Source organism: Sedimentitalea sediminis (assembly GCF_042687825.1).
Lineage (GTDB): Bacteria > Pseudomonadota > Alphaproteobacteria > Rhodobacterales > Rhodobacteraceae > Sedimentitalea.
Genome location: NZ_JBHUQE010000011.1, coordinates 1 through 55,468, shown reverse-complemented (window position 1 = coordinate 55,468; position 55,468 = coordinate 1). Strand labels below are relative to the sequence as shown.

53 protein-coding genes and 4 pseudogenes (1 of these 57 cut by a window edge) are annotated in these 55,468 nt (G+C 64.5%); 25 read left to right on the top strand and 32 right to left on the bottom strand.

The genetic code is table 11. The features are described 5' to 3' along the window. The 6 genes from mbfA to ACFMPD_RS10810 form a co-directional block, all read left to right on the top strand. Positions 1-739 carry the 3' portion of an iron exporter MbfA gene (mbfA, locus tag ACFMPD_RS10835; RefSeq protein ID WP_380993998.1) on the top strand. 236 nt of this gene lie to the left of the window's left edge, so the window shows 739 of its 975 coding nt (coding positions 237-975); the start codon falls outside the window, past its left edge; the stop codon is at positions 737-739. Positions 740-778: 39 nt separating this feature from the next. Beyond that, complete coding sequence (locus ACFMPD_RS10830) at positions 779-1,708, top strand: AEC family transporter (protein WP_380993997.1); 930 nt, start codon at positions 779-781, stop codon at positions 1,706-1,708. 95 nt (positions 1,709-1,803) lie between these two features. Beyond that, positions 1,804-2,634 (top strand): S-formylglutathione hydrolase, encoded by an 831-nt coding sequence (gene fghA / locus ACFMPD_RS10825; protein ID WP_380993995.1) that lies wholly within the window; start codon positions 1,804-1,806, stop codon positions 2,632-2,634. A gap of 5 nt (positions 2,635-2,639) precedes the next feature. Then, positions 2,640-3,098, top strand: a complete 459-nt coding sequence (locus ACFMPD_RS10820) for a YaiI/YqxD family protein (RefSeq protein ID WP_380994110.1) — start codon at positions 2,640-2,642, stop codon at positions 3,096-3,098. 40 nt (positions 3,099-3,138) lie between these two features. After that, positions 3,139-3,759 (top strand): HAD family hydrolase, encoded by a 621-nt coding sequence (locus ACFMPD_RS10815; protein WP_380993993.1) that lies wholly within the window; start codon positions 3,139-3,141, stop codon positions 3,757-3,759. Next, the gene (locus ACFMPD_RS10810; RefSeq protein ID WP_380993991.1) at positions 3,756-4,673 is read left to right on the top strand and encodes an ornithine cyclodeaminase family protein; all 918 of its coding nucleotides are present in this window, start codon (positions 3,756-3,758) and stop codon (positions 4,671-4,673) included. Before ACFMPD_RS10815 ends, ACFMPD_RS10810 begins: the two co-directional genes overlap by 4 nt. On the opposite strand, the gene ACFMPD_RS10805 is transcribed toward ACFMPD_RS10810, so the two are convergent. Further along, positions 4,674-5,924 (bottom strand): MFS transporter, encoded by a 1,251-nt coding sequence (locus ACFMPD_RS10805; protein ID WP_380993989.1) that lies wholly within the window; start codon positions 5,922-5,924, stop codon positions 4,674-4,676. 149 nt (positions 5,925-6,073) lie between these two features. Between ACFMPD_RS10805 and zapE the strand changes: the two genes are divergently transcribed. After that, complete coding sequence (zapE, locus tag ACFMPD_RS10800) at positions 6,074-7,135, top strand: cell division protein ZapE (protein ID WP_380993987.1); 1,062 nt, start codon at positions 6,074-6,076, stop codon at positions 7,133-7,135. Between the two features lie 52 nt (positions 7,136-7,187). Here the strand turns inward: zapE and ACFMPD_RS10795 are convergent, their stop codons facing one another. From ACFMPD_RS10795 to ACFMPD_RS10780, 4 genes are read right to left on the bottom strand one after another with little or no spacing between them, the layout of a single operon-like run. Beyond that, positions 7,188-8,462: a bifunctional folylpolyglutamate synthase/dihydrofolate synthase gene (locus tag ACFMPD_RS10795; protein ID WP_380993985.1), complete on the bottom strand. Its 1,275-nt coding sequence runs from the start codon at positions 8,460-8,462 to the stop codon at positions 7,188-7,190. Then, positions 8,459-9,430 (bottom strand): acetyl-CoA carboxylase, carboxyltransferase subunit beta, encoded by a 972-nt coding sequence (accD, locus tag ACFMPD_RS10790; RefSeq protein ID WP_380993983.1) that lies wholly within the window; start codon positions 9,428-9,430, stop codon positions 8,459-8,461. Before accD ends, ACFMPD_RS10795 begins: the two co-directional genes overlap by 4 nt. Before the next feature lie 60 nt (positions 9,431-9,490). Then, positions 9,491-10,387: a CPBP family intramembrane glutamic endopeptidase gene (locus ACFMPD_RS10785; protein WP_380993981.1), complete on the bottom strand. Its 897-nt coding sequence runs from the start codon at positions 10,385-10,387 to the stop codon at positions 9,491-9,493. Further along, the gene (locus ACFMPD_RS10780; protein WP_380993979.1) at positions 10,380-13,493 is read right to left on the bottom strand and encodes an ABC transporter transmembrane domain-containing protein; all 3,114 of its coding nucleotides are present in this window, start codon (positions 13,491-13,493) and stop codon (positions 10,380-10,382) included. The genes ACFMPD_RS10785 and ACFMPD_RS10780 overlap by 8 nt, the downstream gene beginning before the upstream one ends. Positions 13,494-13,682: 189 nt before the next feature. Here ACFMPD_RS10780 and ilvD point away from each other — a divergent pair, with 189 nt between their 5' ends. The 4 genes from ilvD to ACFMPD_RS10760 all read left to right on the top strand — a co-directional run bounded on the left by ilvD (position 13,683) and on the right by ACFMPD_RS10760 (position 17,384). Beyond that, the gene (gene ilvD, locus ACFMPD_RS10775) at positions 13,683-15,446 is read left to right on the top strand and encodes a dihydroxy-acid dehydratase (RefSeq protein WP_380993977.1); all 1,764 of its coding nucleotides are present in this window, start codon (positions 13,683-13,685) and stop codon (positions 15,444-15,446) included. A gap of 159 nt (positions 15,447-15,605) precedes the next feature. Further along, positions 15,606-16,367: a DUF6478 family protein gene (locus tag ACFMPD_RS10770; RefSeq protein ID WP_380993975.1), complete on the top strand. Its 762-nt coding sequence runs from the start codon at positions 15,606-15,608 to the stop codon at positions 16,365-16,367. A gap of 13 nt (positions 16,368-16,380) precedes the next feature. Next, positions 16,381-16,767 (top strand): hypothetical protein, encoded by a 387-nt coding sequence (locus ACFMPD_RS10765; protein WP_380993974.1) that lies wholly within the window; start codon positions 16,381-16,383, stop codon positions 16,765-16,767. 170 nt (positions 16,768-16,937) lie between these two features. After that, a complete protein-coding gene (locus tag ACFMPD_RS10760) occupies positions 16,938-17,384 on the top strand; it encodes a glyoxalase superfamily protein (RefSeq protein ID WP_380993972.1) in 447 nt (148 codons plus the stop codon). 113 nt (positions 17,385-17,497) lie between these two features. On the opposite strand, the gene ACFMPD_RS10755 is transcribed toward ACFMPD_RS10760, so the two are convergent. The 16 genes and pseudogenes from ACFMPD_RS10755 to yajC all read right to left on the bottom strand — a co-directional run bounded on the left by ACFMPD_RS10755 (position 17,498) and on the right by yajC (position 29,459). After that, positions 17,498-18,841, bottom strand: a complete 1,344-nt coding sequence (locus ACFMPD_RS10755) for a S41 family peptidase (RefSeq protein ID WP_380993970.1) — start codon at positions 18,839-18,841, stop codon at positions 17,498-17,500. A gap of 6 nt (positions 18,842-18,847) precedes the next feature. Beyond that, positions 18,848-19,981: a murein hydrolase activator EnvC family protein gene (locus tag ACFMPD_RS10750; RefSeq protein ID WP_380993969.1), complete on the bottom strand. Its 1,134-nt coding sequence runs from the start codon at positions 19,979-19,981 to the stop codon at positions 18,848-18,850. Beyond that, positions 19,978-21,495, bottom strand: coding sequence for a 2,3-bisphosphoglycerate-independent phosphoglycerate mutase (gene gpmI / locus ACFMPD_RS10745; protein WP_380993967.1), 1,518 nt, complete (start codon positions 21,493-21,495; stop codon positions 19,978-19,980). The genes ACFMPD_RS10750 and gpmI overlap by 4 nt, the downstream gene beginning before the upstream one ends. Next, a pseudogene (locus ACFMPD_RS10740) lies at positions 21,458-22,015 on the bottom strand (helix-hairpin-helix domain-containing protein); the annotation flags it as partial. The pseudogene ACFMPD_RS10740 and the gene gpmI, both read right to left, overlap by 38 nt. Next, entirely contained in the window at positions 21,973-22,269 is a 297-nt protein-coding gene (locus ACFMPD_RS10735; protein ID WP_380994116.1) for a hypothetical protein, read from the bottom strand. The pseudogene ACFMPD_RS10740 and the gene ACFMPD_RS10735, both read right to left, overlap by 43 nt. Further along, a pseudogene (locus tag ACFMPD_RS10730) lies at positions 22,255-22,370 on the bottom strand (IS5/IS1182 family transposase); the annotation flags it as partial. The pseudogene ACFMPD_RS10730 and the gene ACFMPD_RS10735, both read right to left, overlap by 15 nt. A gap of 162 nt (positions 22,371-22,532) precedes the next feature. Next, positions 22,533-23,084 (bottom strand): DsbE family thiol:disulfide interchange protein, encoded by a 552-nt coding sequence (locus ACFMPD_RS10725; protein ID WP_380993965.1) that lies wholly within the window; start codon positions 23,082-23,084, stop codon positions 22,533-22,535. Beyond that, complete coding sequence (ccmD, locus tag ACFMPD_RS10720; RefSeq protein WP_380993963.1) at positions 23,077-23,232, bottom strand: heme exporter protein CcmD; 156 nt, start codon at positions 23,230-23,232, stop codon at positions 23,077-23,079. The genes ACFMPD_RS10725 and ccmD overlap by 8 nt, the downstream gene beginning before the upstream one ends. Continuing rightward, positions 23,232-23,984, bottom strand: coding sequence for a heme ABC transporter permease (locus tag ACFMPD_RS10715; protein ID WP_380993961.1), 753 nt, complete (start codon positions 23,982-23,984; stop codon positions 23,232-23,234). Before ACFMPD_RS10715 ends, ccmD begins: the two co-directional genes overlap by 1 nt. 45 nt (positions 23,985-24,029) lie before the next feature. Further along, entirely contained in the window at positions 24,030-24,686 is a 657-nt protein-coding gene (gene ccmB / locus ACFMPD_RS10710; protein ID WP_380993959.1) for a heme exporter protein CcmB, read from the bottom strand. Further along, complete coding sequence (gene ccmA / locus ACFMPD_RS10705) at positions 24,683-25,297, bottom strand: heme ABC exporter ATP-binding protein CcmA (protein WP_380993957.1); 615 nt, start codon at positions 25,295-25,297, stop codon at positions 24,683-24,685. The genes ccmB and ccmA overlap by 4 nt, the downstream gene beginning before the upstream one ends. Positions 25,298-25,396: 99 nt before the next feature. Beyond that, positions 25,397-25,750, bottom strand: coding sequence for an Mth938-like domain-containing protein (locus ACFMPD_RS10700; protein ID WP_380993955.1), 354 nt, complete (start codon positions 25,748-25,750; stop codon positions 25,397-25,399). Positions 25,751-25,762: 12 nt separating this feature from the next. Further along, a complete protein-coding gene (locus ACFMPD_RS10695; protein ID WP_380993953.1) occupies positions 25,763-26,518 on the bottom strand; it encodes a TSUP family transporter in 756 nt (251 codons plus the stop codon). Further along, complete coding sequence (secF, locus tag ACFMPD_RS10690) at positions 26,511-27,479, bottom strand: protein translocase subunit SecF (protein WP_380993951.1); 969 nt, start codon at positions 27,477-27,479, stop codon at positions 26,511-26,513. Before secF ends, ACFMPD_RS10695 begins: the two co-directional genes overlap by 8 nt. A 1-nt stretch (position 27,480) precedes the next feature. Then, a complete protein-coding gene (gene secD, locus ACFMPD_RS10685; RefSeq protein ID WP_380993949.1) occupies positions 27,481-29,142 on the bottom strand; it encodes a protein translocase subunit SecD in 1,662 nt (553 codons plus the stop codon). A 32-nt stretch (positions 29,143-29,174) separates the two neighbouring features. Continuing rightward, positions 29,175-29,459 carry a preprotein translocase subunit YajC gene (gene yajC, locus ACFMPD_RS10680; RefSeq protein ID WP_380993946.1) on the bottom strand — a complete coding sequence of 95 codons (285 nt, stop codon included), beginning with the start codon at positions 29,457-29,459 and terminating at the stop codon, positions 29,175-29,177. 176 nt (positions 29,460-29,635) lie between these two features. Here yajC and ACFMPD_RS10675 point away from each other — a divergent pair, with 176 nt between their 5' ends. The 3 genes from ACFMPD_RS10675 to ACFMPD_RS10665 all read left to right on the top strand — a co-directional run bounded on the left by ACFMPD_RS10675 (position 29,636) and on the right by ACFMPD_RS10665 (position 33,363). Then, positions 29,636-30,964, top strand: coding sequence for a pentapeptide repeat-containing protein (locus ACFMPD_RS10675; RefSeq protein WP_380993944.1), 1,329 nt, complete (start codon positions 29,636-29,638; stop codon positions 30,962-30,964). A 213-nt stretch (positions 30,965-31,177) separates the two neighbouring features. Continuing rightward, positions 31,178-32,470 (top strand): serine--tRNA ligase, encoded by a 1,293-nt coding sequence (serS, locus tag ACFMPD_RS10670; protein WP_380993942.1) that lies wholly within the window; start codon positions 31,178-31,180, stop codon positions 32,468-32,470. 164 nt (positions 32,471-32,634) lie between these two features. Next, on the top strand, positions 32,635-33,363 hold the full coding sequence (locus tag ACFMPD_RS10665; RefSeq protein WP_380993941.1) for a hypothetical protein: 729 nt from the start codon (positions 32,635-32,637) through the stop codon (positions 33,361-33,363). Between the two features lie 27 nt (positions 33,364-33,390). Here ACFMPD_RS10665 and ACFMPD_RS10660 read toward each other — a convergent pair whose 3' ends face one another. The 5 genes from ACFMPD_RS10660 to ACFMPD_RS10640 all read right to left on the bottom strand — a co-directional run bounded on the left by ACFMPD_RS10660 (position 33,391) and on the right by ACFMPD_RS10640 (position 39,338). Further along, positions 33,391-34,377 (bottom strand): fatty acid desaturase, encoded by a 987-nt coding sequence (locus ACFMPD_RS10660; RefSeq protein ID WP_380993940.1) that lies wholly within the window; start codon positions 34,375-34,377, stop codon positions 33,391-33,393. A gap of 135 nt (positions 34,378-34,512) precedes the next feature. Further along, positions 34,513-35,637, bottom strand: coding sequence for a DUF2235 domain-containing protein (locus ACFMPD_RS10655; protein WP_380993938.1), 1,125 nt, complete (start codon positions 35,635-35,637; stop codon positions 34,513-34,515). A gap of 115 nt (positions 35,638-35,752) precedes the next feature. Continuing rightward, positions 35,753-37,219: a ribosome biogenesis GTPase Der gene (der, locus tag ACFMPD_RS10650; protein WP_380993936.1), complete on the bottom strand. Its 1,467-nt coding sequence runs from the start codon at positions 37,217-37,219 to the stop codon at positions 35,753-35,755. Between the two features lie 50 nt (positions 37,220-37,269). Beyond that, on the bottom strand, positions 37,270-38,607 hold the full coding sequence (locus ACFMPD_RS10645) for an outer membrane protein assembly factor BamB family protein (protein WP_476463237.1): 1,338 nt from the start codon (positions 38,605-38,607) through the stop codon (positions 37,270-37,272). 59 nt (positions 38,608-38,666) lie between these two features. Further along, a complete protein-coding gene (locus tag ACFMPD_RS10640; protein WP_380993934.1) occupies positions 38,667-39,338 on the bottom strand; it encodes a tetratricopeptide repeat protein in 672 nt (223 codons plus the stop codon). Between the two features lie 345 nt (positions 39,339-39,683). Between ACFMPD_RS10640 and ACFMPD_RS10635 the strand changes: the two genes are divergently transcribed. Continuing rightward, a complete protein-coding gene (locus ACFMPD_RS10635; protein WP_380993932.1) occupies positions 39,684-40,919 on the top strand; it encodes an efflux RND transporter periplasmic adaptor subunit in 1,236 nt (411 codons plus the stop codon). Next, a complete protein-coding gene (locus ACFMPD_RS10630; protein WP_380993931.1) occupies positions 40,916-44,740 on the top strand; it encodes an efflux RND transporter permease subunit in 3,825 nt (1,274 codons plus the stop codon). The genes ACFMPD_RS10635 and ACFMPD_RS10630 overlap by 4 nt, the downstream gene beginning before the upstream one ends. A gap of 603 nt (positions 44,741-45,343) precedes the next feature. Here the strand turns inward: ACFMPD_RS10630 and ACFMPD_RS10625 are convergent. Further along, complete coding sequence (locus ACFMPD_RS10625; RefSeq protein WP_380993929.1) at positions 45,344-47,152, bottom strand: ABCB family ABC transporter ATP-binding protein/permease; 1,809 nt, start codon at positions 47,150-47,152, stop codon at positions 45,344-45,346. A gap of 64 nt (positions 47,153-47,216) precedes the next feature. Further along, positions 47,217-48,455: a LysM peptidoglycan-binding domain-containing protein gene (locus tag ACFMPD_RS10620; protein ID WP_380993928.1), complete on the bottom strand. Its 1,239-nt coding sequence runs from the start codon at positions 48,453-48,455 to the stop codon at positions 47,217-47,219. Positions 48,456-48,594: 139 nt separating this feature from the next. On the opposite strand from ACFMPD_RS10620, the gene ACFMPD_RS10615 reads away from it, so the two are divergent. Beyond that, positions 48,595-49,146: an LOG family protein gene (locus ACFMPD_RS10615; protein ID WP_380993927.1), complete on the top strand. Its 552-nt coding sequence runs from the start codon at positions 48,595-48,597 to the stop codon at positions 49,144-49,146. A 135-nt stretch (positions 49,147-49,281) separates the two neighbouring features. Here the strand turns inward: ACFMPD_RS10615 and ACFMPD_RS10610 are convergent, their stop codons facing one another. The 4 genes from ACFMPD_RS10610 to ACFMPD_RS10595 form a co-directional block, all read right to left on the bottom strand. Further along, positions 49,282-49,857 carry a helix-turn-helix transcriptional regulator gene (locus ACFMPD_RS10610; protein ID WP_380993925.1) on the bottom strand — a complete coding sequence of 192 codons (576 nt, stop codon included), beginning with the start codon at positions 49,855-49,857 and terminating at the stop codon, positions 49,282-49,284. Beyond that, positions 49,854-50,429 (bottom strand): cytochrome b/b6 domain-containing protein, encoded by a 576-nt coding sequence (locus ACFMPD_RS10605; protein WP_380993924.1) that lies wholly within the window; start codon positions 50,427-50,429, stop codon positions 49,854-49,856. The genes ACFMPD_RS10610 and ACFMPD_RS10605 overlap by 4 nt, the downstream gene beginning before the upstream one ends. Before the next feature lie 7 nt (positions 50,430-50,436). Continuing rightward, on the bottom strand, positions 50,437-50,688 hold the full coding sequence (locus ACFMPD_RS10600; protein ID WP_380993923.1) for a PepSY domain-containing protein: 252 nt from the start codon (positions 50,686-50,688) through the stop codon (positions 50,437-50,439). A gap of 241 nt (positions 50,689-50,929) precedes the next feature. Then, on the bottom strand, positions 50,930-51,679 hold the full coding sequence (locus ACFMPD_RS10595; RefSeq protein ID WP_380993921.1) for a hypothetical protein: 750 nt from the start codon (positions 51,677-51,679) through the stop codon (positions 50,930-50,932). Between the two features lie 90 nt (positions 51,680-51,769). On the opposite strand from ACFMPD_RS10595, the gene ACFMPD_RS10590 reads away from it, so the two are divergent. The 8 genes and pseudogenes from ACFMPD_RS10590 to ACFMPD_RS10555 form a co-directional block, all read left to right on the top strand. Then, entirely contained in the window at positions 51,770-52,312 is a 543-nt protein-coding gene (locus ACFMPD_RS10590) for a MarR family winged helix-turn-helix transcriptional regulator (protein ID WP_380993919.1), read from the top strand. A gap of 55 nt (positions 52,313-52,367) precedes the next feature. Then, positions 52,368-52,604, top strand: a complete 237-nt coding sequence (locus ACFMPD_RS10585) for a hypothetical protein (protein WP_380993917.1) — start codon at positions 52,368-52,370, stop codon at positions 52,602-52,604. A 28-nt stretch (positions 52,605-52,632) separates the two neighbouring features. Then, entirely contained in the window at positions 52,633-52,965 is a 333-nt protein-coding gene (locus ACFMPD_RS10580) for a hypothetical protein (RefSeq protein WP_380993915.1), read from the top strand. Further along, positions 52,958-53,266, top strand: coding sequence for a hypothetical protein (locus tag ACFMPD_RS10575; protein WP_380993913.1), 309 nt, complete (start codon positions 52,958-52,960; stop codon positions 53,264-53,266). The genes ACFMPD_RS10580 and ACFMPD_RS10575 overlap by 8 nt, the downstream gene beginning before the upstream one ends. A 238-nt stretch (positions 53,267-53,504) precedes the next feature. Further along, entirely contained in the window at positions 53,505-53,768 is a 264-nt protein-coding gene (locus ACFMPD_RS10570; protein WP_380993911.1) for a hypothetical protein, read from the top strand. Then, entirely contained in the window at positions 53,765-54,175 is a 411-nt protein-coding gene (locus tag ACFMPD_RS10565; protein ID WP_380993909.1) for a regulatory protein GemA, read from the top strand. Before ACFMPD_RS10570 ends, ACFMPD_RS10565 begins: the two co-directional genes overlap by 4 nt. Before the next feature lie 245 nt (positions 54,176-54,420). After that, positions 54,421-54,496: pseudogene (locus ACFMPD_RS10560) on the top strand. A 53-nt stretch (positions 54,497-54,549) separates the two neighbouring features. Next, positions 54,550-55,468: pseudogene (locus ACFMPD_RS10555) on the top strand (Mu-like prophage major head subunit gpT family protein); the annotation flags it as partial.

Genomic DNA, 55,468 nt, shown 5'->3' with positions numbered 1-55,468 from the left:
TATTCGCCGCGAGCACGTGGCCGGGTATTACAATCGCCGCCCGGTCTGGCTGGTCGAAAATCTCGGGATCGAACGGATCCGCGAAGAGGCCGAGGCGATGGAGCGCGATGCCGAACGATTTTACCTGGCCGCCGCCGCGCGGACCACGGATGCAGCCACCCGCCAGTTGCTGGGCGATCTCGCCGCAGCCGAGGCCGGACATCAGAACACCGCGAACGATCTGATCGAGGCGCATCTGGACGAGGACACCCGCGCCCGCGAAGACGCCACGGCGCACCGCCAGTTCGTCCTGACCTGGGTGCAGCCCGGGCTGGCCGGGCTGATGGACGGATCCGTGTCGACGCTGGCGCCGATCTTTGCCACGGCCTTTGCCACCCAGGACACCTGGACGACATTTCTGGTCGGGGTCGCCGCGTCGGTCGGGGCGGGCATCTCGATGGGCTTTACCGAGGCTGCGTCGGATGATGGCGAGATCTCGGGGCGCGGATCGCCGATGAAACGCGGTCTGGCCTCGGGTGTGATGACCACGATCGGCGGCCTGGGCCACGCCCTGCCCTATCTGATTCCCGATTTCTGGACCGCCACCACCATCGCCTTTATCATCGTGTTCTTCGAATTGTGGGCCATTGCCTGGATTCAGAACAAATACATGGAGACGCCATTCTTTCGCGCCGCCTTTCAGGTGGTTCTGGGCGGGGCTCTGGTGCTGGCGGCGGGCATACTGATCGGGTCCGGCTAGGCGCTTGCGGCGCGGCCCCCGGGCGGATAACCCTGTTTCATGGTCGAGATTTTCCTGCGCACCCTGCCGTTCTTTGCGATCATCGGCATCGGCTATTGCGCCGGGCGCACGCGTTTCTTCTCGGAAGAAGCGACCGCCTATCTGACCAAGTTCGTCTTTTACTTTGCCCTGTCGGCGATGCTGTTCCGCTTTGCCGCCAACCTGCGTCTGGCCGAAGTGTTCGACGGTCGCCTGATCACCGGGTACCTCTGTGGCAGCCTGGTGGTCTATGGCATCGCCACCGCTGTCGGCTTTCTGCGTCGGCTGGACGTGCCCACCGCCGCGATCGAGGCGCAATGCGCGGTGATCGGCAATGTCGGCTTTCTGGGCCTGCCGATGTTCGTCATGCTGTTCGGCGAAGCCTCGATCGGCCCGATGATGCTGGTACTGGCCACCGACCTGATCGTGTTCTCCAGCCTGATCGTGATCCTGATCAACGGCGCCCGCGACGGCCGCATGAGCCTGAGCATCCTGCGCACCATCGCCGGCGGTCTGGTGCGCAATCCGATGATCGTGTCGATCGTTCTGGGGCTGGGCTGGTCGGCCCTGACCTTGCCAATCCCCGAGCCGATGAACGATTTCCTGGCCATTCTCGGCAATGCCGCAACGCCCGGTGCGCTGTTCGCCATCGGCGCGTCACTGGCCAGCAAATCCGCCGAGCGGGTACAGATCGCCGGCTGGCTGACCCTGTGCAAGCTGGTCCTGCATCCGGTGGCCGTCGGGGTTGCGGTTTTGCTGGTAATTCCGCTCGATCCCTATTCGGCGATCATCGTGATCTCGGCCGCCGCCATGCCGGTCGCGGGCAACGTCTATATGCTGGCCCAGCACTATGGGGTCGCGCCGCACCGGGTCTCGGCGGCGATCCTGTTCTCGACGGGTTTCAGCATCCTGACCGTGCCGGTGATCATGGCCTGGGTCGGGCAATTATAGGGCGGGCGTGGCAAAATCGCCGCCGAGCGGGCACCGGCTCTGGACGCGGCGGCCAAGGGCCGATAGCCCGGAACTGACATCGAAAGGGGATCAGCATGCAAACGGTTTCAGAAAACAAGTGCTTTGACGGCATCCAGGGGGTCTATACCCACAGTTCTGCCGCCTGTCGGTGCGACATGACATTTGGCCTGTTCCTGCCGCCCGAAGCCAAGGACGGTCCGGTGCCGGTGTTGTGGTATCTGTCTGGCCTGACCTGTACCCACGAAAACGCCATGACCAAGGCGGGCGCCCAGGGATGGGCCGCCGATCACGGGATCGCGCTGGTCTTTCCCGACACCTCGCCGCGCGGCCCCGACGTGGCCGATGACGGCGATTTCGACCTGGGACAGGGCGCCGGGTTCTATGTCAACGCCACCCAGTCGCCCTGGACGCCGCATTTCCAGATGTGGGACTATGTGGCCGAGGAACTGCCCGCGCTGCTGGCCCAGAATTTCGCCATCGACAGCAACCGGCAGGCGATCACCGGACATTCGATGGGCGGGCATGGCGCGCTGACCCTGGCGATGAACCTGCCGGGGCGGTTCCGCTCGGTCTCGGCCTTTTCGCCGATCTGCAATCCCACCGCTTCGGATTGGGGCCGCAAGCAGCTGACCGCCTATCTGGGCCCGGACGAGGCGGCGTGGCAGCGCCACGATGCCAGCGTTATGATGCGCGACAGGGGTTTTGACGGCCCGATGCTGATCGACACCGGCAGCGATGACCAGTTCATCGACCTGTTGCGCCCCGAGGCGCTGGCCAGCGCCATAGCCGAACGCCGTCAGCCCGCCACCCTGCGGCTGCAAAAGGGCTATGATCACAGCTATTTCTTCGTGTCCTCGTTCATCGAGGATCACATCGCCTTTCACGCCCAGGCGCTATGGGCCTAGGCGCGTTGGGCGCGCTTTATATCGACGCCGACGCCTGTCCGGTCAAGGCCGAGGCCGAGCGCGTGGCGACGCGGCACAGGATGCGCATGTTCGTGGTGTCCAATGGCGGATTGCGGCCTTCGGCCAACCCGCTGGTGGAAAACGTGATCGTCGCCGAGGGGCCGGATCTGGCTGATATGTGGATCGCCGAACGCTGCGGTGCCGGCGACGTGGTGGTCACCGGCGACATCCCTCTGGCGGCGAAATGTGTCGCCACGGGCGCACGGGTGCTGCGCCACAATGGCGAGGCGTTCACCGCCGCCAATATCGGCCAGCAACTGGCGATGCGCGACCTGATGGCCGATCTGCGCGCCGCCAACCCGCTGGGCGCAGGCGGCAGCGGCAAGGGGTTTACAAAGGCCGACCGCTCCCGTTTTCTGAATGCTCTGGAACGGGAAATCCGCGCCGCGGCCCGCGCCGGATAACGCCGCAAATCACAGGCCATAACGACAGGGGACTGCACGCATGCAACCACAGGCGGTGGTGTTCGACATCGGAAACGTGCTGATCGAATGGCAGCCCGAACGGTTCTATGACCGGGTGATCGGGGCCGAGCGGCGGCGCGCGATGTTTGCCACCGTTGATCTGCACGGCATGAATGACCGGGTCGACAAGGGCGGGCATTTCCGGGACACGATCTATGCCACGGCCGAGGCCTATCCCGACTGGCGCGCCGAGATCCGCATGTGGCACGATCGCTGGATCGAACTGGCGCAACCCCGCATTTCACGATCTGTGCGTCTGTTGCACGCCTTGCGCCGCAAATCGGTACCGGTTTTTTCACTGACCAATTTCGGCATCCAGAGTTTCGATTTCGCGGCCACGCATTACCCGTTTCTGCATGATTTCGACCGCCAGTATATCTCGGGCCATCTCAAGGTGATCAAACCAGACCCGCGGATTTACGAGATCGTCGAAACCGATTGCGGCATCGATCCCGGCGCGTTGCTGTTCACCGATGACCGGGCCGACAATATCGCCATCGCCGCCGACCGCGGCTGGCAGACCCACCTGTTTGACGGCCCGCAAGGCTGGGCCGACCGGCTGGTGGCGCAGGGCCTGCTGACCGAGGCCGAGGCCGCATGACAATCCCCATCATTTCCTTTGACGCAGGCGAGGCCAATCTGGACTGGATCGAGCTGACCGAAGCACTGGCGCGGGGCCATGACCTGCCCCGGGCCGAGATCAGCGACACGTTCCTCTATCGCGGTCCGGACACGCTGCTGTCGCGCGCGGCCTGGATCGACGGGTTGGGGATGGCGGTCAAGACCGCGACCATCTTTCCCGGCAATCCCCAGGCCGGCAAACCGATGGTCAACGGCGCGATGTGCCTTTATGGCGATGACGACGGCACCCTGTCGGCCCTGATCGACTTTCACCTTGTCACCAAGTGGAAGACCGTCGGCGACAGCCTGTTGGCGGCGCGCCGGCTGGCGCGGCCCGACAGCCGCGACATCCTGATCGTCGGCACGGGCACCGTTGGCGGCGGTCTGTGCGATGCCTTTGCCACCGGATTTCCCGAGGCCCGGATCACCCTGTGGAACCGCACCCGCGCCAAGGCCCAGGCCCTGGCCGCCGGCAAACCCGGCGTGACCGTGGCGCGGGACCTGCAACAGGCCGTGCAGGCCGCCGACATCATCATCTGCGCCACCATGTCAACGACGCCGGTGATCCGCGGTGACTGGCTGCGCCCGGGTCAGCATCTGAACCTGATCGGCGCCTATCGTCCCGACATGCGCGAGGCCGATGACACCGCCCTGATCCGGTCGCGCCTGTTTGTCGACAGTTTCGACACCACCATCGGCCATATCGGCGAAATCCAGATCCCGCTGGATCAGGGCGTAATCCAGCGCGATGATCTGATTGCGGATTTCTACGATCTGGCGGCGTTTGCCCGGCAATCAGACGACGAGATCACCCTGTTCAAGAATGGCGGCGGTGCGCATCTGGACCTGATGACGGGCCGCCATATCCTGGACCGGTGGCAGGCGGGCGCCTGATCAGGCCAACACGCTGGCGGACGGGCGCTCGCGGATCGGCAGGTGCACGATGGCGCTGAGGGCGCCGACCCCGACGCCGATCCACCAGACCAGTTCGTAACCGCCATAGAGATCGTACATCCGCCCGCCCAGCCAGATGCCGACGAAACTGCCGATCTGGTGGCTGAGAAACACGATGCCATACAGCGTGCCCATATATCGCAGCCCGTAGATCTGCGCCACCAGCCCCGAGGTCAGCGGCACCGTCGCCAGCCACAGCGCCCCCATGGACACGGAAAACAGGATCACCGAGACAGGAGTAATGGGCAACAGGATGAACAGGGCCGCCACCAGGGTTCGCGCGACATAGATACCGGACAGCAGGTATTTCTTGGAAAACCGGCTGCCGGCCCAGCCGGCGGCCAGGGTTCCGGCAATGTTGGCGACGCCGATCAGGGAAATCGAAACAGCGCCCAGTGCCGATGTGGTGGTGATGCCGATACCGTGCAGCACCCCGCCCGGCTGGATCGGGCCGCACAGTTCGGTCACAAAGGCCGGAAAATGCGCCGTGACAAAGCCCAGTTGATAGCCGCAACTAAAGAATCCCAGGGCGATCAGGCTGAAACTGGGGTCGCGTAACGCGCGGGACAATGCCTTGCCCATGCCGTCCACGGGCGGGGTATGGCCGGTCGCCTCCGCATCCGGCGCCGGCGCGCGCATCAACGGCAAGGTCAGGATCATCGCCAGAATGCCCGCCGCAAAGACCAGAAAGACCTGTTGCCAGGACAGAAAGCCCATCAGCCATTCCGCCAGTGGGGCACCGACGACCTGCCCGCCGCTGCCGGCTGCCGTGACGATGGCCAGTGACATCGAGCGGTTGGCGTCGCTGGAGGCCCGCGCCACCACCGCCAGGATCACACCGAATCCGGTCCCGGCGATGCCGAACCCAACCAGCCAGGCATAGGCCTGGTGCTCCAGCGGCGTCATCGACTGCGCCGTCAGCACCAGCCCCGCGGCATAGACCACGGCACCGATCACGATCGCCTTGCGATCGCCGATCCGCTCGGCCAGCGCACCGAAAAGCGGCTGCCCGAAACCCCATGCCAGGTTCTGGATGGCGATGGCCAACGAGAATTCGGTGCGCAACCAGCCGAATTCCTCGGCCACGGGAATCTGGAAAACGCCAAAAGAGGCACGGATCGCGAAACTGACCAGGATGATCGCCGATCCGACGATCAGCACGGGCGTAAACAGGCGGGCGTTGGGGGTCATTTGGTCGCTCCGGAAGAACAAGTTCACAGGTTAATATAAATCTGGAAAATATCAAATCAGCAGATCTGCGGCATCACATCACGGGTGTTGATGGGATTGGCGCGATCTGCCCGCTTTTCACACCGTGCCGCGCACGCTATGGCTTTTGCATGAGCAGTCGTGCCAGCCAGCTTTATACCGCACGGGTCACCGACGGGACCCTGCGACCCGATCCGGTTCAGCAGGCGGTGCTGCCGGAATTCGCCCGTATCGCATCTGATCTGAACACCCCGGTCAAGCGCGGCCTGTTCCGCAAGGCACCGGAACCGGTCAAGGGGTTGTATCTGTGGGGCGGTGTCGGGCGCGGCAAATCCATGCTGATGGACCTGTTCGTCGAGTCGCTGCAGGACGTCACCGCCCGGCGCGTGCATTTCCACGCCTTCATGCAGGAAATCCACGCCGCCATGCACGCGGCCCGCAAGGCCGGCGCAAAGGATGCGCTGGCCCCGGTTGCCGATCAGGTGATCGCCTCGGCGCGGGTGCTGGCCTTTGACGAGATGCAGATCACCGACATCACCGACGCGATGATCGTCGGGCGGCTGTTTCAAAAGCTGTTCGATGCCGGCGTGGTGGTGGTGACCACCTCGAACCGGGTACCCGACGATCTGTACAAGGACGGGCTGAACCGCCAGCTTTTCCTGCCGTTCATCGACCTGATCAAGGCGCGCATGGTGGTGCACGAACTGAGCAGTTCAACCGATTACCGGCAGAACCGGCTGCAGGGCAGTCCGGTCTATTTCACCCCGATTGGACCGGCCGCGCGGGCGGCTATCCGCTCCGTCTGGCAGGATCTGGCCGGCGGTCCCGCCGAGCCGTTGGTCCTGCAGGTCAACAAGCGCAATGTCACCGTTCCCGCCTTTCGCAACGGCGTCGCGCGGGCCACCTTTTACGATCTGTGCGGCACCACGTTGGGTCCGGCGGATTATCTGGCCCTGGCCGATGCGGTCCGGGTTCTGGTGCTCGAGGACATCCCGCGCCTGTCGCGCCAGAACTTCAACGAGGCGCGCCGGTTCGTCACCCTGATCGATGCGCTCTACGAGGCCAAGGTGCGGCTGATCGCATCTGCCGCCGCCGAGCCGGAAATGCTGTATGTCGAAGGCGAAGGCACGTTCGAATTCGAACGCAGCGCCAGCCGCTTGCGCGAGATGCAGGCCGAAGACTGGGGGCGCTGAAAGGCGCCGCACCGCTTGCAGCCTGCAGAGTTGCGGTTGCCTCCGCCGTCTTTCAGCCGTTCTCGCGCAGCACCGCCCCCGCCAGATAGAGCGATCCGCAGATCAGAACGCGGCTGCGGGGTTCGGCCGCGACGATGGCGCGCAGGGCGTCTGTCACCGTGTCGGCGGTATCGGCCTGCATTCCGGCCGCCCGCGCGGCCTCGGCCGTTTCTTGCGCTGTCAGGCTGTTTTCCTCGCCCGGGATCGGCACGGCGGTCAGGCTCTGCACATGCGTCGCCAGCGGCCCCAGGTAGCCGCCGATATCCTTGCTGTTCAGCATCCCGCAGATCAGCCGGGTCGGGCGCTGCGGCAGACCGTCCAGAACCGTGGCCAGCGCCAGACCGGCGGCCGGATTGTGACCGCCATCCAGCCACAGCTCGGCCTGCGGCGCGGCCTGGGCCAGCGGCCCGCCGGTCAGGCGCTGCATCCGCGCCGGCCAGTCGGCGCGTTTCACCGCGGCCTCGTAGGCGGCATCGCCCAGCTGCAGATGACGCAGCGCCGCCAGCGCCGTTCCGGCATTGACGATCTGGTGCGGTCCCAACAGGTTTGGCAACGGCAGATCGCGCAGCCCGGTTTCGTCCTGAAAGACCAGCCGCCCGCGCTCTTCTGTCACATGCCAGTGCTGCCCATGCACCAGCAGCGGCGCGGCAAGCCGGCTGGCGACGTCTTCGATCACGTCCATCGCTTCTTCGGGTTGCGGCGCCACGACGCAGGGCACGCCGCGTTTCAGGATCCCGGCCTTTTCAAAGGCGATCTTGCCCAGCGTGTCGCCGAGATATTGCTCGTGATCGATCGAGATCGGCGTGATCACCGTCAACCGAGGCTTGGGCAGCACGTTTGTGGCATCCAACCGCCCGCCCAACCCGACCTCGAGCAGGGTGAAATCCGCATCGGCCCGTGCAAAGACCAGCAAGGCGGCACAGGTCGTGATCTCGAAATAGGTGATCGGGTCGCTGCCATTGGTCCTGTAGCATTCATCCAGAACCGCGGTCAGCGCCGGTTCGTCGATCAGCTGTCCCGCCACCCGGATCCGTTCGTGGAACCGCGCCAGATGCGGGCTGGTGTAGGCGTGTGCGGTCAGGCCCGCGCCCTCGATCCCGGCGCGGATCATCGCCAGGGTCGAACCCTTGCCGTTGGTTCCGGCGATGTGGATCACCGGCGGCAGATCGTCCTGGGGATTGCCCAGCGCCGCGAGCAGACGCCAGACCCGGTCCAGCGTCAGATCGATGATCTTTGGATGCAGGGCCATCATCCGCTGCAGGATGACGTCCGAAGTCGCCGCGTTCATTTCCTGCCGGGCGGCACTGCGGCGGCGGGCTGCTTGGCTGTTTCGGTCCCGGCGGTTTCGGCGACGGACTTTTCGTCCGTCGCGCTGTCCGGGGCAGGCAATTCGCCCTGCACCGCAGGCGGCAGGTTCAACAGCATGCGCGTGATCCGGATCAGTTCGGCGCGCATTTCGGTGCGCGGCGTCACCCGGTCGAGCATGCCGTGATCCAGCAGGTATTCGGCGCGCTGAAATCCGTCGGGCAGCCGTTCGCCGAGGGTCTGCTCGATCACCCGCGGACCGGCAAAGCAGATCAGCGCGTTGGGTTCGGCGATATGCACATCGCCCAGCATCGCATAGGACGCGGTGACCCCGCCGGTGGTCGGGTGGGTCAGAACCACGATATAGGGCAGACCGGCCTCTTTCAGCATCTGCACCGCGACGGTGCTGCGCGGCATCTGCATCAGGCTCAGGATGCCCTCCTGCATGCGGGCGCCGCCGGCGGCAGAAAACAGGATCAACGGGCGCTTGAGCTTGACCGCCTCCTGGGCGGCGGCGACGATGGCGTTGCCGACATACATCCCCATTGATCCGCCCATAAAGCTGAAATCCTGCGCCACCGCCACGATCGGCGTGCGTCCGATATCGCCGGTGGCAACCAGCATCGCCTCTTTCTCGCCGGTGTCCTTCTGCGCGGCCTTCATCCGGTCGGGATATTTCTTCTGGTCGCGGAAATGCAGCGGATCGGCGATCGGCTCCGGCACGGCGATCTCGGCAAAGACGCCGCCGTCAAACAGCGCCTTGAACCGGTCGCGTGGCGAAATGACCATGTGGTGTCCGCAATTGGTGCAGACGTTCAGATTCTCGTAAAGCTCACGATGAAACAGCATGGTGCCGCATTCTTCGCATTTCTGCCACAGGTTCTCGGGCACTTCGCGACGCGAAAAGATCGAGTTGATCCGTGGTCTGACGTAGTTGGTGATCCAGTTCATAGCGGTGCCTCTGCTGGCAGGTCTGCGGGCTGAAATAAGCGTGCAGGCACAGAAATGCAATCAGCGCCGGATGGCAACCCGTGCCGCCAGCCAACTGACGGCCATTGTCGCCAGATCCACGGCCAGCCAGTCGCGCAACCCGGCGGTGTCGGACATGGAAAACGGCACGGTGAACAGAGCCAGCCCGCTCAGGCTGTCAGGCAGGGCGACAATCAGTAATGCGATGACGTTATTGAACAGATGCACCGCGATGGCCGGTCCCAACGTGCCCGCCCGTGCCGTCAGATCCGCGGTCATCAATCCGAAGAAGCCCGCCCACAGGGTAATCAGCAGTGCGTTTTCGCCCGCCTCGGCCGGCATGTAATGCCCCAATGCAAAGATCACCGCCGGCGCCAGCATCCAGACCAGCGGGCAGTTGAACCGCGCCGCCAGGGTCTGCTGGATATAGCCGCGGAACAGGATTTCCTCGGCCGCGGTCTGGATCAGCACCGCCAGCAGCGACAATGGCAACAGCATCAGCCACAGCGTCGGCTGAAGGTTTCGGTGCAGCGCCGTTCCCATGTCATAGGGCGGCAGCAGCAGCACCAGCCCCCCGACCACCAGGAGCAGGCGCAACACCCGCCAAAACTGGTGCAGCGCCAGCGGCAGCGGTCCGATCAGTCCCAGCGGATCACGATGCTGCACCACGCGCGCGGCGACCATGACGCCAAAGATGACGAAACCGAAACTGCCCAGCAGCAACAACAGCGACGCCGGGCTGTTGCCCAGGTCGTAATCCTGGGTGCCCACGGCAAAGAGATCGGGTGCCAGAACCCCTACCAGGTCATGCGCTACCCGGCTGAGCGCGATGGCAATAGCCGCCGCGACGATCAGTCCAGCGCCCAGCCGCCACAATTGTGGCCGGTGCCGGGCCGGGGCGACCAGCAGTTCGTGGGCCCGATACGCAGAGTCAACCATCCAACTCGTCCATGATCCTGTCCAGCGCCTCGGGGCGGCCGGCCCCGCCGGTTATATCCCTGAAATCGATGTCGGATTGTCCCAGCACCCGCGCCACGTCGACCAGATTGCCCGCCACCGTGCGCAGCAACTGGGTCGCCACCGTCGTATCATTTTCGATCACGTCGCGCAGATCTTCGGCCGCCAGGCGCAGAAACCGCGTGCGGCCGACCGCGATCAGGTCCAGCTGCCGCGGCTCGTTGGTGATGATTGACAGATCGCCGATCAGACGCCCGGGTTCGACGATCGACACCGGTGGGTCCTCTTTGGGCCGCTCCGGCCAGCGCAGTTCGGCGGTGCCTTCAAGGCAGAGATAGGCCGCGTCCGGGGGCTGGCCGTTGGCAAAGACCATTTCGCCGGGCTCGGCCGTGTACCATTGCGCCCCGAAGGCCAGCAGGCGCTGGTTGCGGGCATCCAAACCGGCGAACAGATCGGTATCGGCTATGGCCTTTTGCTTGCGGCGCAGATCGCTGCCGCTGGTGCGGTCCTCGGCCTCGGCCCGGGCCACCCCGTCGATGCGACCGTTCTCGATTTCCACGAACATGTCATAGGCCTCGGGATGCCCGAACCGGTCCTCCATGAAGATCATCGTGGTGTCCGGCAGCAGTTCGCGCAGTTTTCGGCGGGTTTTGGCGCGGCTGTCGCTGTCGTGGCTGGCCAGCGCCTTGTCGATGATCAGGATATCCGGGCGCTTGATCGCGGCGCGGCTGAAGGCGGCGCGTTCCTGAAACACCGTCGGCAGGTTGGTGCCGCCCAGACCGGTGGGCAGATCGTACATGATCGAGGACACGCGCTGGCGCAGCCCGTTTTCTGCAAAGACCTCGGCCACGACATCCTCGACCGCGTCCGCCTTGGCGCCGGCCGTCATCGACACCCGGCCATAGATCGCGTTTTCGAGCACGGTCAGGCGCGGGACATAGACATCGGGCTCGACCGCCACGAATTTGCCCTGCATGTGGCGGCGCAACTCAGCAGCCTTGGTTTTTCGCAGTTCCAGAATGCGGTCCTTGAACTGGTCCGGAAAGCTGGCGCCGATCTGTTCTGCGGTCAGCAGGAAGGGCACGGTCATCAGCAGCGCGCATTCCTCTTGGCTGAGCGCGTCCTTGCCCTGTTGGCTGCGTTTGCGCGCGATGTCCGTCAGGCGCAGATACATCTCGTCTTCCATGCCCAGACGACGGAACAACGGGTGATCGATACCGTCGCGGCCAAATGTCTGGCACAGAATTTCCATCACCGCCTGGCTGATTTCCAACCCCTGCTCAGCCAGCCCCTGGTCACGCAACATGCGGATGAACGCGCCGTCCTCGGCCAGCGCCTGCTGGCTGATATTGCGGATCGGGGCCGCGAACAGCAGGTTGCCGCCCAGGGGAATTGCCGGATTGAACTGATCCGGCTCGAACCGGTGCACCACCGAATCCAGGCCTTTTGCCTTGAGGCGGTCGTAAATCTCGGGACGCCGCGCGACGATGTCGCGGGCCAGTTTGGGGTTCTTGGCAGGATCAAAACGCGACCGGATCGTGCGGCGGAACAGCATCTCGTCAACCCCCATCGCGCCGACCAGCTGGAACCACCAGTCGCGGATGTCGTCGCCATCCGTCAGCCCCGCCAGCCCGGGATCGACCCAGTTTGCGTCCAGCACATCGGTGCTGTTGCCCGAACGCTGTGCCTCGCTGGCCCGATGATTCCTGCCATTCGGGTCGTACAGCACCGATTGCGGCTTGATCTTCAGCGGCATCATCAGGTTTTCGCCCAGCGTGCCGTCAAACAGATAGGGCCGCGAATGGGCATAGCCGACCCGTGCGGCGATCACCGCCTGGTGCAGTTCGTCCAGCCGGTGACCGGCCAGCGTCACATGGCCACGCACCGGCAGCAGTTCGCGGGTCATCAGATGCGCAAAGGCCGCGCGCTCGACGGCACTGTTGCACTGAATGGCCACCCGCGCCCCCCGGGGAATGGTCAGCGAGATATCTTCCAGCACCGTGTTGCCGTCGCTGTCGCGCACGGTCACGTCCTTGATGGCAATCTCGCCCTGTAGGCGCGGCATTTCTTCGGGTTCGCCCTCGAACAGTTTCTCGTCGATCATCCCGCGCGGGGCAAAGCGTTCGGTGACGATCTCCCAGCGCAGGCTCATGTCCTGAACCTGGTTGTAATAGGTCAGCAACTCCTTCCACGGGCTGGACAGGTCCTTGTAGGCGGCGATTGCCGCCACCAGCGCCCCGACCGTGATCTCGCCTTTGATCGCCAGATAGCCGCCGACCAGATAGAACGCAAAAGGCGTCATCTGGGTGATCGTGTTGTTCAGAAACTTCATAAAGAATTTTTTCTGATAGATCTGAAACCGGATCTCGAACAGCCGGCCCAGCCGGTCGGTCAACATCGCCAGCCGATAGCGCCAGCCGCCATTGGCACGCAGATCGCTGATCCCGGCCGCGCTTTCGCCGATCTCGCTGGACAGGTGACGGATTTCCTTGATGCGATCCTTGTTCAGCAGGTTGATCTGGCGCTGCAGACGCGGGATCAGCCAGGCCTGCAGCGGGATCAGCGCGATACTGGCCAGCCCGAACCAGACGCTTTGCATGAACAGAAACACCACGATGGTCATCATCTGGCCGAACTGGAACGCCGGCTGCGCCACCGCATCACCCATCAGCCCGCCCATGGGCTCGGCCTCGGAGGTGACCATGGACACCAGCTCGCCCTGGCTGGTGTTGCGGAAATAGGGCCGCGGAAACCGCATCATCCGGCTGATCAGCTGATAGCGCAGCCGCCGCAACAGGCGTTCCGACAGAACGCCCTTCATCGTGTTGACCCGCATCTTCATCAGCCCGGCCACGATCACGGTAGCCAGAAAGGCGAAACAGAGCAGCATCAGATACTGCACCTGGGTCAGTTCGACCCCCCACAGATCAACCACCGCCGTCGAGGCGCCAATGGCGTCGTTGATGATCATCTTGGGCAGTTCCAGCGAGGCATAGAGGAACGGAAAGGTGACCAGCGTGACCAGCAGCAACATCAGTTGCTGGCGTCTGGAATACTTCCAGATAAAGGAAAACAATGTGGGTTCCATCACCCGGTCCTCGGTTCTGCGGATATGGCGTGTCTTGCGCAGGAATGCCCGGTCCCGGCGGCGGTTTGACGGTAAGCACTGCACCGGGCGAATTCAAGCGCCCGGCAACCGCGCAGCATCGCCTTGGCCCTTGTACACGTGCGGGTGCAAGGCTATTCCCGACGCCAGCAAGTTTACCGGAGACCCGCCATGCTCAAGCGCCCGTTCGACAAGACCAAACTGCCCAGCCGCCACGTCACCGAAGGCCCCGAACGCGCGCCGCACCGGTCCTATCTCTATGCGATGGGCATCAGCGACACCGAAATTCATCAGCCGCTGGTCGGTGTCGCCACCTGCTGGAACGAAGCCGCGCCCTGCAACATCTCGCTGAACCGCCAGGCCCAGGCGGTCAAGCTGGGGGTCAAGGCGGCGGCGGGCACGCCGCGCGAGTTTACCACCATCACCGTCACCGACGGCATCGCCATGGGCCATGAGGGCATGCGCAGTTCGCTGGCCAGCCGCGAAGCCATCGCCGACACGGTCGAACTGACCATGCGCGGCCATTGCTATGACGCGCTGGTCGGCCTGGCGGGCTGTGACAAGTCGCTGCCCGGCATGATGATGGCCATGGTGCGGCTGAACACGCCGTCGGTCTTCATCTATGGTGGTTCGATCCTGCCGGGCAAGGCCCCCCAGGTCGATGAGATCCCCGAGGATTTCCGCACCCGCGACCTGACCGTTCAGGACATGTTCGAGGCCGTGGGCCGGCACCAGAACGGCTCGATGTCGGATGCCGCCCTGGACATGCTGGAACGCGTCGCCTGCCCCAGTGCCGGGGCCTGTGGCGGTCAGTTCACCGCAAACACCATGGCCTGCGTCTCCGAGGCGATCGGGCTGGCGCTGATGAACAGCTCGGGCATGCCCGCGCCCTATGAGTCGCGCGATCAGTATGCCGAGGCCTCCGGGCAGGCGGTGATGAATCTGCTGGAAAAGAACATCCGCGCCCGCGACGTGGTCACGCGCCAGTCGCTGGAAAACGCCGCCCGCGTCGTCGCCTGCACCGGCGGGTCGACCAATGCCGGGCTGCACCTGCCCGCCATCGCGCACGAGGCCGGCATCGACTTTTTCCTGCAGGACGTCTGCGACATCTTCCGCGACACGCCCTATTTCGTCGACCTGAAACCGGGCGGCCAGTACGTCGCCAAGGATCTCTATGATGCCGGTGGCATTCCGGTGGTGATGAAGGAACTGCGCAAGGCCGGCCTGATCCACGAGGATTGCATGACCGCGACCGGCCGGTCGATGGGCGAGGAACTGGACCGCATCGACCGCGAGGCCGATGGCCGGGTGATCTATCCCATCGACAACCCGCTGACCAAGACCGGCGGCGTCGTCGGTCTGACAGGCAACCTTGCGCCCGAGGGCGCCATCGTCAAGGTCGCGGGCATTCCGTCCAACCATCAGCGCTTTGTCGGCCCCGCGCGGGTGTTTGAATGCGAAGAGGATGCGTTCGAGGCGGTCAAGGCCCGCGCCTATGAAGAAGGCGAAGTCATCGTCATCCGCAACGAGGGCCCCGCCGGGGGTCCTGGCATGCGCGAAATGCTGTCCACTACGGCGGCGCTGTCCGGCCAGGGCATGGGCAAAAAGGTGGCGCTGATCACCGACGGGCGGTTCTCGGGCGCGACGCGCGGTTTCTGCGTCGGCCATGTCGGCCCCGAAGCGGCGCGGGGCGGCCCCATTGCCCTGCTGAAAAACGGCGACATCATCACCATCGACGCACCGAATGGCGAGATCAGCGTCGATCTCAGCGAGGACGAACTGACCGCCCGAAAAGCCGACTGGAAAGGCCCGCGCGACACGATCTATGCCAGCGGCGCGCTGTGGAAATACGCCCAACTGGTCGGCGCCACCTACAAGGGCGCGGTCACCCATCCGGGCGGCGACGAGGAAAAACACATCTATATGGACCTCTGACTGCCGCGTCTTTCGATCGACCCGGCCTCGCATCCTGCGCAAAAACACCGCGCCGGCGGAAAAAACCGGCGCGGTCGCGATTGCCGGTTTATCTGGCTGCACGCCTTTCGTTAGATAGCTCAGACACGGCAGTACAAGCGCCACGCAGCGGAAAGACGGATGGTCGGGATACTGGATCGGCTGAGACATGCGGGCAGCCTGCGCCACTGGCGCAGGGCCGCCGGCCATGCCCGCAAGACACCGCTAGCCGCGCTGCGTCATCAGCGCGCCCAGGCCCGCGCCCTGCGGACCCAGCTGGACCGGCTGATCGACGTGGCCGATTCGCGGCTGGCCGCCGCCGTGATCGTTCCGGGCCAAAAGCAGCCTCCGCATGGTACCGACTGGTCCTGGCGGCCCGATCCGTGGTGCCGTCCACTGCCGGTTCCCGGCACCGCAGGTGCGCCCAAAAAGCTGCGGCTGTGCGATCAGATAACGCTGTTTCATGACTGCGATCTGTCGGAACTGACCCTGCGCCAAATCGCCAATCCGCCCTCTCAGAACGCCCCCCCTCTTGGTTTGCAACTGGACGTATTCCGGTTTCACGGCAGCTTTCTGTCCCTGGCCATCGACCTGCCGCCCCAGGCCGCCGAAGGGCTGAGCCGCGCGCATGTATTACGGCTGGATCTGGCGGCCGAGACCGAGACGCCGCTCAAATTCTTTGCCCGCCTGAACGTCCTGCACGGCCCGAACACCGACAAGCTGGTGCGCGAGTTGCCGCAGACGGGGCAGGACATGCACATGGAATACGACCTGGCCTATTCCAACATGAACGAAAAACGCATCGACCGGCTGTGGCTGGATCTGATCCTGGAAGCACCGGCAATGAACAGGGTCATCCTGCGCGACCTGACGCTGACCCGCCGGCGCCGCGCCGCCTTGTGACACGGGACACGACATGAGCAACCTGACCCTGAGCGAAACCCGCCTGCAAAACGGTATCTGGCAGGGCTGTATCGGTGGCTTACACACCGATGCCCCGGCGCCGGATATCCAAGTCAGCCATCGCGAACAACCGGTCGATGGGATAGACCTGACGCGGGCGGATGACGGCGGCGGCACCTGGCTGCTGTCCTTTCCGGTGCCCGCCGCGGCACTGTCGGACGGGGTACACACGATCCTGATCACCGATGCGCAGAACGACACCCGGCTGGGCGAGGTCACCCTGATCGCCGGTGCCGCCGCCAGCGGCGATCTGCGGGCCGAGCTGGATCTGCTGCGGGCCGAACTGGATCTGCTGAAACGCGTCTTTCGGCAACATCTCCGGGATTGCGGCCACCCTTGACGGCCCGCCGCCGCATCCCTATCTGCGCCGCAGGGTCATGGGCACCCGCCGCTCGCAGGCATCGCCAGGGTGAAGCTCATAACGACGGGATCCACCGGTTTCGGTTCTGCGGTCCGTTGGCAACGCGAGCACCAGCACAAATCCGCATCAGAACATGAAAGAGGTTTTTGATGTCCCATCACCCCCCTACCCTTGCCGATCTCAAGGCACAGGCGAAATCCCTGCGCGCGGCGCTGGCCGGATCAGGCCACACGGTTTCCCATAGCCAGTCGCTGGAACTGTTGGCCCGGCAACTGGGTCACCGCGACTGGAACACGCTGCATGCCAGCACCGGAAATGCGCCGTCCGCGCCTCTGTATCTGGGCCAGCGGGTCAACGGCACCTATCTGGGCCAGAGATTCCGCGCCGAAATCATCGGCCTGCGCGAAATGGCCGGTGGCGCGCGCCTGCAGGTGACCCTGCGGTTCGACGCGCCGGTCGATGTCATCCGGTTTGACAGCATGTCCAATTTCCGTTCGCAGATCACAGCCGTGATCGACCGATCCGGCAGGACTGCTGAAAAAACCTCGGACGGACAGCCGCATCTGGTTCTGGATCAGGCCGCACTGCGGCAATAGCGGCAGAGCGGCGCCCCCCCAGGGGCGCCGTGCCCGTGCAGCGTCAATCCGGCAAAGAAAGGGCCGCGCAGAAGGTTCTGCGCGGCCCTGACACTGTCACCCCGAAGGCGATATCAGTCGTTTTCGGTGCCCAGGGCCGACAGGCCTTTCAGGATGTCGATGGCATAGGCCAGCTGATAATCCTGTTCGCGCAGTTCGGCGGCTTTTTCCGCTTTTTCCCGGTCCTCTTCAATCTGGCGCGCCTCGTCCTCGGACAGGCTGTCATTGTTCAGCCGCCCGCGCAGATCCGCTTCGGAACGGGTGCGTGCGGCATTCTTGGCCTCTTCCTCTTCCTCGGTGGCCGGCTTGCGGCGCGGCTGTGCGACCACGATGTCAGGGCTGACGCCCAGTGCCTGAATCGAACGGCCCGACGGCGTGTAATAACGCGCCGTTGTCAGGCGCATCGCCCCGTCGCCCCGCAGCGGCATCACCGTCTGCACCGAACCCTTGCCGAAACTCTTGGTGCCCACCACGATGGCGCGGCGGTGATCCTGCAAGGCGCCGGCAACGATTTCCGAGGCCGAGGCCGAGCCGCCATTGATCAGCACCACCATCGGCTTGCCTGCGGCCAGATCGCCCGCCGTGGCGTTGAACCGCTCACCGTCGGCGACATTGCGGCCGCGCGTGCTGACAATCTCGCCCTTTTCCAGAAACGCGTCCGAAACCTTGATCGCCTGGGTCAGCAGGCCGCCCGGGTTGTTGCGCAGATCCAGTACGATGCCGTTGATCTTGTCCATGCCGCCGGCAGCCTCGATCTGTTCCTTCAAACCGGCCTCCAGGTTGGGCGTGGTCTGGTCGTTGAACGTAGTGATGCGCAGAACGACGGTTTCGCCCTCGGTGCGCGTGCGCACCGCCGTCAGCTTGATCGTGTCGCGAATGATCGACACGTCGAACGGTTCGGCCTCGCCCTCGCGCACGACGGTGATGACGATTTCCGAACCGACCGGCCCGCGCATCAGATCCACCGCCTTGTCCAGCGTCAGGCCCAGCAGGCTTTCGCCGTCGACATGGGTGATGAAATCGCCCGCCTCCATGCCAGCCTCGTCCGCCGGGGTGCCGTCGATCGGCGAAACCACTTTGACAAAACCGTCTTCCTGCGTGACCTCGATGCCCAGACCGCCGAATTCGCCGCGGGTCTGCACCCGCATCTGGGCGGCGTCGTCAGGCGACAGATAGCTGGAATGCGGGTCCAGCGAGGTCAACATGCCATCGATCGCCGCCTCGATCAGCTCGGCCTCGTCGACCTCTTCGACATATTGTGCGCGTATCCGTTCAAAAATGTCGCCAAACAGGTCAAGCTGCTCGTAGACATTGGCGCTGCGCGCCTTTTCCTCGGCCAGCAACGGTCCGGCAATCTGCGTCGTCGCCAGAATTCCCGCCGCCGTGCCACCGAGAGCAGCCATAACGAATTTCTTCATGTTCGCTTATCCATCCTTGTCGGTTTGGAACCAGGTTTCAGGGTCCACAGGGCGCCCACCCTCTCTGACCTCTATATAGAGCGTTTCTGACCGGTCAGTTCCAGTGCCATCACCTCTAAGTGACAGAATCGCGCCGATTTCCGGGGCCGCTCCACCCATCAGCCCCACCGGAGCCCCCGCCGGTATCACCTGACCGGTCTCGCCGAACACCTCATTGAGGCCGGACAACACGAACAGGGTGTCCGGCTGCGGCTCAAGAATCATCACATTGCCCATGTCCAGCAACGGGCCGCGATAGCGGATCGTGGCTGCCGTTGGCGAATTGACCAGAGCCCGGGGGCGGGTCGCCAGGATGATCCCGTCCCGACGGATTCCGGCGGCATCCGCCTCGCCGGCCCGATGCAGAACCACGCCCTGCACCGGCAGGTCCAACCGGCCCTTGAGCGCGGCAATGTCGGTGTCCAGTGGGGCGACGTCTTCGCCGGTGATCTGCGACAGGCCGCTGGCGAAACCATCCAGGGTTTCCACGGACGAGATCAGGATGGCGGTGCGCACCGGATCCTCGGTGAACCGTTTCGGCAGATCGGTGCGGTTGGCCATGGCCTGGCTGAGGTCGGCGCGGGCCTGCTGGACCCCGGCCAGTCCCTCCTGCAGCACGGTTACTGCGTTCTGCTGCAACAGCCGCAGGGTCTGCACCTCTTGCAAATCGCTGCGCAGCTGTCCGGCCCGGGCCTGCAGCGCCGGGGTCACCTCGGCCAGGATCATGCCGGAACGCGCCGCACCGGCCGGACCGACCGGGTGCAGCAGCAGCACGGGCGGCGGCGCGGTGCCGATGGTCAGCAGGACCCCCAGCAATTGCGAGACTTCACCTTCACGGGCCTGCAACTGGCGGCTCAGCTGGGCCTCGCGCGTGGCCGCCCGGCGCAGCCCGTCGCGCATCGCCACCAGACCTGCCTCATAGGCCCGGATGGTCGCGGTCAGCGCCCGCACCCGGTCGCGCGCGCCGTCCGCCTGCTGCAGGGATTGCGCCGCCGTTTCCAGTTGCTGCATCGCCGCCCGCGCCGCGCCCGCCGGATCGGTCTGGGCCAGAATGGGCGTCCCGCCGAGCAGGGCCGCGACCAGGATCGATCTCAGCGTCATGCAAGCAGGCTTTCACCTGTCATTTCCGGCGGTTTCGGCAATTCCATCAGCTCCAGGATGGTCGGTGCGAGATCCGCCAGCCGGCCGTCGCGCAGCCGCGCGCCATCGGGTCCGCCGACCAGAACCACCGGCACCGGGTTCAGCGTATGCGCCGTATGCGGCCCGCCGGTTTCCGGGTCGATCATCATTTCGCAATTGCCGTGATCCGCGGTGACCAGCATCGCGCCACCGGCGGCGCGCAGGGCCGCGATCACCCGTGCCAGCCCCTGATCCACCGCCTCGCAGGCCTTGATCGCAGCGGCCAGATCGCCGCTATGTCCGACCATGTCGGGGTTGGCATAATTGACCACGATCAGATCGTACCCCTGTTCGATCGCTTGCACGAACCGGTCGGTGACGTCGCCCGACGACATTTCCGGTTGCAGATCATACGTCGCCACATCGGGAGATTTCGGCATATGACGGTCTTCGCCCGGTTCCGGATCCTCGCGACCGCCATTCAGGAAGAACGTGACATGCGGGTATTTCTCGGTCTCGGCCAGCCGGAACTGGCGCAGCCCATGCTTGGCGACCCAGACCCCCAGCGTGTTGGCCAGAGCGCGCGACGGAAACACCGTTTCCAGATAGGCGTTGTGGTCGTCCGAATACTCGACCATGCCCAGCAGCGCCGCCCAGTCCGGCCGCCGGCCGGTGTCAAAGGCGTCAAAGCCGGGCTCGCCGATGGCCCGCAGGATTTCGCGGGCGCGGTCGGCGCGGAAATTCAGGCAGAAGAATCCGTCGCCATCCCGGGCCCCGGAATAACCCTGGACCACCGAAGCACCGATGAATTCGTCGGTTTCGCTCTGGTTGTAGGCATGGGTCACCGCGTCATGGGCGTCCCGGACGGGCCGTCCCCGGCCGTGGACCATCGCCGCATAGGCCTCGCTGACCCGGCCCCAGCGGTTGTCGCGGTCCATGGCGAAATAGCGGCCGGTGACGGTGGCGATGCGGGCGCCCTCGGGCAGCCGCTCGGCCAGGTCGCCAAGATAGCCATAGGCGGATTTCGGCGCCACGTCGCGCCCGTCGGTCACCGCGTGCAGCGCCACCGGCACGCCGGCCTGCGTCACCGCCCGGGCGGCGGCGATAATGTGATCGATATGGCCGTGCACACCGCCATCCGAGACCAGCCCCATCAGATGCGCGGTGCCGCCACTGTCCTGCAGCTTTGCGATAAAGGCCTGCAGCGCCGGCTTCTCGAAAAAACTGCCATCCTCGATGGCCAGGTCAATCTGACCCAGATCCATGGCGACGACGCGGCCGGCGCCGATATTGGTATGGCCCACCTCGGAATTGCCCATCTGGCCACTGGGCAGGCCCACATCCGGCCCATGGGTGATCAACTTGGCCTGTGGCCCGGCCTGCATGATCGCATCAAAGGCCGGCGTGTCGGCCAAAAGCGGTGCATTCGCCGTTCTGTCCTTGGAGAGCCCCCAGCCGTCAAGGATGCACAATACAACAGGTTTGGGGGCTGACATGGGATTGCTCCGGCGGTTTCGGGTGTCGCCTTCTACCCCTTGCGTTCAGCGGGGTGAACCGGTTTTCCGGCCTCGTTTCGGAGAAAACCGCCCATGATCCCGCGCGCGGCGCCCGCAGCGACAGGCGCAGCGCAACGTAATCCTCGCCCAGGCTCATCTGCGGCAGATGCGCCGCCGGTTCGGCGATCGCCTCGCCCTCGATATCGCGGGCAAACAGCGGCGGCGGCCGGGTGCCGGTCAGCGCCTTGGCCAGCCACAATGCCTGGCGCCGGTTGAGCCCCTGCGCGGCAAAGACATCCGCCTCGGTCAACGGCTCGATCACCGCCGTCACCAGCCCGGCGCGGCGCCAGATATCGGCCGCCTCGGCATAGCCGTTGCCGCGCGCCGCTGTCAGCCAGGCCGCGTCCTCTTCGCTCAGCCCCTTGATCTGACGGCCCCCCAGCCGCAGCGCCAGCCCGCCGCGCCCGCCCGGTTCCATCACGTCGTCCCAGAAACGGGCATTGATGCAGACGGGGCGCACGATCTGCGCCTGGCCCTCGGGGGCAGGGTGGCCAGGCTGTAGACGGTCTGATGGTGCTGGCCGATCAGGTCGAACGCCGTGCGGATGCAGGTCGGCATGCCCGGGGACAGGACACCGACCTTGAGAATGCCCAGGGCGTCGAAATCGTCCTTGTCCCGGCAGATGACGGGACGGTCCTCCATCGTGGCGTTCTCGATCGGCACCAAGACGCCTTTGTCGCTCCACCGCTTCCAACGGTTGGCATCCCAGCGCATCTTGAGATCGAACCAGATTGTTAGCGAGCCAGGGCGCTTGAGAGCTTTGAATAAGGCCGGCCGGTGCCTGGTCCTGTGGGCCGGTGGACAGGTCTGCTCATAGACCCCGGCTGGCATACTGGCTCCACGGGATGAATGCGTCGCCCGTTTGGTAGAGCAGAGCCCTCTCCAAAAGTACCGTGCCGCCATCGGGTTTCACCGCTGAACGCCTGCCTCCGTGACACCATCGCTGAAACCGCGAAACTACACTCTGGCGCGTTGCGTCAGTTGGCGGCGTTGGCGTCCAGTGCCTTTTTCAGCTCCGGCAGAAAGCGCTGGTCGAGATCGCTGCCGACCAGCGGACCGATGAATTTGTACAGCACGGTGCCGTCTCCGGCGATGATGAAGGTTTCGGGCGGGGCGGTCACGCCCCATTCGATGGCATTGCGGCCGTTGGGATCGAAACCGATGCCCAAAAACGGGTTGCCTTCATCTTGCAGGTAAGCCCGGGCCTGGTCTTCCTTGTCTTTGAAATTCACCCCGTAGACAGCGATGCCGTCACGTTGCAATTGCAGCAGCGTCGGGTGTTCCGCCCGGCAGGGCGGGCACCAGCTGGCCCAGAAATTGATCACTGTCACCTGGCCGGCAGTCAGGTCCGCGCGGGTCAGTCCGGGGTATCCTGGCAAGGCGGCCTCGGGCACCGGCGGCGCCGGCTGGCCGATGAATTTCGACGGCAGATTGTCCTTGTCCGGGCGGAACATGCCGACCGCGGCCAGCGCCACAAAAGCGGCAAAGATCGCCGGCGGTGCGATCATCAGGGGCGAAATCCTAGCCATTGTTCGACATCCGTTCCTCGATGCGTTTCATTTCGGCCCGCACCCGGCGGCCGCGCCACAGGCTGACCAGAACCAGCAACACCAGCAGCAGGATCGACGCGGCATAGGCCGACATCACCGTATCCCCGTATTTTCCCAGATCCGGCATCAGCCCCCCACCCTTTCACGCGCCAGCAGTGCCTTGATCCGGCGGGCGCGGATTTCCGTGCCGGTGCGATACAGCACCAGCGCCACGAACAACAGCACGAACCCGGCGATGCAGACCAGCAGCGGCACCCAGAAAACGTCGGCGACGTTCTCCTCCTTGTCCAGCGACAGCGACGCGCCCTGATGCAGGCCCTGGTTCCAGAAATTCACCGCATAGCGGCTGAGCACCGCAAAGACCGAGCCGACCAGACACAGCACCGCCGTCAGATCGGCGGCAGTGTCCGGGTTCTCGATCGCCTCCCATAGGGCGATATAGCCGAGGTAGAACAGGAACAGGATCAGGAACGAGGTCAGGCGCGGATCCCAGGCCCACCAGGTGCCCCACATCGGCTGTCCCCAGATCGCCCCGGTGGCCAGCGCGATCAGCGTCATCACCACGCCCACGGGGGCGGCAGCGCGCGCCGCCAGTGCGCTGACATGGTGCCGCCGCACAAGCCAGACCAGCGAGGTCACCAGCATCATGAACCAGATGTTGATCGCCATCAGCGCCGCGGGCACATGCAGATAGATGATCTTGACGGTCGAGCCCTGGCGGTAGTCGTCCGGGGTAAAGAAAAAGCCCCAGACCAGTCCGACGGCCAGGCAGACCACGGCAGTGATCCAAAAGAACGGCTGCACCCGTTCCGAGGTGGCCAGGAATTTCTTGGGATTGGCGTATTCCCAGAGAGCGTTGGCTTTGGCTGCTATCGTCATGGCATGTATCTAGTCCGAGTCGGGTGCGATCTCAATTGACCTAGGTCACCGCAGGTTGACGCGCAGCACCGCTGCACTGGCAAAGGGCAAAAGCGCGATGACGCCGGCGGTGATACCGCCCAGCATCATGAGCGGGGTCGCGGTGTCCATGCCGATGGCGCCGCGCCGCGCCACCTCGGCGCCAAAAATCAGCGTCGGCACGTAGAGCGGCAGCACCAGCAGCGACAGCAACAGGCCACCGCGTTTCAGGCCCACGGTCAGGGCCGCGCCGAACGTGCCGATCACCGACAGGGCCGGGGTACCGAGCAGCAGCGAGACCAGCAGCCAGGAATAGCCCGGCACCGGCAGGTTCAGCAGAACCCCCAGAACCGGCGCCGCCAGAACCAGCGGCAGACTGGTGGTGATCCAATGCGCCAGAGCCTTGATCGTGACCACTGATTCCAGCGGCAACGGCGCGGTCGCCAGCAGGTCCAGCGACCCGTCCTCCCAATCCAGCGCCAACAGCCGATCCAGCGACAGCAGGCAGGCCAGCAAGGCCCCCAGCCACAGCACCCCCGGCGCGATGGTCGCCAGCAGCGACGACTGCGGCCCGACACTGAACGGCACCAGCACCGTGACGATCAGAAAGAACGCCAGGCCCAGGCCAAAACCGCCGCCGGCGCGAAAGGCCAGCCTGAGGTCACGCATCAACAGGGCGATCACAGGAAATCTCCGTCGAAATCCTCGACCGCGCGGGGCCGGGCCTTGAACGGGCCGACATCCAGCACGTTTGCCTTCAGGCCCAGGTCGATATGGGTGGCGATCAGCGCGCTGCCGCCCTGCGCCAGATGGGCCTGCACCGCCGCGGCGAACATCGCCACGGCCGCGACGTCCAGCGACACGGTTGGCTCGTCCAGCACCCAGATCGGCCGCCCGGTCACCAGCAGCCGCGACAGGCCCAGCCGGCGTTTCTGTCCGGCCGAAAGGTTGCCGGCATGACGGTCGGCCAGATCGTTCAATTCAAAGGCGTCCAGCGCCGGCCCGATGCTGGTGGCGCCGAAGACGCTGGCCCAGAACCGCAGGTTTTCGGTGACGCTGAGCGTCGGCTTGATGCCATCGGAATGACCGGCATAGGCAATGGTCTCATCAGCCCCAATGATCCGGCCGGACAGCGCCGGCTGCAGGCCGGCGATGGTGCGCAGCAGCGTCGTTTTGCCGATGCCATTCGGCCCGCGCAGGATCAGCGCCTGTCCGGGCGGCAGATCAAAGCTCAGGCGCTCCAGTACGGGAACACCACCGCGCGCAATGGACAGATCGGTGACGGTCAGGGTCATGCGGCCCCGCTTATCGCAACACGGGCGGGGGCAAAAGCCTGCTTTTGCCGTGGGGTGGCGGCGTCTGCCACGAAAACTCCGGACGCCCCGGCGCAGGCCTCAGACCGGCAACAGCGCCAAGGCAACGCGGCGGCCTTCGGACAAGAGCACGTTGTAGGTCCGGCAGGCGGCCGGCGAGTTCATCACCTCGACCCCCATGCCCGCCTCCTCAAGGGCGGCCCGAAACACCGAGGGCAGATGGCTGATCTCGGCGCCGGTGCCGACAAAGACCACATCCACCCGGTCGGCCAGTTGCAACAGGGCGGCCACATCTTCATATCCCCCCCATCGGCCAGTGCCGGCGGGTCCGGACAGCACCGCGCCATAATGAATCTGCCCACCGATGCGAAAGAATCCGGGGCCATATCCCTCGACCGGCTGGGCATCGGTATAGCTGACTTCGTTCAGGCGCATGATCGTCTCCGTTCATTGGTCCCAGAGGGGCAATCCCAGTATCGCCGACAGCGCCACGATAGCGCAGGCTGCAACACGATATAGCGCACTGCGGTCAGGATTGAAAACCGCCGCGCCGATCAGGTTTCCCAAAAGTCCCGGCACCGCCAGCAACCCGCCCAGCAGAAGCGGCGTCAGATCCAGGTCTCCGCGCAGACCGATGATCGCCAGAAGCTGGAAATCGAAGAGCACCAGATACAGCAGGACATTGGCCCGCACCACCTGAACCGGCAGTGCGCTGGCCATGTAAAACAGCACCACCGGCGGTCCCGGCACCCCCAGCAACCCGCCCAGAAACCCCGAGGCCCCGCCAACCCCTGCGATCAGGGGCGGCCGCAGCGCGCCGCGATAGCGCAGCCCCAGCAGAAGGCACACGACCAGAAGCAGGCAAACCGTCGAAAGGACATAGCGAAAGGCATCGGCAGACACGACCGCCAGCGTCGCCAGCCCCACCGGGATCAGGCAGAGCGATCCGCCCGAAAGCAGAAGCAGGTCGCGCCGATGCGCCTGTTTCAGGGCGCTGGGCACGATCGCCAGCGGACCAAACAGTTCCAGCGTCACCACCGTCACAACGGCCCAGAGCGGCGGCACGAACTGCGCTGCCACCGGCAGATAGATCAATGCGCCGCCAAAACCGGCAAATCCACGCACGATCCCCGCCAACAAGGCCGCGGCAATCAGCCAACCCAGCCCCGGCAGCGCCAGGACCGGGACAAGGGCATCAGGCATCAATGTTGGCGAACTGATTTCCGGTGGTGTTGTCGGGTTTGGTCCAGTCGCGCTTGACCCCCAGATACAGCAGGATGGTCGAGGCCACGAAGATCGAGGAATAGGTGCCGACGATCACGCCCCAGATCATCGCGAAAACAAATCCGCGGATGACATCGCCGCCCAGAACGAACAGGGCGATCAACGCCAGCAGCGTCGTGACAGAGGTCATGAACGTGCGGCTGAGGGTTTCGTTGATCGACAGGTTCAGAACTTCGGCCAAGGTCTTTTTCTTGTATTTTCGCAAGTTCTCGCGCACCCGGTCGAATACCACCACGGTGTCGTTCAACGAATAGCCGACGATGGTCAGCAGGGCGGCGATGATCGCCAGGTCGAACTTGATCTGCAATTCCGAGAAAATCCCGATGGTCAGCGCCACGTCATGCACCAGCGCCGCCACCGCACCCAGGGCGAACTGCCATTCAAAGCGCAGCCAGATATAGACCAGCACCGCGCTGATCGCCAGCGCCACCGCCAGGATGGCGGTCTGGATCAATTCGCCAGAGACTTTCGGACCGACCGATTCGACCGACACAAAGCGGATGTCGGGCGCCACGTCCCGCAGGGCGTCATGCACCTGCGCGATCTTGGCCGCCGTCACGGCCTCTTCGTCGGCCTGCGCCTGGATGCGGACCATCGCGACGTTCTGATCTTCGGTAAAGGTCGGGTCAAAGACTTCGCTGATCAGAACATCGCCCAGTTCCAGCGGCGCCAGCGCGCCGCGATAGGCCGCCACGTCAACGGGCTGCACGCTTTCGGTGCGGATCGTCGTGCCGCCGCGAAAATCGATGCCATAGTTCAGACCCTGGATCAGGAAAGAGGCAAACCCGACGATCACCAGCAGGGCGGACAGGCCCAGCCACAGCTTCCAACGGCCAAAGAAGTCAAAGGCGGTTTCCTGGGGAACCAGTTTCAGACGCATGTCAGACCTCGATCGTTTTGGGGCGGCGGCGTTCGAACCACATGACGATCATCAGCCGTGTGACGAATATGGCAGTAAAAACGGAAGTCATGATGCCCAGGCCCAGCGTGATGGCAAAGCCCCGCACCGGCCCTGAACCCATGGCGAACAGGATCACCGCCGTGATGAAGGTGGTGATGTTGGCGTCCAGAATGGCACTCAGCGCCTTTTCATAGCCCTGTTCGATAGCTCGTGCCGGCCCGCGCGAGGTTTTCAGCTCTTCGCGGATGCGTTCGAAAACCAGCACATTCGCATCCACCGCCATGCCCACGGTCAGGACGATACCGGCAATACCGGGCAGCGTCAGCGTTGCACCGATCAGGCTGAGCAGGCCGAATATCAAGCCGATATTGAGAATCAGCGCGACATTGGCGAACAGGCCGAACAGGCCGTAGCTGAGCGCCATGAAGGCCAGTACCGCGACAAAGGCGACCACGGTCGCGATGCGCCCGGCCTCGATGCTGTCCTGCCCCAGCTCCGGGCCGATGGTGCGTTCTTCGAGAAACGCCAGCCCCGCCGGCAGGGCACCGGCGCGCAGCAGCACCGCCAGATTGGTGCTTTCCTCGACGGTAAAATTGCCGGTGATGATGCCCGAACCGCCGGGAATGTGGCTCTGGATCACCGGCGCGCTGATCACCTCGTCATCCAGCACGATGGCAAAGGGGCTGCCGATGTTTTCCGCCGTATAATCGCCGAACTTGCGCGCACCCGACGTGTTGAACCGGAAATTCACCGCCGGGCGGCCGTTCTGGTCAAAGGCAGGCTGGGCGTCGACCAGTTCCTCGCCTGTCACCACCGGCGCGGCTTCGAGCGTATAGAACACGCCCTCGTCTTCCACCGAAGGCACGATCTTGTTGCCGACGCCGGGATTGGCGTTGCCGTCGCTGCCACGCGCGACCACCGGGTTAAAGGTCAGTTGCGCCGTGGTGCCGATGATCTCCTTCAACTCGGAGGCGCTGCCGATACCGGGCACCTGGATCAGGATGCGGTCCTCGCCCTGGCGCTGGATCGTCGGCTCGCGGGTGCCGACCTCGTCGATGCGGCGGCGGATGATCTCCAGCGACTGGCGCACCGTGCGGTCGTTACTGGCCAGCTTTTCCGCCTCGGACAAGGTGACGACGATGATGTCGCCTTCGCCGCGCACCTCGATATCGGTCGAGCCGGCGCCGGTCAGTGTCTGGATCGGGCGGGCAAGGCCGCGCACCACCTCCAGCGCCCGCGCCATGCCCTCGGGCTGGCTGATGCGGATGCGAATCTCCTGCCCGGCCGAGGGTTGCAGGCGGATCGTGCCGATGGTGGCCCGCTCGGGGCGCAGGGCGTCGCGGATTTCCGGCCACATCGCCGCCATGCGGCTTTCATAGACGTCCTCGACCTGCACCTCGGCCAGCAGATGCGCGCCGCCGCGCAGATCCAGCCCCAGATTGACCAGCGCCGACGGCAGCCAGTCGGGCCAGCTGCCCGCCTGCGCAGTCAGTTCCGAGGTTTCGCCCCCCAGTTCGATCGCTGCCAGGGCATCGTTGTGCTGTTCCACGCGATTGTAGAACATGTTGGGCAGGGCCAACCACAGGCCAACCGCGCAGGTCAGCCAGATCAGCACCTTCTTCCAGAGGTCGAATTGCAGCATGGCCCAGCCTTTTCAGAGGGTTGCGGGCAGGATCAGGCGGCCGGCTCGGTCTTGCTCATCACCGTGGCAATGGTCGACTTGACGACCCGCACCTTGACCCCTTCGGCCAGTTCGACCTCGATCTCGTTGTCGTCCTTGACCTTGACGACCTTGGCGATGATCCCGCCCTGGGTGACCACCTGATCGCCGCGGCGCAGGGCCGACACCATGGCCTGGTGTTCCTTGACCTTTTTCTGCTGCGGTCGGATCAGCAGGAAATACATGATCGCAAAAATCAGGATAAGCGGGAGAAACTGGGCAATAGCGCCACCGTCCATGAGATGTTCCTTTTGGTTGAAAAGCGGGGCCCGGCCCGCGATTTCGGCGGAACCTATGCGCAGAACCCGATCTTTGCAAGGCGCGGCGGGCCTGTTTGTCCGGGGCATGCGCCGGTTTTCCGCCGCCTCTGCAACCACGCGTTGCCGACCCCTTGGCAGACCGGCCAGGGCGCGGCATGGTGGCGCCGTTCCCGACTGCCAGAGGTGACATGCAGACCACGACCCTGACGATCCCGCCCGAGTTGTTCTGGGGCCTTGCTGCGCTGGCGGGATTACTCGTGCTGACGGCTGTGGTCTTTGGCGCGCTGTCGCTGGTTGCAAACGACCGCGTATCTCCGGTGGAGCGAATGCGCGATGCTCTGGGCCTGAGCGGGTTGAATGGCGGGGTGTTCTTTCTGGCGCTGTGCCTGTGGGCGACGCTCTTTCTGTCGCTGGTCGCCGGGCTGCTCTGGCTGATCTGGCAGGTGATCTATACGCAACCCCCCGGCTCGAGGCAGGCGGTGTGGGACTGGCGGTTCACCCTGGGACAGATGGTGGCGCTGACCGGGGTGCTGGGCGCGGTGGTGGCCCTGCCCTTTACCCTGGTCCGCATCCGCCTGTCGCGCGAACAGACGGCAATTGCAGATCAGCAGAAACGCATCGCCGACGAGGCACTGTTCAACGACAAAATCAAGGCGGCGGCGGACGACCTGCATGCGCGCCGCCAGATCAAGCGTATAAGCCGGCTGGAGAACCCCGACGAGCCGGATTTCATCGAGGATGACATCATGCGCCGGTTCGCGGCCATCGACCGGCTGCAGGTGCTGGCCCAGGAACGCCCCGACGAAGCGCCCAGAATCACCCGCATGCTCTGCGTCTATCTGCGCCTCCTGTCCAAGGAGATCGGGCCTGACAACCCGGAGCACCCCCGCGCCGATATGGAGGCGGCAGCGCAGACCATCGGGCGGATGAAGCGTTTCGATAATGTAGAACCGGACAAGATCGAAATCGACCTGCGCGGGGCGAACTTGGCGGGGTTCGATTTGTCGGGATTGTGTTTCGATCGGGCTAATCTCAGCCGTACGAAGTTGGCGGGCACCAATTTTGCTTCTACAAGCATTCGTTTCGCAAATCTCCGCTTTGCGAATATGCAGAACACGGTTCTCCTGGAAACCAGCCTTTCATGCAGCGATTTGTCATACGCACGTTTGCAAGGTCTCTCCACACAAAACGTAAAGATGCAGGGCGTGCTGTTTGAGCGGACCCAGTTGGATAGGTTGTCCGATCTCGGAATGACAAGACTGAGAGGTGCATGTTTTTATTGCTTCGATCTGTCCGAAGGTCCCCCGGACCAGAATATTTACCTTGAAGAGGTGTATGGAGATGGCAGCGTGACGCTGGCCCAAAACCAGAAAAGGCCAGCACATTGGCCCGATGACGACTTGAGGTGGCAAGAAATGGAGCCTTTTTGGCGCGCGTGGCAAAAAGAGATCGGGTTCGATCCCGACGACCCTGCGACGTGGTGACGAGTTCCAACGCCTCGATCAATGACCCGAGGATCGCGACCGGCGCGAGGGTGAGCGCAATCGCGCCCGCCCTGGGGGGCGGGTCGGTCGCGATCCGGGGCTGACGCCCCGGGATGGCGCTCTGGCAAACGTCGTTCCCAATCCACACCCTACCCATGTGGTTACGCTTGAGGCATAAGGCGAAAAACCGACTCAAGACCGAGGACCGAGCCCATGCATGACATCCGCGCCATCCGCGAGAACCCCGACGCTTTTGACGCCGCCCTGGCCCGGCGCGGCGATGCGCCGGTGTCGGCATCCGTGCTGGAACTGGACAGCGCGCGGCGTGCCAGGATACAGGCCAGCGAGGCCGCACAGGCCGAGCAGAACAAGGCCAGCAAGCTGGTCGGCGCGGCCAAGGCCAAGGGCGACGAGGCCGAATTCCAGCGCCTGCGCGCGCTGGTCGCCGAGAAAAAGACCGAGGTCGCCGCCATGCAGATCGAGGCCAAGGATCTGGATGCAAAACTGACCGACATGCTGGCGCGCATTGCCAACCTGCCCGCCGAGGACGTGCCGCAGGGGGCGGACGAGACCGAAAATGTCGAGGTCAGCCGCTGGGGCACGCCACCTGTGCTGGATTTCGACGCCAAGGAACATTTCGAGATTGCCGGCGTGGCGGGCGCGATGGATTTCGAGATGGCCGCCAAGATCAGCGGCAGCCGCTTTGTCGTGCTGCGCGGGGCGGTGGCGCGGATTCACCGGGCGCTGGCGCAGTTCATGATCGACACCCATGTGGACGAAAACGGCCTGACCGAGGTCCAGACCCCGGTTCTGGTGCGCGACGAAGCGATGTATGGCACCGATAAATTGCCGAAATTCGGCGATGACAGCTATCAGACCACCAATGGCTGGTGGCTGGTGCCCACATCCGAGGTGCCGCTGACCTATTCGGTGGCCGGCGACATTCTGGACGCCGGCGATCTGCCGATCCGGATGACCGCGCACACCCTGTGTTTCCGCAGCGAGGCGGGCAGCGCCGGCAAGGACACCACCGGCATGCTGCGCCAGCACCAGTTCGAAAAGGTCGAGATGGTGTCCATCACCCATCCCGACCACAGCGACGCCGAACAGAAACGCATGCTGCGCTGCGCCGAGGATCTGCTGGAACGCCTGAACATCCCCTACCGCACGGTGATCCTGTGCACCGGCGACATGGGGTTCGGCGCAAGGCGCACCTATGACATCGAGGCCTGGCTGCCCGGGCAGAACGCCTATCGCGAGATATCCAGCGTTTCCACCACCGGCGATTTTCAGGCCCGGCGGATGAACGCGCGGTTCCGCCCCCAGGGCGGCGGCAAACCGGAATTCGTGCACACGCTGAACGGCTCGGGCCTGGCGGTGGGGCGCTGTCTGATCGCGGTGTTGGAGAACGGCCAGCAGGCGGACGGTTCGGTCACCCTGCCCGAGGTTCTGGCGCCCTATCTGGGCGGCAAGCGGGTGCTGGGCGCGGATGGCCAGCTGGCCTGAGCGGCGGCGCGCGACGGTCTCGGCCCGCTCTGTCGCCGAATTGCCAGCGGCTGGCTGGACGCGCTGCGGCGATGTCCTATGATATTGGAATGTCGCCATTGTTCGCTGTTGAAAGTGGTCGGACTGGCGGGAATGATCGCTGAAACCAAGTCTGGAGCCCCCGTATGAAAGGTCATCCGTCGCCCTTTGCCGCCAGCCTCGTGGCCATCGCGGCACTGGGCTTTTCCGCCACGCCGGTGCTGGTGCCGGATTTTGCCGGTTTCCGGCCAGACCAGTTCCCAGTGCCTCAGGCCGATCCGCCGGTGCAGCCGGCAGGCTATGCCTTTGCCATCTGGGGCGTGATCTATGCCTGGCTGCTGATCGGGGCCGGGTTCGGCCTGGTGATGCGCGCCGGTGCGGTGGACTGGCACCCCATGCGCCCCGCTTTGGCGCTGTCGCTGGCGGTCGGGGCGGCCTGGCTGCCGGTGGCGACGCTCAGCCCGGTCGGAGCGACGGTGCTGATCTGGATCATGCTGGTCTCGGCGCTGATGGCGCTGGAACGTGCGCCGGTTCTGGACCGCTGGTGGGGCCGCGCCCCGGTCGCGCTCTATGCCGGATGGCTGACAGCGGCGGCATCGGTTTCGATCGGTCTGTTGCTGGCGGGCTACGGTCTGACAGGGCCAGTGGTTGCAGCCGTCATCGCCCTGCTGCTGGCGCTGGGACTGGCGCTGTGGGTGCTGCGTCGCCTGCCCGACATCGCCGAATATGGCGTTGCGGTGGTCTGGGCCCTAGCGGCGATCGCGGTGGCGAACCTGGCGCAATCGGGCCTGGTCACCCTGCTGGCGCTGGCGGGTCTGGCCGGGGTGGGATGGGTAACCTATCGCGAAAGCCGCACCCGCCCCGCCACCGCCTGACCCGGACGGGCGCTCTCGGGCAGCGCTCTAGCCGGTCGCCGCCAGCCCGCCGCCGGTCCTTGCGCGCGGAAAAGGCACCAGACGCCCGGCCTCCTCGTCCCACAGCTTGAGATTCAGCGCGGCAACCGCCTCGGGGAACTTGATCCGGCGCGGCGCAACATCCTTTGGCAGGCTGTAGTGACAGGCGCGCAGCCGATAGGAGGGAATGCGCGAATTCAGGTGATGGATGTCGTGCAGTGTGATGCAGGCCACCGCGTGATCGAACCAGGCGCCGAAATCCAGGCAGGAACTGCCCTGGATCGCCGCCAGCTTGGGGTCCAGATCGGGGCGGCGGTCCCAATAGGTATCCTCGAAATTATGCTGCAGATAGACCAGGAACACGCCCAGCATGCCGCCCAGCATCGAGGCAGCGAAATAGATGCCCAGACCGGGCCAGCCCGACAGCGCATAGATCAGCCCGACCCAGGACAGAACCGCGACATTGTGCAGAACAACCCCACGCCAGCCGAAACGCATCGTGTTCTTGGGCCAGCGATAGCGGATGAAATAGGTAAAGAACGCTCCCACCGGCACCAGGATGAACGGGTTGCGGTACAGGCGGTATTGCAGCCGTTGCCAGACCCCGGCGGCGTTCCATTCGCGCAGGGTCATGGTGTTGATCTCGCCGGTTTCGCGATGCTCCAGATTGCCCACCCCGGCGTGATGCAGGTTGTGGTTCTGCTTCATCACCTCAAAAGGCGCAAACGTAAAGGGCGACAACACATGGCCAGCGATCTCGTTCTGGGCGCGGGTTTCGAACAGGGAATGGTGGCCGGTGTCATGCTGCAGCACATAGAGCCGGACCGCGGAAAAGGCGTGCACGACCATGGCCGGCAGCAGGATATACCAGTGCTGGGCCTGTGAAATCGCCAGCCACAGCGAGGTGAAATAGACCGCGAAAGTGCCAAAAAAGCTGAGACTCGCGATGCGGTTGTCCTTGTCGCAGAATTTGCGCGTATGTTCCCGCAGATCCATGATGTCCCCTCATACCCGGACCGGACCGGCCCGTTCACAGATTCAAGCATGCCTGTACCGGCTTTTGCCAAGAGTCCGGCGGTTTTTCAATCATCCGTTCGCGCGGACCGTGCCCTGCGGCGGGTTTCGGGTGCCTCAGAACAGGTCGGGAAACAGCGCCCGCAGGCTGTCGGGGCGATAGGACGGCATCGCGTCCAGCCGCTGTTTCACGGTAAAGGACAGGTCGGCCATCTTTTTCGGCCCCGGGCGCCAGACCAGCAGATCGCGCGAAATGCCATAGATCGGCGAGGGATCGCGCAAAACCGGCACGTCGTCCGTGGGGTCGGGTGCTGCATCCAGCAGAATCGCATCCGCGCGCAGGGTCAGACCGGCGCGTTTGGCGCCCTCGGTGATCCAGTCCAGGGTAATCGCCGACAGGCTGTCGCTGGGACCGGTGCCGCCGACGATGCCGTGATCACCGATGAACCATTGCTGCTGAAACGGCCGGTCGGGTCCGGTTGCCCCGGCGTTCAGGCCCGGCCCGTCGTCGGTTTCATCCAGGTTGTTCCAGGGCGAGGGCTGAAAAAACGCCCGGCGTTCGTCCAGCGCCAGCACCTGGCGCGCGCTTTGCACCAGGCTGGACAGGTCTGTGTCGTGGAACTGGTACTTGCGGTTCCAGAGCTGCGCAACAGCCCCCAGCACCTGCACCGGAATGCCCAGCGCGCCAACCGTGTCCCAGACGCCGATATAAGATATGTTGACCAACGGCGCGCCATCGCCCCGTTCGGCGCGTTCGGTTTCCGAAGTCGCAAACCGCGGCGATTTTTGCTTGCGCCAGGCCCGTACCGCGGGCGCGTCGGGTGCGTTGTCATCGCCGGGCTGCTTGTAAAAGCGGAATGCCTCGGTCAGTGCCTGACCCTGATAGTCGTCGAGAATGCCGCATTTGCGGATCATCCCGGCCAGCGACCGCGCGGTATAGGCGCCGCGCGAAAAGCCAAAGATCAGGATTTCGTCGCCCGGCTCATAGACCTTGCAGACATAAGCATAGGCCTGCTTGATGTTGCGATCCAGACCCCAGCCGAACGCGCCGCCACCGATCCGCGTGAACGCATTGCGCAAGAACCCGGCCTGGTTGCGCGAGACCCCGACACCGGAAAAGTAATGCGCGATCTGCACACCGGCCTCTTGATGCACCGCGTTGTACAGCGCGACCACATGGGTGCGGTCGCGCGCATCGGGCGAATTCCAGGTTCCGTCGCAAAAAACCGCGATCCGTTTCATGGTGAATGACCTTTCTGAAATAAGCAGAAAGATACCATATTGCGGCGTGTCCGACAACGATCCTGCTCAACCGGTGCGATATCAGAGCATCGGTTCCGCGGCGGGTTGCGTGTCGCTAGTGTTTTTTTCCGCCGAGATGTTTGCGCAGTTTCGAGGGGCCGGATTTCTTGCGCCCCTTAAAGGGGTTGGCCGCGTTCTGACTGCGCAGGTGCAACCGGATCGGCGTGCCCGGCATGTCGAAATCCTGGCGCAGCCCGTTCACCAGATAGCGTGAATAGCTGGCCGGCATCTTGTCGGGATGACTGCACATGACGACGAAGCCTGGCGGCCGGGTCTTGGCCTGGGTCATGTAGCGCAGCTTGATCCGCTTGCCCTGTGGTGCCGGCGGCGGATGCTGCTCCAGCATGCCCGTCAACCACCGGTTCAACGCCGCCGTGGGCACGCGGCGGTTCCAGACCTCGTGGGCGCGCATGACCGCGCTGTGCAGCCGTTCCAGCCCGCGACCGGTCCTGGCCGAGACCGTGACCAGAGGCGCGCCGCGCAGCTGCGGCAGCAGGCGTTCAAAGCTTTCGCGCAGATCGCGCAGCTTTTCCTGCTTGTCCTCTTCGATGTCCCATTTGTTCACCGCCACCACCACGGCGCGGCCCTCGCGCTCGGCCAGGTCGGCGATGCGCAGATCCTGCTGTTCGAACGGAATGGCCGCGTCCAGCAGCACGATGACCACCTCGGCGAACTTGACCGCGCGCAACCCGTCGCTGACCGACAGCTTTTCCAGCTTTTCCTGCACCTTTGCCTTGCGGCGCATGCCGGCAGTGTCAAAGATGCGCATCGGTACGGGCACCCCGTCCGCCCCCGCCCAGTCGCTGCGCAGGCTGATCGAGTCGCGGGTGATGCCGGCCTCGGGACCGGTCAGCAGCCGGTCTTCGCCCAGAATGCGGTTGATCAGCGTCGACTTGCCGGCATTGGGCCGGCCGACGACAGCGACCTGCAGCGGCTTGTCGGCAGTCGGCGCGTGGTCGTCGGTCTCGGCCTCGTCCGAAACCGTCACGTCGGTCTCGGGCGCGTCTTGAGCCGCGCGTTCGGCAAACCCGTCAGCCAGCGGCATCAGCTGGGTGTAGAGATCGTTCAGCCCCTCGCCGTGCTCCGCCGACAGGCGGATCGGCTCGCCCAGCCCCAGCCCATAGGCCTCGAGCACCCCGGCATCGGCGGCGGATCCCTCGCCCTTGTTGGCGGCCAGGATGACATGGCGCGCACGCTTGCGCAGGATGTCCGCAAAGATTTCGTCCGTGGCGGTCACGCCGGTGCGGGCGTCGATCATGAACAGGCAGATATCGGCCATGTCCACGGCCCGTTCGGTCAGACGACGCATCCGTCCCTGCAGGCTGTCATCGGTCACGTTTTCCAGACCGGCCGTGTCGATCACGGTAAAACGCAGATCGGCCAGCCGGGCCGCGCCCTCGCGCAGATCGCGGGTCACGCCGGGTGTGTCGTCGACCAGCGCCAGTCGCTTGCCGACCAGACGGTTGAACAGGGTGGACTTGCCCACATTCGGGCGCCCCACGATGGCGAGGGAGAAGGACATGCTATCCGCTTCGTTACCAGATCAGATGCGCCCTTTAGCCCATCCCGGCGTCAACGGAAAGCATGCAGTTCGCCCCTGGCGCCCATGACATACAGGGTTCGTCCGGCAACGACCGGTGCGCTGGTGGCGCCGCCGGGCACCGCAACGCTGGCGGTCAGCACGCCGTTCTCGGGCGAAAAGAACCGCAACTGGCCGTCACTGGACGCCACGACGATGCGCCCGCCGGCCAGGATCGGCCCGTAATTGGCAAAGACCGCGCCACGTTTGCGCGGCTTGTCACGCACGAATTTCGGCAGGTCCACCGCCCAGATCACGCCGCCGTTGCGGGTGTCGATGCGCACCAGCTCGTTCAGATCGGTGACTGAAAAGATACTGTCCCCGGCCGGCCAGACCGGTCCCAGCGCGCCCTCGCGCGCGGTCCAGATCCGCTCGCCGCTGGCCGCGTCCAGCGCCACGATGCGGCCGGAATGATTACCGGCATAGATGCGATTGCCAACGACCATCGGCCCACCGGTGACATCGCCGATTCGCGCCGCCGCACGGCCAACGCGCTGCCCGGCCACCGTGGCGTTCCAGCGCCGCAGCCCGCCGCGCCTGAACGCCGCCACCAGATCGCCCGACCCAAAGCCAAAGACCACCAGGTCGCCGGCCAGCACCGGCGCCGGTGCACCCAGCACATTGGCGACGCTGGGGGTGGCCTCGATCTGCCAGGCGATGCGGCCATTGTCGGTCCGGACCGCCCAGCCGGTCTTGTCCCCGGCCACCAGATAGACCAGCCCGTCGCGCACCAGGGGCGTGCCGCTGCCGGTCGAACCAAGTTGTTGGATCCAGCGCGTCGCGCCGGTTTTCGCGTCCAGCGCCGCCAGACGGCCGAAACCCGACGACACGTAGAGCGTGCCCTTGTCATAGGACATGCCGCCGCCCGTTGCCTGCCCCTCTTCGTCGGTCGCCGGGGTCAGGTCGGTGCTCCAGACAATGGCGCCGCCCGGCAACACCGCCGAAACCCGCGCGCCGCTGTCCAGCGTATAGATCAGCCCGCCCGCGACCACCGGTGCCGCGGTGATGCGCTGGCGCCTGCTGTCACCCGATCCGATCGGGACGGACCAGACCAGCGCGGGTGCCGCACGCAGCGCCGGATGCGCGGTGCGATAGGCCTGGGTGCCCGGCGGCTGGGCCCAGCTTGCATTGGCTTTCTGCGCCGGCAACCGGATCGCCCGGCTGGCATTGGTCACGGTCGCCGCGGTCCGGGGGGCATCCGCGTCATCCGGGCGGATTGCCTCGCGCTGGCCGGGCAGGATGACCTCTTTTTCTGCGCAGGCGGTCAATGCCAGAACCAGCGCGGTCAGCACGGCCAGCCCGGTGCGGGACGAGGGAAACGCTGCCATCATGTTGCTGTGCCTGTCTTCCTGTTCTTGCCGGTCTGCCCGGGCGTTACATCCCGGGCGGATCAGCCCTGCGATAGCGGGGCCGGGTCCGGGTTGCCGCCCAGCGCCACAATCACCTGTGAAACCCGTTGTTGCAAGTCCGGGGTGGCCTCGGCATCACGCAGAATGGTCTGCAGGCGCTCGATCGCCGCCTCTGTCTGGCCTTCGCCGATGTCAATCAAGGCCAGTTGTTCCTGCGCCAGCAGGCGCAGAGGCGCGCCGGGTTGTGCCAGCGCCTCGAATTGCAGCCGGCGTTCGTTTGCCGGCAGCGTCTCGGCCTGCAGGGTCAGCGCCTTGAAAGCGGCGATCTGGCGGTAAATCTCGGGCAGATCGCCAGAGCCGGCCACCGCGTTCAGCTGCGCCACCGCCTGTTCGGTCTCGCCGGCATCCGCCTGGGTGGCGGCGGTGAGAAAGCCCAGAACCGCCGCGCCGCCGGCGGATTGCGCCTGAACCCGCCCCAGCGCCGCGACACGCTCGGCAGCATTGTTTTCGCCCAGGGCGGTGATGATGTCGTCGCCCAGTTGCTGCGCTGCGGCACGCGCCTGGGCCTTGCGGTATTCGTTATAGGCTGCACCGCCGACGATCACGACGATGACAAGGGCGGCAATCCAGCCATAGCGCTTGAACATGATGAACAGACGGTCGCGGCGGACCTCTTCGGTCACCTCTTCGATAAAACTGTCGGTATCACTCATCTGTCCTGCCCCCGTGCGCCTGCGCGCCTGTCCCCATACCTGCAACCACTGCGGCACACCGCAAACTCTGCGCCCAGAGCCTCATTGACGGCGCCGACCCCACCTGGCCAGCTGAGTTGGCCGATCCGGGTGAACTGGCCCCTCTTAGCGCGCCTGTCCGGGCAAGCCAAGTGGCCCGGTCCGGGCAATTCCGTACGGCCCGGGGCGGGTGCTCAAAATTTTATTTTCTGAACTGCTCGGTTCAGTGTAGAAGATTCACAGGCACTGCTTATATGCGTGCTATGGGTCGGACCTCATTGATTAACCGGATTCGGCGCGACGCAAGGCGAATTTGAAAGGCTGACTATGCGACTCATTCCCCTCATCACGGCCGCCCTGGTGATGCTTGTACTGTATGCGGTCGTATTCGAGCGCGAGGCACTGTTCGCTTTGGCCCGCAGCGACACCAACGCCGAACCGGCGGCGAACAGCGGTGGGAACGGCGACGCGGTGGCCAGCCGCACGGCCCCGGCGATCGGCGTGGTCGTGGTGCGCAGCGCCGCGCAACAGATCGACAGCGCGGTGATTCTGCGCGGGCAGACCGCCGCCGTACGCCAGGTCGAGGTCCGCGCCGAAACGTCGGCGACGGTAATCTCGGACCCCTTGCGCAAGGGTACGTTCGTGGCGGCGGGCGATCTGCTGTGCCAGCTCGATCCCGGCACCCGCAAAGCGGCCCTGGCCGAGGCCCGCGCCCGCCTGAACGAAGCCCAGAGCCGGGTGCCGGAAACCAAAGCCCGGCTGGCAGAGGCAAAGGCACGGTTGTCCGAGGCCCTTATCAACAACAATGCGGCGGAAAAGCTGTCCGAGGGCGGCTATGCGTCGGACACGAGACTGGCCTCGACCCAGGCGGCGGTACGCGCCGCCGAGGCCGGGATCGCCAGCGCCCAATCCGGGCTGGAGACCACCAAATCCGGCATCGAAAGCGCCGCCGCCGCAGTCGCCGCGGCCGAGCGCGAGATCGAGCGGCTGACGATCGAAGCGCCGTTCGAGGGCCTGCTGGAATCCGACACCGCTGAACTGGGCAGCCTGATGCAACCCGGCAGCCTGTGCGCCACGATCATCCAGCTCGACCCGATCAAGCTGGTGGGCTATGTGCCCGAAACCGAGGTCAACCGCATCGAACTGGGCGCCACCGCCGCGGCCGAACTGGCCGACGGGCAATGGGTGCAGGGCCAGGTCGTGTTCATCAGCCGGGCGGCGGATGAAATGACGCGCACCTTTCAGGTCGAGATCAGCGCGCCCAACCCGGAACTTGCGATCCGCGATGGCCAGACAGCCTCGATCATGGTGGCCGCCAATGGTGCGCTGGCGCACCGGCTGCCGCAATCCGCGCTGACGCTGAACAATGACGGACAATTGGGCGTACGCATCGTCGGGGCGGACGACATCGTCGATTTCCGGCCCGTCAAGCTGTTGCGCGACGACATTGAAGGCGTCTGGGTCAGCGGCCTGGGCGAGCGCGCCGACGTGATCGTCGTCGGACAGGATTTCGTCACGCGGGGCGTGCGCGTGAAACCGACCTATCGCGAGGCGGCGAAATGACCGGAATCGTCACCTGGGCCAGCGAACGGGCCCGCATGGTCCTGGCGTTCATCGCGTTGTCGCTGATCATCGGCGGCTTTGCCTATGCCAATCTGCCCAAAGAGGGCGAGCCGGATATCGAGATCCCGGCCCTGTTCGTGTCGGTGCAGTTTCCCGGCATTTCCGCCGAGGACAGCGAAAGCCTGCTGGTCAAGGTGATGGAGACCGAACTGGCCGATCTGGACGGTCTGAAAACCATGTCCAGCACCGCCGCCGAGAATTACGCCGGCGTGGCACTGGAGTTTGATTTCGGCTGGGACAAGACCGCGATCATGGCCGATGTGCGCGACGCGATGAACGCAGCCCAGGGCGAGTTTCCCGAGGGCGCCGAGCAATATTCCATCAAGGAAATCAACTTCTCCGAATTTCCCATCGTCATCGTCAACCTGACCGGAGCGGTGCCGGAACGCACCATGGCCAAGATCGCCAAGGATCTGCAGGACGATCTGGAATCGCTGGACGCGGTGCTGGAGGCCGGGATCGCCGGCAATCGCGAAGAGATGCTGGAGGTGGTGATCGACCCTCTGCGGCTGGAGGCATATAACATCACCGCGCTGGAACTGATCAATGTGGTGCAGAACAACAACCAGCTGATCGCCGCCGGCGAGGTAGAGACCCGGCAGGGCAAGTTCAGCGTCAAGATCCCCTCCAGTTTCGACGATCCGCTGGATGTCTACAGCCTGCCGATCAAGGCCAATGGCGACCGGGTGGTGACGCTGGGCGAACTGGCCGAGATCAATTTCACCTTCGAAGACCGCAAGGGCACGGCCCGGTTTGACGGCGAACCGACGGTGGCGCTGCAGGTGGTCAAGCGCAAGGGTTTCAACCTGATCGACACCGTGGCCCTGGTGAAAGAGACACTGGACAAATCCCGCACCAAGTGGCCGCCCGAGTTGCAGGCCGCGGTCGAGGTCGGCACCAGCAACGACCAGAGCCGCGTGGTCGGCTCGATGGTCAGCCAGCTCGAAGGCTCGGTTCTGACCGCGGTGGCGCTGGTGATGATCGTGGTTCTGGCCGCTTTGGGCAGCCGCGCCGCGTTGCTGGTCGGCTTTGCCATCCCGACCTCGTTCCTTTTGTGTTTCGCCTTTCTGGCGGTCATGGGGATCAGCATCTCGAATATCGTGATGTTCGGCCTGATCCTGGCCGTCGGGATGCTGGTGGACGGCGCCATCGTCGTAGTGGAATATGCCGACAAGCGTATCAAAGAGGGCACCGGCCCGATGCACGCCTATGTCGAGGCCGCGCAGCGGATGTTCTGGCCGGTGGTTTCCTCGACGGCGACAACGCTCTGTGCCTTTCTGCCGATGCTGTTCTGGCCCGGAGTGCCGGGCGAATTCATGGGCATGCTGCCGGTCACGTTGATCTTTGTTTTGTCTGCCAGCCTGATCGTGGCGCTCGTCTATCTGCCGGTCATGGGCGGGGTCACCGGGCGGATGAGCCGGCTGTTTGGCAATCTGTCGGACGCGCTGAGGGCCCGCCTGCCCTGGCTGGCGCGGGCCGCCATGGTGCCGCCGGCACTGTATCTTATGTTCCTCGGGGCGATGCAGGTTCTGAACCCGGCCTACATGTTGCCGGCAACCATGCCGGGAGCGGCCGGCGCCCTGTTTGGCGCGGCGGTGTTCCTGTTCGGCGCTTTCGCGTCTTCGGTGACACTGGGGGCCGCCGCCATAGAGCGCAAGCCGCGCGCGGTGCGCTCTGGGCGTCAGCATTCTGCCTTTGGGCATTTCATCAAGATCATCGCCGGCAATCCGATCATGCCGATCGTGTCAATCGCGGTGGTGTTCTTGGCGGTATTCTATGTCGCCGCGGTGCTGTTCCCGGCCAATTCGCGCGGGGTCGAATTCTTTGTGGAATCCGAACCGGAACAGGCCACCGTCTATGTCCGGGCGCGCGGCAATATTTCGCTGACGGAAACCGACGAGATGGTGCGCCAGGTCGAAAAGGTGGTCAGCGCCCATCCGGCGGTGATCAACGTCTTTGCCTTTGCCGGCGATGGCGGGCTGGACACCGGCGGACCCGGCCAGCAGAGCCCGCAGGACACCGTCGGACAGGTCCAGTTCGAGATCATCCCGTGGGAGGAGCGCCCGACCGCACGCGAAAGCTGGTTCTTCGGCAAGCTTGAACGCGACGTCACCGCGCCGGCCTTCGATGGCGATTTCGTCATCGACCAGCTGAATGCCGAACTGCAGAAACTGCCGGGCTTCGAGGCCGAGATTCTGGCACTGGAACAGGGGCCGGCCTCGGGCAAGCCGGTGCATCTGCGGCTCAAGGGCGACGATTGGGGCGACTTGACCGAGGCTGCCAACCTGGCCCGGGCGGTCTTTGAGAACACGCCCGGCCTGATCAAGATCGAGGACACCCTGCCCCTGCCCGGCATCGACTGGCAGATCGATGTCGATGTCGAACAGGCCGGCCGCTATGGCGCTGACGTGGCCACGGTGGGCGGCATGGTCCAGCTGGTGACGCGGGGCATCCTGCTCGACACCATGCGGGTCGATACAAGCGACGAGGAAATCGAGATCCGCGTCCGCCTGCCCGAGAATGACCGGGTGCTGAGCACTCTGGATTCGATGAAGGTGCGCACCGCCGACGGGCTGATCCCGCTGAGCAACTTCATCAGCCGCAAGCCCGTAAAGAAGCTGGAACAGATCAACCGGGTCGATCAGCAGCGCTATTACGACGTCAAGGCCGACGTCTCTGTCGGCCTGTCCAAGATCGTGGCCGAGGACGCCGAGACCGGCGGCGACCGCCGTCTGGGCGTGGTGCGCGCGCTGCCGGCGGACGCCACCGCAGCCGGCGCAACCGTGGACAACGGCCAGGGCGAGATATTCGAAATCGTCGCCCTGAGCGACGGTGTGACCGTCGACGATCTGCGCCGGGCGCTGGACAGCGACGACGCGCGTTTTGCCCCGATCAATGCCAACGAGCGCATCGCGGTGCTGACCGAATGGCTGGACACCAGCCCCCTGCCCGCCAGCATCGACTGGGAATGGACCGGCGACCAGGAGGAACAGGCCGAATCCGGCGCCTTCCTGCAAAAGGCCTTTCTGGGCGCGCTGGGGCTGATGTTCATCATCCTGCTGGCGCAATTCAACAGTTTCTACAATTCGGCCCTGGTGCTGCTGGCGGTGGTCCTGTCCACCACCGGCGTGCTGATCGGGATGATGGTGATGCAACAGCCGTTCTCGATCATCATGACCGGCACCGGAATCGTCGCGCTGGCCGGGATCGTGGTGAACAACAACATCGTGCTGATCGACACCTATCAGGAATTCAGCCGCTACATGCCGCAGATCGAGGCGATCATCCGCACCGCCGAGGCACGCATCCGCCCGGTGCTACTGACCACGATCACCACCATGGCAGGTCTGGCGCCGATGATGTTCGGGCTGAGCCTGGATTTCATCAATGGCGGCTATTCCATCGACAGCCCGACCTCGCTGTGGTGGAAACAGCTGGCTACGGCGGTGGTGTTCGGCCTGGGCATCGCCACGGTTCTGACACTGATCGTCACCCCCTCCTTTCTGGCCCTGCGGGTCTGGTTCGCGACCTATGCCAGCTGGATCGGTCATCTGATCGCGATTGCCACGGGCGGCCACGACAGCCGGACCGCGCGCGACATGCGTCTGGAACAGGCCGCGAAAAAGGTCCGGGTGACAGAAATCATCTGGGACGAAGAGCCGGGACCGGCCCCGGAAGCGGAAGCGGAGGCGGAAGAACCGAACCAGACCGAGGATCACATCGCACCAGCGAGGGAAAATCCTCTGAAAGCTGCGGAATAGAGCAGACCCACACCGCATGACCCGGCTTTGATCGGATACCAGCGACAAGAAATCCGATCCTCGAACGTTCACCGAATTTTTTCCAACCGGTTCTTTCCTGCCGGTCGGCATGCGAACGGTACTCAAAACGCTGTGTTGAGCAATTCGGCCACCCCGGGTTCCCAGACCCGGGGTGCCTCGCAACAGCCGTTCCCGCAACAGACACCATGCGTCTGCGCGAATTCGTCCGTCCCCGGCGTCTGGGCTATCTGATTCGACTTAGTGGCAATGCAGGGGCTTAGACCCCGCATGGCAGCATTTTCCCGGTGGCGACGATTTTCGGCACCCACCGCCATGAAAAAATTCGGTCACGACTTTTTCGTCGCCAGTTGCTCTTGGTTGTGCCGCCAACTGCGATACCGAAATGGTGGCTGAGATCGTGGTCAACGTGAAAACGAGCACAAAGAATAGGTGTTTGGCCATAAGGTCCTCCGAAAATGTGTTTAGAGAAAAAATCCATATGGCGCCGGCTCGATCACAGGCGCTTTGATTCAAGTCAGCTGCGCTTTACTTTCTCGGCAATAAGTTGTCCCGCCTGTTCTCACGCGCAGTCCGCCCCCCGGCTCAGGCCGCCTGATCCTCGGATTGCTGGCGGTTCCACAGGTTGGCATAGCGCCCGTTCTGCGCCAGCAACGCCTCGTGGGTACCCTGCTCGACGATGACGCCTTCGTGCAAGACAACGATCTGATCCGCATCCGAGATGGTCGACAGACGGTGGGCGATGGTGATCACCGTCCGCCCCTCGCCGGCCCGGGCCAGCGCGTCCTGGATTTCCCGTTCGGTGTCGCTGTCCAGCGCGCTGGTGGCCTCGTCCAGCAACAGGATGGGCGGATCCTTGAGCAGGGTCCTGGCAATGCCGACCCGCTGTTTCTCGCCGCCCGACAGTTTCAGCCCGCGTTCGCCCACGGTGGTGTCATAGCCGTCCGGCAAGCTGGCGATGAAATCATGGATCTGGGCGTCGCGCGCCGCCTGCTCGATCTGGTCCTGGGTCGCACCGTCGCGGCCATAGGCGATGTTGTAGCGGATCGTGTCGTTGAACAGCACCGTGTCCTGCGGCACCACGCCGATGGCGGCATGCAGGCTGTCCTGGGTGACATCGCGCAGATCTTGGCCGTCGATCAGCATCGCCCCCCCGGTCACGTCGTAGAACCGGAACAGCAACCGCCCGATGGTGGATTTGCCCGATCCGGTCGCCCCGACAATGGCGACCGACTTGCCGGCCTCGACCGTCAGGTTCACCCCCTTGAGAATCTCGCGTTTGGCGTCATAGCCAAAGCGCAGATCCCGCATCGAGATGGTACCGCCATTGACCCGAAGATCGGGCGCTCCGGGCTTGTCGGTCACCTCGGCGGGCTGTTCCAGCAGGTCGAACATCTCGCCCATGTCGACCAGCGACTGGCGGATCTCGCGATAGACCGTACCGAGAAAGTTCAGCGGCACGGTGATCTGGATCATATAGGCGTTGACCATCACGAAATCGCCCACCGTCAGTGCGCCCGACTGCACGCCGAACGCGGCCAGAACCATCACCCCGATCAGGCCGCCGGTGATCAGCAGCGACTGGCCGAAATTCAGAAACCCCAGCGAATAGGCGGTTTTCAGGGCGGCCGCCTCATAGCCCTGCATGGCCCGGTCATAGCGCGCGGCCTCGCGGGCCTCGGCGCCGAAATATTTCACGGTTTCATAGTTCAGCAGGCTGTCGATGGCCTTTTGATTGGCATCGGTGTCCTGGTTGTTCATCTCGCGGCGCAGCTGCACCCGCCATTCGGTCACCCGAAAGGTGAACCCGACATAGAGCGCGATGGTGATCGCGACGATCACCAGATACCAGACGTCAAACAGCACCGTCAGGATGATCCCCACCAGCGCCAGTTCCAGGATCAGCGGGCCGATCGAGAACAGCATGAAACGCAGCAGAAACTCGACGCCCTTGACGCCGCGTTCGATGATGCGGCTGAGGCCGCCGGTCTTGCGGGTGATGTGATAGCGCATCGACAAACGGTGGATGTGCTGAAAGGTTTCCAGCGCCAGTTGCCGCAGCGCCCGCTGCGCCACCGGGGCAAAAACCGCGTCGCGCAACTGCTGAAACCCGACAGTCATCAGCCGTGCCATGCCATAGGCAACGGTCAGACCAACCGCGCCCAGCGCCAGCATTGGCACGCCCTGATCCGCCAGCCCGTCCACCGCGCCCTTGTACAGGATCGGCGTATAGACAGCGATCAGCTTGGCCAGCATCAGCATGGTCATGGCGATCACGACCCGGCGCTTTACCCAGGGCTGATCCTTGGGCCACAGATAGGGTGCGACCCGGCGCATGGTGCGCAGGCCCGAACGGCGGTGATCGCCGGGGTCGGCGGTATCGGCTGGTGGCATGTGATTTCCCGGTTTTGAAACTGACACATAGGCCCGGCGTACCGTCTTGACCAGTGGCGGGGTCTCATTGCGGGATCGTAAAGACCTGACCGGGATAGATCAGGTCCGGGTCGCGGATGCTGTCGCGGTTGGCTTGAAACACACGCACATACAGCAGGCCTTCGCCATAGCGCGCCCGCGAGATTGCCCACAGCGTATCACCGGCCTGCACCGTCACGGCACGCACCAGCGCCTCTGCCCCCGCCGTGTCGGCGACCGGCGGACGGAGCGATTCGGGTGCGGCCCGCTGGAACGGCGTTTCGATGCGGCTCAGCACCCGCCCTGCCGGGTCCAGTTCGTCCAGCCGCAGCTTGTAGACACCGGGTTCGATATCCGTCAGCTGCCCGCGCCAGCGCCCGTCACTGCCGGTATCCAGGTCGATCAGGGGCGCGTTGTCCAGATAGATGCGCACCACCGAACCGCCCCGCGCGCTGCCCTGCAGCAATACCGCGCCGGTGTCGGAATAGCTGATCGTGCCCAGCGCGATCCGTTCCGGGCCGGCAGGCGGTTTCGGCGGCACCGGCGGCATCAGCTCGACCCCATCCACACCGGTCCGCAGCACCGCCACACGCGCAGCCGGTTGCGCCGCCTCGGTCTGAATCGGCGGTGTCGAACCGGCATCGACGACAGATGACGCAACGGCTTCGGGCGCCCCGGTCGGCACCGGCGATGGCCCGGTGGCGGCGCGCGGTTCGGTCTTTGCGACCGCGTCGACCCCCGCGACAGGGCCCGGATCCGGTGTCGGGTCGGCCAGCAGTTGCTGGGCGGGCAGCGCCGGGGTCAGGATGATCTGGTCGTCCGACGCGATGTCGCGCCCGTCGATCCGCGCCACCAGGCTCAGAACGCGCGGCGCGGCAGCGGGCGGCAGGCTCAGCAAAACGGCAAAGCTGCCATCGGTATCAACCTGTTCGGTTTGCACGGTGACCCCGTCCAACAGGATACGGACATGGCTGCCTGCCGGTGCCGTGCCGGCGATGACGGTGCCGCCATCCGGCGCGACGCGCACAACGTCAAATGTCGGCGCCGGCAGCACCTGGTTCGCCGCAGTCGCATCCGATCGGGGACGCGCTTCGCCAGCGGCGGCGTCCAGCTGCGCGGACTCCGGCGGACGGTTTGACGCGGACGGATTCGTCGGGGACGGGTGTGGCACCTGCGTCAGAACGCCCGAGACCCACAGCGCCAGGCCGGCCACCGCCATCACGCCCAAAGCGCCCAGCCCCCAGGCCAGCGGGCTGCCGCCGTCGTTGTCGCGCCGTGTGTCCATCGCCACCTCCGGGTGCGGGTCGGCATCGATCTGCCCGCCCGCACGGTTGAGCCAGCCTAGCAATGCCGCTATCACGGGTCAAAGCAAGCGTCCGGCTTCCGCCCCCAAGCCCCGCCAGTTCCAGCAGAAAGGACCGCCCATGACCGTCACATCCATCTGCGTCTATTGCGGGTCGCGCACCGGGACAAAGCCTGTCTATGCCGAGGACGCCCGCGCGTTGGGATGGGAGATTGCCCGGCAGGGCTGGCGGCTGGTCTATGGCGCCGGCGATGTCGGGTTGATGGGCGAAACCGCGCGCGCCGCGCAAGGTGCCGGGGGCGACACTTTTGGCGTGATTCCGCAGCATCTGGTGGACCGCGAAGTCGGCAAGACGGACCTGACCCGCTATGTGGTCACGGAAACCATGCACGAGCGCAAGAAGGTCATGATCATGAATGCCGATGCCGTGGTGGTCCTGCCCGGCGGAGCCGGGTCACTGGACGAACTGTTCGAGGCGCTGACCTGGCGGCAGCTGGGCCTGCATGACAAGCCGATCCTGGTGCTGAACAGCGGCGGCTACTGGACTCCATTGCGCGCGCTGATCGCGCATGTGATCGAACAGGGCTTTGCCGATGCCTCGCTGGCCGAGATGCTCACCTGGGCCGACACGCCGGGTGAGGCGATGACGGCCCTGCGCGCCGCCCTGCCCTGACCTGACCTGCCTGGCGCAACGCAACCGCGCCTGCACTGGTCTGCAATGACACCTGCATCGGCGACGGCAACGGGTCAATCCGGCCGCCAGTCGCATCTTGCCGGCAGTCGCTGGACGACCGGGCAATTCAAAGCCTTACTGCGGCCGGTCTGCCGGAGCCGTGTCAGCCAGGCCACGCGGCACCCCGTCAGACGCCCCGGAGCCCAGCGCACCCGACATCAGTTCCTCCATGAACAGGCTGACGAATTGCGCGCGGCCATGGCAGTCGGATTTGGCATAGATGCTGGCGGTCTGGGCCCGCACGGTGCCCGGCGCGGTGTGGCGCACGCGGGCGATCGCCTCGTTGTCCAGCCCCTTGAGGATCATGACGGCGACGTCACGCTCGGCCCGGGTCAAATGCCAGTCATCGAAGAAATCATCCATCACTTCGGCCATTTGCCCGCGCGCGACCATCAGCCCGGTATCCATGTCGCCCATTCGGGTCAGCAACCGGCGCAGTTCGATCATCAGGAACAGGACACCGCCGATCAGGGCCAGCGCCGCCACAGCCTCGAGCGCAATATGCAGGCCCTCGGCGTGACCCCGGCCCCGGAAATCGGTGATCACGTCGCCTATGAAGAAGATCGCGCAAAGAGCCTGCAATATGATCACGCCGGCCAGCGTCGTGGCGCGTCTTTCCTTGGCTGGTGCAGGCCATTTCGGTCGTTTCATTCCACCCTGGCTCCGGTCGGGATGCGCTTGCGTCCAGATATCATGGCACGCAGCAGATTGACACCAGAGCGCCGGGCATCGAGCATCACGCCCGCGACATGCAGGGCCACCGAGAGGACCAGCCAGCCATAGGCCAGTTCGTGCAGCTCTTCGAGCCAGTCGTTGCCGAAAAACCGGACCGTGGTCATCAAATACCCGGTGACGCCAAGAGCGATGACCGTCAGCCAGAGATTATAGACCATCAATGCGCCCAACGGGTTGTGCGACAAATGAACGGTGCGGTCACCGCGCAAAACCGCGCCGACATGGCGGATCGCCCGCGCGGAGCTGGGCGGAAAGGCCGAAAACCGGGCGTGGGCTGGTCCGATCAGCGCCCACACCAGACGCAGCCCCACCAGCCCGAGGGCTACAAAGCCGATCCATTCGTGCAGCTGGCTTTCCTCGTCAACGACGGTTGCATTCAGCAGAATGGCCAGCGCCAGCGACCAATGGATCAGCCGCACCAGCGGATCCCATACGGTGATGTCGCGGGCGCTTGCGTGCCCGCCGTGGTGATCTGAAGGAAGGGACATGTCCGGCTCACTTGATTTCCAGCTTGGTGATCTGGCCAGTGGTGCGGTTCACATAGGCTTTGCCGATCTTGTTTTCCTTGACAAAATAGACTTCAAGCTTGCCGTCTTCCGTCTCGATCTTGCGAACCTCATAGCCCATCTCGGTCAGGCTGGTCTTGACCTCGTCCATCGTGGTTCCCAGCACCGTGTCCTTGCTCAGTTCTTCTGCAAGCACGGGCGCGGCCAGGGCGATCAGGGTCATCAGGGCGATCTTACGCATGTTATCCTCGGCTTTCGTTGTTGTGACACCAGCGGCAACGCCTGTTGTCGCTGCCCACGGACTTGGGCCTTGCGGAAGGCGCCCGCCATTGCCGGGCGGCTTATGCATGCGCAGATAAGCCCACGCTTACACCGAATTCAGACCACGATCGGGCAGACCGGGCCACAAGGGGCGGTTTTTTCCGGTTCGACCATGCCCAGGCGGCCCGGCGTTCGGGCCACCCAAGGATGCATCGCGGGCTTCAGTCGATCCGGCCCGGCAGCGACAGATCTCCCGATGCGATGTCAAACACATCGGTCACGCAGAGCAGGGGTGCATGGATATCGGCGTTGACCCTGAGGGCCGCGGTCACCCCGTCATAGGCGGCGTCCATTCCGGTTTCAGGCTGGACAAGCGGCACCGTGACCGCGATCTCGGGACCGTCAAACAGCGGTGTATAACCCGGACTGTCGATATAGATCGGCAGGCCTGGCCAGGTGGCCGGCATGGCCGGGGTCTCGCCGGAGGGGATATCGCGCACGCCCAGCGCGCCAGCGCCACAGGCCTCGGTCGGTGTCAGCACGACCCAGTGGCTGTGCCAGTCCCCGCCATCGTTGGCCGGATCGCCGTCCCTGTTTTCATCGAACAACGGCGTGTCGTCAAAATCGGGATGGCTGGTCGCGGCCAGGGCAAGTATGCCGGTGCCCCCCTGAAACCCGACCACGGACGGGTCCAGCGAGACCGGCCAGACATAGGACAGCACAGGCGCGCCGCCCAGGGCACCGACCGGGTCCGGCGAGACCGTTCCCGCCGACCCGTTCGTCGTCATGTGAAATTTCACCAGACGCCCGTCACGGTGGGCATGAGCGGCCAGTATGTCAAAGGCCGCAATTTGCGCGGTATCGGGTTTCGAATGCACCGCGCCTTCCTGATGAATGGCATGGGAGCCGCCGGCCAAGGCGGTCGAGGCGGCCAAAGCGGCCGCGGTGCAGGATGCAAGAAATCTGAACATGTCGGTCTCCGTTTTTGAGTTTCGGTGACCGACTTTTAGTAGCGACTCGCTATTATTGCAATAATAATTTCGACTCGCTATAAGTTGACCATGTCCCAGACCGTCCGAATACGCGCCCTGATCAACCGCCTTGCCCGCCTGGATGCCGCCCAGACCCGGATCGACGATCTGAATCCCACGCAGTTGGCGGCGCTGGACTATCTGTCGCGCGCGAACCGGTTTTCCCGTGCCCCGTCGCAAGTGGCCGACTATTTCGGCACGACCCGGGGAACCATGTCGCAAACGCTCAAGGCACTGGAGCGTAAGGGGCATATCCGGGAACTGCGATCCGAGATCGACCGGCGTTCGATCTCGTATCATCTGACGGCGTCCGGCACCGCGATTGCCGCGCGGGCCGGCGTGCTGCAGGGTGCGATCGCGGCCCTGGACCCACAAGAGCGCGGCAGGCTCGAAAGCAGCCTGTTCGGGCTTCTGAAAGGATGTCTGGATCGGAACGACGGGCGCAGTTTTGGCCTGTGCAAGACCTGTAAATATCATCGCACGCAAGCGGGTGGCGCCTATTGCGCGCTCATGTCGGTTGCGTTGGAGCCCGCCGAGGCCGAATTGATCTGCCACGAACAGATACCGGCTTAGAGCGGCCAAATGGTCCGGCGCCGGGTCTCAGGCGGAAAGGGCACGGCTTCGAAAGATGACACGTGAAATCGGCGCCGCGCATGACATGGATCTGACCGGGTTCCACGCCGATCTGAATGAAGGTTTACCGCTGGCTGGCCTGGACGATCCGCCTCCCGCCAACGTGGCGCAGCCGCAGTTTTCAGACCCGTTGAAAGCCGGTCGGACCACCGACCCGGACCGTGCAGCCATCGTAAAGGATCTTTGGGACCGGCAGCTGGCCGCCCAGAAAGAACGAAAGGCCGGCGCTTAGGACCGCCGACCTTTCAGAATGCCACCCGTTGCTGACAGGAGAACAGCAGCAGGACGGAAACATTGCCAACGATAGAAACATCGGTCTACAGCCGACATGCTGGATGATCAGGCGCATAGCAGGAACCGCCGGTCCGGGCATTGCGCGCGGTGCCGTAGGTATCGGCAAGACCTATTGCATGACGCAAATCGGCGAACGCCTGAAAGACAAAGGCGCCAAGGTCCTGGCGAAATTCGGATGCGATCAGGGCAACATCCGGTCGATGGCAAAGGTTTACCGCGAAGCCGAAGAACTTGCCAGGGACACGAAGCCATCAGCGGCCGACATTCAGGACGCAATCAGCATGATAGGCGGTGTTTGAATCGGATGATCGTGACGTGAATGTGACTGTCACCATGAAGGCGCCGGACATCGAGACCACGCGGGAATGGTTCGCACGGGCGGGAGAATTTCCGACCGTCGCATACAACGACGCCCTGGAGATCGAGAAGCTGCTTTCGAAGGCCCAGGCAAAGCCCGATGATGGCCGGGAATTGGCCGAACTTGTGAAAGGTTTAAGGAACGACGCCGGGCGTGCGGAAATGGTTCGCATTGCTCTGCGGCCGCTCTCGGAGGCTGCCACGATTTCCGATCCCGAAGGACAGAAAGGGAGGCTGCATTGATCCTGGTATCGCGGGATGATCTGGCAGAGCTGCACGAACAGGCGGTGGACGCGTCCCTGGTGCTGACGCCGGGGGGCGGGGCGGTCCGGTATCTGGCCCGCGCGGCAGAGGAGGTGGTTACGAGTGACCTGTCCTGCGTGCTGGAACTGCTCTCTGTTTCCTTGTGCAGCCACGAAGCGGCGGACAGGATGTCAGACCGTCTTTCCGAGTTGATGAAGCGGGAGGAGATGCAATGCGCATGGGAACGCATGGCCGGATCGCCTGCACCGATCAGCGGGACCGGATCGAGGAAATGCAGCAGGCCCTGTATCACGCGGCCCAGTTGATGGAAGCCTTTTCCGTTGATCGCCTGGACAAGCGAGAGGCCATATCCGCCGCCTTCCTCGCTTCAATGGCCCTGGAAAACCTCGCCGACGGGCAGGCCGAAGATGCGGTCATGTTCATGCGGACGATACTCGATCAAATCGAGGATGGGATGGACATGAAGGGACCGAAGGCATGACGATCACACGCAATCAGATGAAGCTGGTCTATGTCGCCAAGTCGAAACTGCCGCTGACCGAGGAACAGTATCGCGCCGCCCTGGTGCAGATCGGCGGGGTGGCCAGCCTGACCGAGCTGGGCGCGGACGGGTTCGCGGCGCTGATGGGGTTTTTCGAATACCTGGGCTTTGAACCGGCCACGCCGAAGGGCCGCAGCTATGGGATGCGGCCCGGCATGGCCAGTATCGGCCAGATCGAGCTGATCCGCGCCCTCTGGCCGGAATACACGCGCGGGAATGCCGGCGAGGATGCGCTGAACAAATGGCTGGAACGGAGCTGGAAAATTTCCAGCCTGCGGTTTCTGCGCAAGGAGGCCGCGCCCAAGGTCATCCCGGCGCTGAAATCCATGAAGGCCCGCGCGGCCTGATCATCGGGACCAGGACAAGGCAAAGGGGCGGTGCAGGGATGCGCCGCCCTTTTTCGCGTGACCCGCTGTGCGGCCCGCTGAGCGCCGTTGGTATCCTTGGGCAGGGTCAACCCCGTCAAAATCGCTGGTACCGTTAAAATTTGGCTAAAAGCCCTTTAAGAATTCGGGGGCGGCTTGGCAATTCGCGAAACCGTGCCGGAGGGCGGCAAATTTTTCTTTCAGCCCGGCCCATGATACCCTGCGATGCGCGGTGTATTCCGATGGGTAAGGTTGCTCTGCCGAAAGGCACAGTTGATGCTGGTTCGAGTCCAGCTCCGCGCAACGCTGACTGGGCATGGACCCCTGTGGCTTTTGCCACGATCCGTCTCGGGCGTATGGTGCGCGTCCGGTCAGCACCCTCGCCAATACCGCCAGTTGCTCCGCAACCGCTTGTGGGTGTAATTGCATCCGGCGCTTTTCCTACTTTGTCCGTGAACAGTTTGACAGGAAAAGCGCCGATGCTCATCAGCGAACAATCCCCTGATCTGGTCTTCAAAGGAGTCCAGGCCCGATACTCCGACGCCTATCTGGCGGCACCGACGCACCGTGAACGGGTCGCGATGACGGTGCCCGGCTCGGGCCGGGACGAAACCTATGCCTGGAGGGGGCCATTCCCGCAGCTACGGGAATGGATCGGGCCGCGCCACGTGCACAGTCTGAAGGCGCACGGTTTCACGATCCCCAACCGCAAGTTCGAAAGCACCGTGGCGGTGCAGCGCGACGATATCAGCGACGACAAGCCGGGGGTCTGTGGACCGGCCTTCCCGGAAATGGGGCACCTGACGCGCAACCATCCCGAAGAGCTGCTCTTTGGCCTGTTGGCGTCGGGCTTCACCACCGCCTGTCATGACGGCCAGACCTTCTTTGACGCGGATCATCCGCAAACGGACAGCGAAGGTGCCGAGATCACCGTCAGCAACTTTCAGGCCGGTGCCGGCGATGCCTGGTATCTGCTGGACACGTCGCGTGCGGTTCGGCCGCTGATCTGGCGGGAACGCGACAGCTGCGGGTTCCAGTCCCTGTCTTCGGCAAGCGATGCGCATGTCTTCATGAATGACGAGTTTGTTTATGGCGTCCGGGCACGGGTGAATGCCGGGTTCGGCCTGTGGCAACCGGGCTTTGGCAGCAAGGCGGTGCTGGACGCGTCCAGCTATGCCGCCGACCCTGGTTGTGCCGCCGGCGCTCGAAGACACCGCCCTGCACCTTCTCAACACCGAGAATGGCAGCGGTGGCGCGTCCAATCCGTGGAAGGAC

Excerpts from the sequence above, each read along its gene's own strand:
- ACFMPD_RS10615 (WP_380993927.1), top strand. The coding sequence starts at position 48,595 with ATGACCGTCACATCCATCTGCGTCTATTGCGGGTCGCGCACCGGGACA.
- ACFMPD_RS10585 (WP_380993917.1), top strand. The coding sequence starts at position 52,368 with ATGACACGTGAAATCGGCGCCGCGCATGACATGGATCTGACCGGGTTC.
- ACFMPD_RS10655 (WP_380993938.1), bottom strand. The coding sequence starts at position 35,637 with ATGAAACGGATCGCGGTTTTTTGCGACGGAACCTGGAATTCGCCCGAT.
- ACFMPD_RS10605 (WP_380993924.1), bottom strand. The coding sequence starts at position 50,429 with ATGTCCCTTCCTTCAGATCACCACGGCGGGCACGCAAGCGCCCGCGAC.
- zapE (WP_380993987.1), top strand. The coding sequence starts at position 6,074 with ATGAGCAGTCGTGCCAGCCAGCTTTATACCGCACGGGTCACCGACGGG.
- ACFMPD_RS10635 (WP_380993932.1), top strand. The coding sequence starts at position 39,684 with ATGCGACTCATTCCCCTCATCACGGCCGCCCTGGTGATGCTTGTACTG.
- secF (WP_380993951.1), bottom strand. The coding sequence starts at position 27,479 with ATGCGTCTGAAACTGGTTCCCCAGGAAACCGCCTTTGACTTCTTTGGC.
- ACFMPD_RS10725 (WP_380993965.1), bottom strand. The coding sequence starts at position 23,084 with ATGGCTAGGATTTCGCCCCTGATGATCGCACCGCCGGCGATCTTTGCC.
- gpmI (WP_380993967.1), bottom strand. The coding sequence starts at position 21,495 with ATGTCAGCCCCCAAACCTGTTGTATTGTGCATCCTTGACGGCTGGGGG.
- ACFMPD_RS10715 (WP_380993961.1), bottom strand. The coding sequence starts at position 23,984 with ATGACGATAGCAGCCAAAGCCAACGCTCTCTGGGAATACGCCAATCCC.
- ACFMPD_RS10640 (WP_380993934.1), bottom strand. The coding sequence starts at position 39,338 with ATGAGTGATACCGACAGTTTTATCGAAGAGGTGACCGAAGAGGTCCGC.
- secD (WP_380993949.1), bottom strand. The coding sequence starts at position 29,142 with ATGCTGCAATTCGACCTCTGGAAGAAGGTGCTGATCTGGCTGACCTGC.
- ACFMPD_RS10610 (WP_380993925.1), bottom strand. The coding sequence starts at position 49,857 with ATGAAACGACCGAAATGGCCTGCACCAGCCAAGGAAAGACGCGCCACG.
- ccmD (WP_380993963.1), bottom strand. The coding sequence starts at position 23,232 with ATGCCGGATCTGGGAAAATACGGGGATACGGTGATGTCGGCCTATGCC.
- ACFMPD_RS10785 (WP_380993981.1), bottom strand. The coding sequence starts at position 10,387 with ATGGTTGACTCTGCGTATCGGGCCCACGAACTGCTGGTCGCCCCGGCC.
- ACFMPD_RS10675 (WP_380993944.1), top strand. The coding sequence starts at position 29,636 with ATGGTGGCGCCGTTCCCGACTGCCAGAGGTGACATGCAGACCACGACC.
- ccmA (WP_380993957.1), bottom strand. The coding sequence starts at position 25,297 with ATGACCCTGACCGTCACCGATCTGTCCATTGCGCGCGGTGGTGTTCCC.
- ACFMPD_RS10645 (WP_476463237.1), bottom strand. The coding sequence starts at position 38,607 with ATGATGGCAGCGTTTCCCTCGTCCCGCACCGGGCTGGCCGTGCTGACC.
- der (WP_380993936.1), bottom strand. The coding sequence starts at position 37,219 with ATGTCCTTCTCCCTCGCCATCGTGGGGCGCCCGAATGTGGGCAAGTCC.
- ACFMPD_RS10700 (WP_380993955.1), bottom strand. The coding sequence starts at position 25,750 with ATGCGCCTGAACGAAGTCAGCTATACCGATGCCCAGCCGGTCGAGGGA.
- ACFMPD_RS10565 (WP_380993909.1), top strand. The coding sequence starts at position 53,765 with ATGACGATCACACGCAATCAGATGAAGCTGGTCTATGTCGCCAAGTCG.
- ACFMPD_RS10755 (WP_380993970.1), bottom strand. The coding sequence starts at position 18,841 with ATGAAGAAATTCGTTATGGCTGCTCTCGGTGGCACGGCGGCGGGAATT.
- yajC (WP_380993946.1), bottom strand. The coding sequence starts at position 29,459 with ATGGACGGTGGCGCTATTGCCCAGTTTCTCCCGCTTATCCTGATTTTT.
- ACFMPD_RS10620 (WP_380993928.1), bottom strand. The coding sequence starts at position 48,455 with ATGGACACACGGCGCGACAACGACGGCGGCAGCCCGCTGGCCTGGGGG.
- ACFMPD_RS10830 (WP_380993997.1), top strand. The coding sequence starts at position 779 with ATGGTCGAGATTTTCCTGCGCACCCTGCCGTTCTTTGCGATCATCGGC.
- ACFMPD_RS10805 (WP_380993989.1), bottom strand. The coding sequence starts at position 5,924 with ATGACCCCCAACGCCCGCCTGTTTACGCCCGTGCTGATCGTCGGATCG.
- ACFMPD_RS10660 (WP_380993940.1), bottom strand. The coding sequence starts at position 34,377 with ATGGATCTGCGGGAACATACGCGCAAATTCTGCGACAAGGACAACCGC.
- ACFMPD_RS10765 (WP_380993974.1), top strand. The coding sequence starts at position 16,381 with ATGAGCAACCTGACCCTGAGCGAAACCCGCCTGCAAAACGGTATCTGG.
- ACFMPD_RS10780 (WP_380993979.1), bottom strand. The coding sequence starts at position 13,493 with ATGGAACCCACATTGTTTTCCTTTATCTGGAAGTATTCCAGACGCCAG.
- ilvD (WP_380993977.1), top strand. The coding sequence starts at position 13,683 with ATGCTCAAGCGCCCGTTCGACAAGACCAAACTGCCCAGCCGCCACGTC.
- accD (WP_380993983.1), bottom strand. The coding sequence starts at position 9,430 with ATGAACTGGATCACCAACTACGTCAGACCACGGATCAACTCGATCTTT.
- ACFMPD_RS10750 (WP_380993969.1), bottom strand. The coding sequence starts at position 19,981 with ATGACGCTGAGATCGATCCTGGTCGCGGCCCTGCTCGGCGGGACGCCC.
- ACFMPD_RS10810 (WP_380993991.1), top strand. The coding sequence starts at position 3,756 with ATGACAATCCCCATCATTTCCTTTGACGCAGGCGAGGCCAATCTGGAC.
- ACFMPD_RS10665 (WP_380993941.1), top strand. The coding sequence starts at position 32,635 with ATGAAAGGTCATCCGTCGCCCTTTGCCGCCAGCCTCGTGGCCATCGCG.
- ACFMPD_RS10770 (WP_380993975.1), top strand. The coding sequence starts at position 15,606 with ATGGTCGGGATACTGGATCGGCTGAGACATGCGGGCAGCCTGCGCCAC.
- ACFMPD_RS10590 (WP_380993919.1), top strand. The coding sequence starts at position 51,770 with ATGTCCCAGACCGTCCGAATACGCGCCCTGATCAACCGCCTTGCCCGC.
- ACFMPD_RS10630 (WP_380993931.1), top strand. The coding sequence starts at position 40,916 with ATGACCGGAATCGTCACCTGGGCCAGCGAACGGGCCCGCATGGTCCTG.
- ACFMPD_RS10795 (WP_380993985.1), bottom strand. The coding sequence starts at position 8,462 with ATGAACGCGGCGACTTCGGACGTCATCCTGCAGCGGATGATGGCCCTG.
- ACFMPD_RS10735 (WP_380994116.1), bottom strand. The coding sequence starts at position 22,269 with ATGCGCTGGGATGCCAACCGTTGGAAGCGGTGGAGCGACAAAGGCGTC.
- serS (WP_380993942.1), top strand. The coding sequence starts at position 31,178 with ATGCATGACATCCGCGCCATCCGCGAGAACCCCGACGCTTTTGACGCC.
- fghA (WP_380993995.1), top strand. The coding sequence starts at position 1,804 with ATGCAAACGGTTTCAGAAAACAAGTGCTTTGACGGCATCCAGGGGGTC.
- ACFMPD_RS10625 (WP_380993929.1), bottom strand. The coding sequence starts at position 47,152 with ATGCCACCAGCCGATACCGCCGACCCCGGCGATCACCGCCGTTCGGGC.
- ACFMPD_RS10600 (WP_380993923.1), bottom strand. The coding sequence starts at position 50,688 with ATGCGTAAGATCGCCCTGATGACCCTGATCGCCCTGGCCGCGCCCGTG.
- ACFMPD_RS10595 (WP_380993921.1), bottom strand. The coding sequence starts at position 51,679 with ATGTTCAGATTTCTTGCATCCTGCACCGCGGCCGCTTTGGCCGCCTCG.
- ACFMPD_RS10815 (WP_380993993.1), top strand. The coding sequence starts at position 3,139 with ATGCAACCACAGGCGGTGGTGTTCGACATCGGAAACGTGCTGATCGAA.
- ACFMPD_RS10695 (WP_380993953.1), bottom strand. The coding sequence starts at position 26,518 with ATGCCTGATGCCCTTGTCCCGGTCCTGGCGCTGCCGGGGCTGGGTTGG.
- ACFMPD_RS10760 (WP_380993972.1), top strand. The coding sequence starts at position 16,938 with ATGTCCCATCACCCCCCTACCCTTGCCGATCTCAAGGCACAGGCGAAA.
- ACFMPD_RS10570 (WP_380993911.1), top strand. The coding sequence starts at position 53,505 with ATGGGAACGCATGGCCGGATCGCCTGCACCGATCAGCGGGACCGGATC.